Raw genomic sequence first — 57671 nt, forward strand, 5'->3', positions numbered from 1 at the left:
GAGCATCGGCTCGACGCAGATGACGCTGTTAGCCGACGTGTCATCGCACTTCGCAAAAGTAGCGTCGATGGTAGATGGGGGCAGCCCTGTGAGAGTAGGACGTCGCTAGGTATGTAGAAACCACTGAATATTCAGTGGTTTTTTATTGTTAAAACGGTGCCAAAAAGAAGCAGAAATACAAAGAAATCTTAATGAAAAAAGGATTAATAGAATTGACGCTTCAGACTGTAAAAGGAGCGCAAATTGTATATAAGTGAAATTTGATGGTATGATTATAAAAGTTTTATATAAAATGAATACATAGTTTCAACTTATTGACTCGGTAGATAGGAGCATATAGAAATGAATATTTCGATTCGTTGGCTATATCCAAATTTAGTCGTACCAACCTTATATGATATTATAGTTGCGATCATTATCGTTGTGCTAGGATGGTTGCTTCAACATTACATATTAAAATATATAATAAGAAAAATAGCAGGTTTCTTCGAAAAGAAATCTAAACTAATGACAGCAAGAATCATTGAACATTTTAGCCGAGAGATACGCCACGCAATATTTACCGGCATCATTTTCTTTGCAATTTCATACTTGATCGAGGTTTCTTTATTTAAAAATTCATCAATCCTGAACCTTTTTTATTCATTGATGGTTTTCTATTTCATTAAAGGAGTAATCGATGTTCTAAACTATTACGCCAATCACCCTGAAGCGTTTCATTTGGATATTAGTAAATCCACTCGATTAACGCCTTTTACACTGCGGGTTATTAATGCATTACTCGCTATTTTGGCCATTGTATTAATTGCATCATTGTGGCAATTTAATTTGAATGGATTCCTGACGGGCATCGGTCTTACCAGTGTGGCACTTGCATTTGGGATAAGGGATACTTCTTCGCATATTTTTGGGGGACTATCAATGGCCTTTGACAAGCCATTCAAAGTAGGCGATATGGTAGCTACAGAGGATAATAAAATTGAGGGGGTCATCCTGGATATAAACCTTCGTTCCACCCTCATTGCCACATCTGATAAAGGAACTGTTTATGTACCGAATGCTTATTTAATGAACAGACCCATCTATAATTTAACAACCAGGGAGAAGCGCAAAATTCAGTCCTATTACTATCTATCTTCAATGCATACGGAAGAAGAAGTGAGAAGCTTTTGTAATGTAGTAAAAAAACAAATTATACTCCATCCGAATATTTCTAAAAATGAATTGATCCTTGTTTATATTGATGAGTTTCACGCAAATTACTATCGACTGCTTGTCAGCTACTTTATCCCATCAAATGACATACAAGCAAAATATGAAGTACAGCAAGATATATTATTTGTTATTAAACAAGAAATCGATAACGCTTCCCTAACAATAGTGAACCCTGATTTTTTAAAGCCGAACGAAAATGAAAGTACCGCAAATTAGTAAAAAGGAGTAAAAACGATATTGTTTTTACTCCTTTACTTTATGCATTAGTCATCGTAACGATCATCATCGTCATCATACCGATCATCGTCATCGTCGTCGTCATACCGATCATCATCATCATCATCAAAGCGGTCATCATCCAGGTTTTGTTGATTCGTTTTTGCTGTGTTTTGAGTTGCTCCATTTGTATTTATGTCTGTATTTTTTGAGGTACTGGAATTAGAATTTCGTTCATCATCATCGTGGTCATCTTTAGTTTTCTTTAGTAATTTACCTGTCAGGGCGTCGTATTTCAAATCGTACTCCGCATCGGCAGTAACTATTTCCACTTCATACACCTTTCTTGTTCCTTCTATGTCGAAATCGATTTCCGTAATGTCACCTTTAACTTCGGCTAATGCAATTTTTTTGATTTCATTTTTTGTTAAAACTTTGGATGTATCAGCTGAACCGACTAGATTCCCTCCCGAGACGGCGATGATTCCTCCTATTGCCATCACTCCTAATAAAGCGGGTACCAAAATAATTTTCTTCATTTTTTTCTCTCCTTTAACTTATTTGATACCTTTATAATACTGTTGGTAAATTAGGAGAAGGAGAGAGAAAGATTAGAATTTCATTAGAAAGCCATTAATGTCTTCTAATCATCATCGTTTTCCTCATTATTGTCTTCTTCGGAGTCATCACCATCATCGACATCGTCGTCTTGCTCGTAATCAGACACGGACATTACTTTTCCGGAAACAGCGTGTATTTGGAACGTTGCTTCCTCATTTTCTCCGTCTATTTCGACGAGGTAATAGCCCCCGTCATTGGCGCCCTCATAAACTACATATTCGACTGTACCGTTAAGTTGAGATAGAGCGATTTGTTTTGCTTTCTCACTAGAAATAATAGTAGCTGCTTGGGCATTAGGAGCGTTCTGCTGTTTTACATCTTCGGTAAGTATTTCACCAGTAATCGCGTTAACTAGAAGAGTTTTTAAAATCTCTTGCTCTGAAATTTCCACTATATAATGCGGCTCTTCTTCCGCGTCCTGAAGGCTAATGGAGCGAACGGTGCCTATCTGCTGATTACTTAATAATGCACGAATTTCTTCTTTTGTTTTTATGTCAGTCGACACATCAGGCGGGGTCTTGCCGCCATTCTTGCTCAGCTGGAGAATTGTTCCGGTTTCCGAATCGACTTGAAAATCATAATTGAGATTATTTCTAAGTACGTTCATATAGAAAATGCCGTTCTTCTCTTCAATTGATTCGACAGAGCCTCCGTAGAGATTTGAAATTAAGTCAGATGCTTCCTGGGCACTTATCTTTTCAGTTGCAAAGAATCGGTCTGAAATTAGCCAAATAACAAACACAGTAACGGTGATCATCAGCATGACCAAAGAAATCATCCATTTAGAATAGGTTGTCATCTTCCTCCCTCCTTGCCTCCTTCTAAGTTGTATGGTATCAACAATGTAAAGCAAGTCCCAGATCCTAGTTTACTTTGGACATTGATATGGATTTGAAGTTTTTCGGAAAGCTCCCTCGCGATGGCAAGACCTAACCCTGCACCTCCAGTTTTTCTATTACGATCTTGATTCACGCGGTAAAAACGATCAAAAAGATGCGGAATCTGATCTTGCGCAATGCCTTCCCCAAAGTCATGTATAGATACCGTTATGGATTTCTCTTCCTTTGCTGCAGTGATGATAATTTTGTCCTCACTATATTTCCGTGCATTATCTAGTAAAATAAATAAAAGCTGCTTTAGTTTCTGTTCATCTGATTGAATAAACAGAGACGAACCTCCATGTAGTTCCACTGTTCTGTTATAGGCTTGGCGCATTTGGGAGGCCGTGCTTTCCAGAAGAAGGGACAGATCAATTTCCTTTAAAGATAGCGAGGTGTCCTCTTTATTCTTGGCCAACTCCAGCATTTGGATAATTAAATCATTCATCCGGCGCGATTCATTTACAATTGCACCAAGGGCTTCGGTAGCTACCTGTTCATTCGTGAAACCCCTGCGCAATAGTAATTTCGCATAGCTTTCGATAACCGTAAGCGGAGTTTTAAGTTCGTGGGAAGCATTCGATACAAATTGTTCTTGCTTTCGGTAGTTTGTTTCAAGAGCTTCCATCATACCGTTGAAAGTACGCCCTATTTCTGCGAGTTCATCTTTTCCTGTCTCGGCTTTGTCCACTTTTTCATAGTTACCGCTTGATCCGCTTTTTTTCATGGCAAGGGCCAAACGTTCCAGTGGCTTTAAAATAATTCGGCTAAGGGCCATATTCGATAATAGAAGGGGGATAGCTATAATAGTAGTGGCAGCAACAAGTATCAATTTCAATAAATCCGCATTGCTTGCCACTTCATTTAAAGGCTGTATAAGCTGCAGTTTTACTACACTGCCATCCACCCAAATAGCTGGAGTTTCAATCATGATGACAGGAACTCCATCAATTTCGCTTTTGGCATAGGTGTCGTCTTTAGATTGTTGTAAATTGAATTTTTCAAATTCCAATGAGGCGTGAACAGATTGGATTGGTTTACCTTCATCATTCAATACGCGAACTGCGCCATCCGTCGGCATATAAGCCCGTAGTATAATGGATGGATCTGTAGCATCGGTCAATTGGTTAAAAGAAGTTAAAAGTTCCTCGCCGCGCCCTTTTAATTGCTCATATTCCGTATTTATAGCGAGGCGTTCATATAACAGATAGACACCTGTATTCATCAATGCCAATAAAATAAGCATAAGCAAGGTGGTAAAAAGGTGAATTTTCGTCCTAAGTTTCATGAGTGGACTCCTTTAATGCATAACCAACACCACGTACCGTTTTAATAATCGCCGTTGAATTTACTGAGCCGAGCTTTTGCCGAAGATAGCGTATATAAACATCCACTACATTGGTGTCGCCGAAGTAATCAAAGCCCCATACTGCTTCCAGAATTTGTTCTCTTGTTAGTACTTGTTTTGGATGTTTGAGCAAATAAAGAAGCAAATCGTATTCTCTGGGTGTTAAATCTATTGACTCTTCAAAGTAAAGCACCTCACGGGTTTGTTCATGAATTGAAAGCTGGCCGTAACTTAATAGATGGGTGTCGTTGTCAGCGAGCGGAAGTACAGCACTTTGTGATTTAGCAAAGCGAATAAAATTCCGGATACGTGCCAATAGTTCATCAATTTCGAAGGGCTTTGTTACATAATCGTTCGCACCCAGATCCAAACCCTTCACTTTATCTTCCACTTCGCTTTTTGCTGTCAGTAAAATGACGGGAGTGGCTTGTTCTGTAGCACGGATCCTCTTTAAAACGTCCAGGCCATGCATCTCGGGCAGCATTAAATCAAGGAGGATCAAATCAAAGCTTCCTTCCCTATATTTGATCAAGCCACTCGTTCCTGTATAAGCAATATCCACTTGATAGCCCTCAAACTCCAACTCAAGTTGTAAAACGCGGGCAATATTTTCTTCATCTTCAATAATCAAAATATTATATGACATTTCATCACTCACTTTTTATCTTCTTATATAGAATCATACAAAATCTTCATTAGAAAATAATGAGAAAACCCTTCATATCAAAAAAATTAATTCGACAAAATATTTGTATTACAGAATTTAGAATACTAAGATAATGTAAATGCATTTTGAATTGTCCAAGGATTTTTATTCAAATATAATTTTAACGTAAAACTTTGGTAAAATATTAAATACAATGGTCGAAAGGAACTTTATATGGGTAAAAATCAAATATGGTTTGAAGTGGAAGAAAACGAAACAATTGAACAATGCCTGGAACGTATGAAGGAAAAGGGTTACATGGCTATGGGACGTAAAGAAGAGCCAGTTTTTCATGTGGTGAATGGAGAACCAACCTATTTGCGTCAAAAAATACAATTTAAAGGAATATTGATGGAAGAATGAAAAGGTTTCAATCCAAAAACCGAACATTACTGTTTTCTGAAAATTTATCGTTCGCATTTTATCGTTGATTTTCTATTCATGGATTGTTAAAATGGGATTAGGAAATGAATTTTGGAATGCAAAACTGATTTTGGAACTTTTACTATGTTGTATGCTCTTTTGCAATACTTCTTGGTAAGAGGGTACAAAATTGATAAAAATATTATCCCACATATATGCTAGAGGATATGGCTCTAGTGTCTCTACCCGACACCGAAAATGTTGGACTATGCGGGAAAGCAAGCTGTCGACATTTGGAATGTAGGTGAGTACGATGTTCACTTCATGCTCTTTCTATTCCCTGTCCTCAAGTACTCTGCTTTCTTCGCGTAAGAGAGAGTGGATTATTTGAGGGCTTTTTATTATACAAAAACAAATCATAGCTAAAATTTGTATCCATGATGCCGTGCTGACAGATTGGTGTGAAAATCACGCCAGCTCATGATGGGTCTCCGGTGCTAGGAAACCTTGAATCTATGTTCCATGGCAATAAAGTTGAAGTTTTTATGATAGTCAAAGCGTCATCGTTAAAGCGGGGCGAAGATTGAAGGAGAGATTGGTATGAATCCAAAAATCGGTGTCATTATGGGAAGTTCCAGTGACTGGGAAACGATGAAACATGCATGTGATATTCTTGATGAATTACAAGTTCCATATGAAAAGCAAGTTGTTTCTGCACATCGTACACCTGATCTTATGTTTGAGTATGCGGAAAGTGCCCGTTCAAGAGGAATCCAGGTCATTATTGCTGGTGCAGGGGGAGCGGCGCATTTACCGGGAATGGTAGCTGCCAAAACAACACTGCCTATCATTGGGGTACCGGTTCAATCAAAAGCGTTAAATGGATTGGATTCGCTGTTGTCCATCGTGCAAATGCCGGGTGGTGTGCCAGTTGCCACTGTTGCCATCGGGAAGGCTGGAGCTACAAATGCAGGGCTGCTGGCAGCGCAAATATTATCCATTACCGATAATGAACTGGCCGACAAACTGGAAGCACGTCGCCAAACCATAAAGGAGCAAGTGCTGGAAAGCTCAGGTGATTTATCATGACTAAGATGATTTTCCCTGGACAGACGATTGGAATCATCGGCGGTGGCCAATTAGGCCGCATGATGGCCCTTTCAGCAAAAGAAGCGGGTTATAAAATTGCCGTACTTGAGCCGTCGATGGATTCTCCTTGTGGGCAAGTTGCGGATATCCGAATTGTAGCTCCATATGATGATGAAGCTGCATTAGAAGAATTAGCGGACGTAAGTGACGTAATTACTTTTGAATTTGAAAACATAGATTATGAAGGTTTAAAAAGACTAGCAGAAATTGCATATGTTCCACAAGGGGCCGAACTAGTCCGCATCACTCAAAATCGTGTAACGGAAAAGGCTGCCATTGTTGAGGCCGGTTGTCCTGTTGCACCATACATAGTCGCAGATGATTACGATGAATTAGTGAATCAAATCGACAAAATTGGATATCCAAGTATTGTGAAAACTTCAAGTGGTGGCTATGATGGTAAAGGTCAACAACAATTAAATTCCAAAGAGGATTTACCATTGGCTAAAAGTTTGTTTGAACATTCCCAATGTGTAGCCGAAAGGTTTATTCCTTTTGAGAAAGAGATATCCGTCATTGTTCAGAGAAATGGGCAAGGGGAAACTTATTGTCTTCCGGTTGGGGAGAATATCCATGTTCATCACATTTTGCATGAAACGCTTGTGCCTGCGCGTATCTCCGGTGAAACCTATAACAGAGCTGTTGAGGCTGCCAAAAAAATAGCGGATCGCCTGGAGCTTGTCGGAACCTTGGCAGTGGAAATGTTCGTGTTGGGGAATGGCGAAATCATCATTAATGAGCTTGCGCCTAGACCACATAATTCCGGACATTATTCTATCGAGGCTTGTAATGTTTCTCAGTTTGAGCAACATATTCGTGCGGTTTGTGGTTGGCCGCTTCGCGTACCGAAACTGTTGAAACCGTCTATTATGGTGAATATTTTAGGGCAACATGTCATGCCGTTATGCAATTCAATTTCTAAGCATGCTGATTGGTCCATCCATCTTTATGGGAAAACTGAGGCAAAAGTGAATCGTAAAATGGGTCATGTAACAATTTTGACGGATAATATTGACGACACACTTAATGAAATCGAACATTCCGGCATTTGGTCGGAATAAAAGGAGAAGAAAACATGATCGAACGTTATACACGTCCGGAAATGGGCGCAATTTGGACAGAAGAAAACAAATTTAAATCTTGGCTGGAAGTTGAAATTCTAGCTTGTGAAGCATGGGCTGAACTTGGTGAAATTCCAAAAGAAGATGTCGCTTTGCTTCGTCAGAACGCTTCATTTGATATCAATCGCATATATGAAATAGAACAGGAAACTCGTCACGATGTGGTGGCTTTCACTCGAGCTGTATCTGAAACTTGCGGAGAAGAACGCAAATGGGTTCACTACGGTTTAACTTCAACTGATGTGGTAGATACGGCGTTATCTTATTTAATCAAACAAGCGAACGTGATTTTACGTAAAGATATCGTGAACTTTATCGAAATCTTAACTGAAAAAGCAAAAGAATATAAATACACGGTTATGATGGGTCGTACTCATGGTGTACATGCTGAGCCAACTACATTCGGTTTAAAGCTTGCATTATGGCGCGAAGAAATGAAGCGTAACCTTGAGCGTTTTGATACGGCTGCTAATGTGATTGAGACTGGTAAAATGTCAGGAGCAGTGGGAACTTATGCCAACATCGATCCTTTTGTTGAACAGTATGTTTGCGAGAAATTAGGATTGCAAGCCGCACCGATCTCAACACAAACTTTACAACGTGATCGTCATGCACAATACTTCTCAACACTGGCGTTAATCGCAACATCTATCGAGAAATTTGCAACAGAAATACGTGGTCTGCAAAAATCAGAAACGCGAGAAGTTGAAGAAGCGTTTGCTAAAGGCCAAAAAGGATCATCAGCAATGCCTCATAAGCGTAACCCGATCGGTTCTGAAAATATGACAGGTATTGCGCGATTATTGCGCGGCTATATGTTAACAGCTTATGAAAACGTATCGTTATGGCATGAGAGAGATATTTCGCATTCTTCAGCAGAGCGCGTTATTATCCCAGATGCAACAATCGGTCTGAACTACATGTTAAACCGTTTCGGCAATATCGTGAAAAACTTGACTGTGTTCCCGGAAAACATGAAACGTAATATGGATCGCACATTCGGTTTGATTTACTCACAACGTATCCTGCTTGCGTTAATCGAAAAGGGATTGGTGCGTGAGGAAGCTTATGATACGGTTCAACCATTGACGGCAATTGCATGGGATGAACAAAAACAATTCCGGCCATTAGTAGAAGGAAATGAAAAAATTACTTCCCTTTTATCAAAAGAAGAAATTGAAGATTGCTTCGACTATAACTACCACATTAAAAATGTAGATATGATTTTCGAACGTCTTGGACTTAACGACTAGCATTTCGTTGAAGTAACCTCAATGTATAGGCGAAGCCTCCGGCGAACAAATACGTCAAGGCGAATTTGATTAACTTTAACGGGATATAAGTATCAACCTAACAATCATTCATCTCCTACGTCTGTGGGAGATGAATGGAAACTAATTGGAGGCATGCGTCATGAATAAAGGTCAGCTTTTATACGAAGGAAAAGCAAAACGTTTATACCAGACTGAACAAGAAGATATCTTGTTCGTGGAGTATAAAAATAGTGCTACTGCATTTAATGGTGAAAAGAAAGCGGAAATAGACGGAAAAGGTATACTAAACAACCGCATTACGACAGTAATTTTCGAAAAATTGAAAACGCATGGTATTGATTCACACTTTGTGGAACGCATCTCCGATAATGAACAGCTTGTTCGTAAAGTGGAGATTATCCCAATCGAGGTAGTGGTTCGTAATATCGCTGCGGGCAGTCTTGCGAAACGACTTGGGTTTGAAGAAGGGACACCATTAAACCGTACCATTGTAGAGTTCTACTATAAAGATGATGCTTTGGGGGATCCACTTATCAATAACGATCATATCGATATTTTAGGGATTGCCACAAAAGATGAAGTCGAAACTCTTTACGAACTAGGTTTGAAGGTTAATAGTGTTCTACAACCAATTTTTGAAGAAGTCGGCGTTATTTTAGTAGACTTTAAGCTTGAATTCGGCCGTGACAAGGATGGAAATGTACTGCTGGCTGATGAAATCTCCCCGGATACTTGCCGTCTTTGGGATGCAGAAACAAAACAAAAGCTGGATAAAGATGTATTCCGACGCGATTTAGGTAGTTTGACGCAAAGTTATGAAATTGTTCTTAATAGACTTGGAGGAAAATAGAAATGGCTAAAGTTAAAATTTACGTTACATTACGCGAAAGTGTGCTTGATCCACAAGGTTCGGCAGTTCAAGGTTCATTGGTGAAAATGGGCTACAACGAAGTGCAAGATATCCGTATCGGAAAGTATTTGGAAGTAGTTATTGGTGATACAGAGCGCGATCTTGATTCATTAGTAAAAGAAATGTGCGAGAAGCTTCTTGCAAATACAGTGATTGAAGATTACCGCTATGAAGTCGAGGAGGCAAACTAATCATGAAATTCGCAGTACTCGTTTTCCCTGGGTCAAACTGTGACATCGATATGTATCATGCGATTAAAGATGAGCTGGGTGAAGAAGTAGAATACGTATGGCATGACGCAACAGATTTAAGCGAATTTGATGGTGTTTTGATACCTGGTGGTTTCTCTTATGGTGACTATTTGCGTTGTGGTGCAATGGCAAACCAATCCAATGTAATGGCTGAAGTGAAAAAGTTTGCCCAAGCAGGTAAACCGGTGCTTGGTGTATGTAACGGATTCCAAATTTTAACTGAGGCAGGTTTGCTTCCAGGAGCATTGCTCCGAAACAAAAATTTGAAATTCATGTGTCGTACTGTAGGTTTAAAGGTGACAAACAACGATACATTATTCACAAATCAATACGAAGCTGGCGAAGTCATCAATATTCCGATTGCACATGGGGAAGGAAATTACTTCTGTGACGACAAAACGCTGGCGGAGTTGAAAGCAAATAATCAAATCGTCTTTACATATTCAGGTGAAAATCCAAACGGCAGTTTAGAGGATATCGCCGGAATTATAAATGAGCGCGGAAATGTCCTTGGCATGATGCCCCATCCGGAACGTGCGGTGGATGCATTATTGGGGAGCAACGACGGTCTAAAGGTATTTAAATCTATAGTAAAAATGTGGAGGGAATCACATGTCAGCTAGTTTGGAACCAACTAAAGAGCAAATCAAAGAACAAAAGCTATATGCCGGGATGGGTATGTCGGATGAGGAATTTGCGATGGTGGAGAACATCCTGGGACGCCTTCCAAACTGGACTGAAACCGGGTTATTCTCAGTCATGTGGTCTGAACACTGTTCTTATAAAAATTCAAAACCGGTTTTGCGCAAGTTCCCAACTAAAGGACCACAAGTGTTGCAAGGTCCTGGTGAAGGAGCCGGGATTGTCGATATTGGGGATGAACAAGCGGTAGTTTTCAAAATGGAGTCACATAATCATCCTTCAGCCATCGAGCCTTATCAAGGGGCGGCAACTGGTGTCGGTGGGATTATCCGCGACGTTTTCTCAATGGGTGCACGTCCGATTGCGATGCTAAACTCATTACGCTTTGGTGAATTACAATCAAAGCGAGGAAAATATCTATTTGAAGAAGTTGTTGCAGGGATTGCAGGTTACGGGAACTGTATCGGTATTCCGACTGTAGGTGGAGAGATTCAATTCGACCCATGTTATGAAGGGAACCCACTTGTTAATGCAATGTGTGTCGGGTTAATTGACCATAAAGATATTCAGCGAGGTATTGCTGCCGGAGTTGGTAACACAGTGATGTACGTAGGTGCCAAAACTGGTCGTGATGGTATTCATGGTGCCACATTCGCATCGGAAGAACTGTCAGAAGCTTCTGAAGAAAAGCGTCCTGCCGTTCAAGTTGGAGACCCATTCATGGAAAAACTTCTACTTGAAGCTTGTCTGGAAGTTGTCAAATCAGACGCACTTGTAGGGATTCAGGATATGGGTGCAGCGGGTCTTACTTCATCGTCGGCTGAAATGGCTTCCAAAGCCGGTTCTGGTGTGGAAATGAACCTGGATTTGGTACCTCAACGTGAAACGGGCATGACAGCTTATGAAATGATGCTATCAGAATCGCAAGAACGCATGCTTTTAGTTGTAAAAAAAGGCCGTGAAGATGAAATTAAAGCTATTTTCGATAAATATGGCCTGGATGCTGTGGCAATTGGACGAGTTACAGATGATAAGATGCTTCGTCTAGTACATAAAGGAGAAGTGGTTGCAGAGGTTCCTGCTGATGCTCTCGCGGAAGATGCGCCAGTTTACAATAAGCCTTCTAAAGAGCCTGCTTACTTCGCCGAGTTCCAAGCAATCGAGAATAGTGAACCCGAAGTTGCTGACTATAAAGAAACATTATTAAATTTACTACAGGCGCCAACTGTTGCTTCAAAAGAGTGGGTTTATGATCAGTATGATTATCAAGTTCGCACGAATACAATTGTTGCACCAGGTTCGGATGCGGCCGTGTTACGTGTGCGTGGTACGAATAAAGGGCTGGCGATGACAACTGACTGTAATTCTCGTTATATTTTCCTAGACCCTGAAATGGGTGGGAAAATCGCGGTTGCAGAAGCAGCACGCAATATCGTTGCTTCTGGCGGGAGACCACTTGCAATTACAGACTGCCTAAACTTTGGGAATCCAGAGAAACCAGAGATATTCTGGCAAATCGAAAAATCAGCCGATGGTATATCGGCAGCATGTACGGCACTGAATGCCCCGGTTATCGGGGGGAATGTTTCACTCTATAACGAACGTTCCGGTGAAGCAGTGTATCCGACACCGACAATCGGTATGGTCGGTTTAGTGGAAGATTTGGCCCATGTAACAACTCAGCAAGTGAAGGCTGCCGGGGATATAGTATACCTTGTAGGAGAAACAGCTACAGAATTCGGAGGATCAGAACTTCAAAAGCTGATTTTCGGCAAGATTTTCGGTAAAGCGCCTCATATTGATTTAGAGGTGGAAGCAAACCGCCAAGAAGCGATTTTGGCTGCTATTCGTGAAGGTTTATTGCAATCTGCGCATGATGTTTCAGAAGGCGGTGTAGCAGTGGCTTTGGCTGAAAAAACTTTCGGGGCGCAGGACCTGGGTGTTCATGTAACTTTGGAAGGTTCCGCTGTGACTGCTTTATTCAGTGAAACTCAATCCCGTTTCATTGTAACGGTGAAAGAGGAAAAGGCAGCAGCGTTTGAAAGATTAATTCCGGAAGCCAAGAAAATCGGTATCGTAACAGATGATGCGCTAATTTCAATTAACGGTGATACTGGCATTCTTTTAGAAGGAACAGTGGAGGAATTCCGTTCAGCTTGGAAAGGAGCTATCCCATGCTTGGTGAAATCAGAGGCTTAAACGAGGAATGCGGAGTATTCGGCATTTGGGGACATCCTGATGCCGCACAATTAAGTTATTATGGCCTGCATGCCCTTCAACACCGCGGCCAAGAAGGAGCCGGTATCGTCGTGACAGACGGTCAAGCGCTTCGAGCGGTAAAGGGAGAAGGGCTTGTAAATGATGTGTTTAATGAAGAGAACCTCAGCAATGCCAAAGGTTACGGAGCCATTGCCCATGCGAGGTATACGACGGCTGGTGGTGGCGGAATCGAAAATGTGCAGCCACTATTATTCCGATCTTCTACCGGCACATTGGCCATAGCCCATAATGGAAACCTGGTCAATGCAAATCATTTAAAACAACATTTAGAGAAATCGGGCAGCATTTTCCAATCGACATCGGATACTGAAGTTGTAGTTCACTTAATCAAAAAAAGCAAAAAGCCTGGTTTCCGTGCACAAGTAAAAGAATCCCTTTCTTTATTGAAAGGTGCCTTTTCCTTCTTAATTATCACAAAAGAAGGGATGATGGTGGCCCGGGATCGCAACGGATTACGCCCATTATCTTTTGGTAGATTGGGAGATGCCTATGTTGTCGCTTCGGAGACTTGTGCTTTTGATTTAATCGGTGCAGAGTTTGTTCGTGAAGTTGAACCGGGTGAGTTATTGGTAATTACAGATCAAGGTATTGAAGAAGATCGCTTTGTGGAAATGGAAAAACGGGCAATGTGCGCTATGGAGTATGTTTACTTTGCGCGTCCTGACTCCAACATCGACGAGATAAACATCCATGCGGCACGTAAACGTATGGGGAGGCAGTTGGCAAAAGAATGTTTCGGAATCGAAGCCGACGTAGTAACGGGTGTTCCGGATTCCTCGATTTCAGCGGCAATCGGTTTTGCTGAAGAAAGCGGTATTCCTTATGAGCTGGGCTTAATTAAAAATCGCTATACAGGTCGTACGTTCATTCAACCAACACAAGAATTGCGTGAACGTGGAGTGAAAATGAAGCTTTCCCCTGTTGTGCAGGTGGTAAAAGGCAAACGTGTCGTCATGGTGGACGATTCCATTGTACGCGGTACGACTTCACGCAGAATTGTCAACATGTTAAAAGAAGCAGGTGCGACAGAAGTTCATGTCGTCATTTCATCGCCACCGATGAAAAATCCTTGTTTCTATGGGATTGATACATCAACAAGTGAAGAGCTGATTGCATCCAGTAAAAGTGTAGAAGATATCTGTGAAGCGATTGGGGCGGATACGTTAACATTCCTTTCTGCTGATGGTCTAGTGGAGGCGACTGGCCGTGCATTTGACGATGAGACTCGAGGGCTTTGCATGGCTTGTTTCACAGGAGAATATCCAACAGAAATATTCCCGGATACAGTTTTGCCGCACGTGAAGGAACTACAGCATTAAACATTTGTATGTAGATACAATTTACTGAAGTGAACGGATAATGAGGAGGATTCAGAAGTCATGTCAAAAGCATATGAACAAGCGGGCGTTAATATTGAAGCTGGTTACGAGGCAGTAAACCGAATGAAATCCCATGTTGAACGTACAAATCGTCTAGGTGTTATGGGAACGTTTGGCGGCTTCGGAGGCATGTTTGACCTGTCCTCTTTAAACTTGAAAGAACCGGTTCTTATTTCAGGAACGGATGGGGTTGGGACAAAGCTGAAGCTCGCATTTATGGTCGACAAGCATGATACGATCGGCGTTGATTGTGTAGCCATGTGTGTCAATGATATCGTCGCTCAAGGTGCAGAGCCATTGTATTTCTTGGATTATGTGGCGGTAGGAAAGGCCGAACCTGCAAAAATTGAACAAATCGTAAAAGGTGTCGCGGATGGATGCGTACAAGCCGGCAGTGCTTTAATCGGCGGAGAAACAGCTGAAATGCCGGGACTTTACGAAGAAGATGAATATGATTTGGCAGGCTTTGCAGTGGGTGCTTGTGAAAAAGCGGAAGTGGTTACCGGTGAGGAGATTTCGGAGGGTGACGTTCTTATCGGTTTGGCATCAAGCGGTGTTCATTCCAACGGTTATTCTCTAGTTCGTAAAATCGTCTTTGCCGATAACTCTTTCGCTGTTGATGAGGTTGTGAAAGATTATGAAGATCTTGGCCCAATCGGGGAAGCTCTACTGGTCCCGACTAAAATTTACGCGAAAGCTGTACTGGAAATCCTGAAACAAGCAACTGTACATGGCATGGCTCATGTAACTGGTGGTGGTTTCTATGAAAATTTACCACGTATGATGCCCGAAGGATTGGCGACTGAAATCGATTTGGGTTCATGGCCGGTACTGCGAATTTTTGAATTTTTGAAGGACAAAGGCGCTTTAGCTGATAAAGATTTATACAATGTATTTAATATGGGAATTGGATTTGTTCTTTCCGTGCCGGCTTCTGAAGCAGATAAAGTTCTTGCAGTTGCTTTAGAAAACGGGGAAAAAGCATATAAAATTGGCCGAGTCGTTAAAGGGGAAGGTGTCGTATTTAACGGGCAACATGATGGGAGTTTAGGAGAATGACAACCAAAATTGCCGTTTTTGCTTCAGGAAGCGGAAGTAATTTTCAAGCAATCCAGCAAGCAATCGACATTGGAAAACTGGATGCACAAATCGAAATCGTTATAACAGATAAGCCGGACGCAGTTGTTGTAAAACGGGCAAAAAACTTTAACATCCCAGTATTTTCATTTAGTCCCAAGCGATTTGAAACGAAGGGCGCTTACGAGCAGGAGATCATCGAAATTTTAAAAGAGCATCAAGTAGAATGGGTGATTCTTGCTGGATACATGCGTTTAATAGGTCACACACTGCTATCGGCTTTTTCGAATCGAATCGTCAATATTCATCCATCCTTACTGCCTTCGTTTCCAGGTAAGGATGCCATTGGCCAAGCGATGGAGCATGGTGTGAAGGTAACGGGGGTAACGGTCCACCTTGTAGATGAGGGAATGGATACGGGACCGATACTTAGCCAGGCTGCAGTGGAGGTGGTCGAAGGAAATCGCGCCGCAACTGAGGCCCGCATTCATGCGGTTGAACACGAGCTCTATACAAGTACATTGCAAAAGCTGTTTGAAAATGAAAACAAACTTGTCCATTAAAAGATGGACTCTTACATCTTGTTGTTCATTTCGAGGTAAGCATCATTTAAATAATCTATGGTGCCCTCGAAAAACAATACATAAATTTATCTACATAAATTGGAGGTCTTTTTCGTGACGAAACGTGCACTTATCAGTGTTTCTAATAAAGAGGGTATTCTGGAATTTGCAAAAGAATTGGTGGCATTGGATTACGAGATCCTATCAACGGGTGGTACGAAAAAAATGCTGCAAGATAACAATGTTCCGGTAACAGCGGTGGATGAGGTAACAAAGTTCCCGGAGATTCTTGATGGCCGAGTGAAAACATTGAATCCATTCATTCACGGGGGGCTTCTGGGCAAATTCGACGAACCTTCTCACCAAGCGCAAATGAATGAACATGGAATCGAACCGATTGAAATTGTTTGTGTAAATCTGTATCCGTTTGTAGAAACAATTTCAAAACCGGATGTAACATGGGATGATGCTATTGAAAATATCGATATCGGCGGTCCGACAATGTTACGTTCCGCAGCGAAAAACCACCAATATGTAACAGTTATTGTAGATTCAAGTGATTATGCGAAAGTGCTCGCAGAATTGAAGGGCCAGGGGGCAACTACGCTTGAAACACGCAAGCGTTTAGCGGCAAAAGTATTCCGTCACACAGCAGCATACGATTCTTATATCTCGAACTACTTAACAGAAGAAGAGTTCCCTGAGAACCTTACAATGACATATGAGTTAAAACAAACTTTACGTTACGGTGAAAATCCTCATCAAAAAGCCGCGTTCTACCAAAAACGTTTAGCATCGGATTTTTCTTTAGCTTATGCGACTCAGTTACATGGAAAAGAATTATCTTATAATAATATTCAAGACGGGAACGCAGCACTTCAGATTGTTAAGGAATTCGATATTCCCGCCGCAGTTGCGGTTAAGCATATGAACCCTTGTGGAGTTGGTACTGGTGCGAGTATCGAGGAAGCATTCGATAAAGCATATGAAGCAGATCCAACATCAATTTTCGGGGGAATTATAGCATTAAATCGTGAAGTGGATGTAGCTACTGCTGAAAAATTAAGCGGTATTTTCTTAGAAATCATTATTGCCCCATCATTTACAGAAGAAGCCTTGGCAATCTTGACTCAAAAGAAAAATATCCGTTTAATGACCATCAACTGTGCACAACAGAACCAGGATAAATTGAAAGTCGTCTCAGTCGAGGGCGGTTTGTTAGTTCAAGAGGATGATACTTTCGGATTGGCTGAAGCGGACGTGAAAGTGGTAACGGATCGTGAGCCTACCGAGGAAGAATGGGAAGCCTTGAAATTAGGATGGGCAGTAGTAAAACATGTGAAATCCAACGCTATCGTCGTAACCGATGCACAAATGACATTAGGCGTTGGCGCGGGACAAATGAACCGTGTCGGATCTGCAAAAATTGCTCTTGAACAAGCAGGTTCCAAAGCGAAAGGTGCAGCCTTGGCATCGGACGCATTCTTCCCGATGAGCGACACAGTGGAAACAGCCGCAGCAGCAGGCATTACGGCTATCATTCAACCAGGCGGCTCCATTAAAGACCAGGACTCTATCGATAAAGCAAATGAGTATGGGATTGCTATGGTATTTACAGGCGTGCGTCATTTTAAACACTAATTTTGAATACAGTAAGAAGTGGTTCAATAACGCTCGGCAATGAGCCGGGCGTTTTTTTTGAAAGTATAAAGAACGGGTATTAAGCAGGTTGCGTGTAAACTAGCGTAACTCGCAATTAAACGAGCAATTCGTAAGTAAAGAAGTGTAAACCTCGAACAAAGTGGGAAAAGTCGCAAGTAAACAGGTGTAGTTTGCTAGTGAAAAGTGAAATTTGCTCGTGATCTAGTGAAAAGCGATTGAGAGAAGTTCCGCTCCGCTCGTAATCTAGAGAAAAGCGCTCGAGAGAAGTTGCACTCCGCTCGTAATCAAGCGTAAAGCGCTCGAGAAGTAGCGCTTCGCTCGTAATCAAGCGAAAAGCGCTCGAAAGAGGTTCCGCTCCGCTCGTAATCAAGCGTAAAGCGCTCGAAAAGTAGCGCTCCGCTCGTAATCAAGCGAAAAGCGCTCGAAAGAAGTAGCGCTCCGCTCGTAATCAAGAGAAAAGCGCTCGAGAAGTAGCGCTTCGCTCGTAATCAAGCGAAAAGCGCTCGAGAAGTTGCGCCTCGCTCGTAATCAAGTGAAAAGCGCTCGAAAGAGGTTCCACTCCGCTCGTAATCAAGCGAAAAGCGCTCGAAAGAGGTTCCGCTCCGCTCGTAATCAAGAGAAAAACGCTCGAGGAGTTCTACTTCGCTCGTAATCTAGAGAAATTCGCTCGCAAACATATAGGAAGCGCTCTTAACCAAGCGCTCCGCCCGTAAACGCGTTCAACTCGCTCATAACGTGGGGGAAAACGCTCGTGAACACTCACGTTAGCTCGCAACAAACCTTAAAAGTATTCGATACAATAAAAAATATAGGAGGCATTTCACATGAACATTCTAGTTATTGGTAGTGGTGGACGTGAACATGCTATTGCAAAGAAATTTAATGATTCTCCTTCTGTAAGTAGGGTATTTGTCGCACCAGGTAATGATGGGATGAGGCAAGATGCGGAAGTGATTCCTTTGGATGTAATGGATTTTGCAGGATTGGCCCAGTTTGCAAAGGAAAATCAAGTTGATTTAACCTTTGTTGGACCTGAACAACCTCTGGCTGGCGGAATTGTGGACTTTTTCCAAGCAAGGGGGCTGCAAGTTTTTGGACCGACAAAAGCGGCCGCTCAAATAGAAGGCAGTAAATCGTATGCTAAGGAAATGATGAAAAAGTATAATATCCCAACAGCTGCGTATGAGACATTTACCGATGCATCCGCGGCCATTGCGTATATTGAACGACAGGGTGCACCGATTGTAGTGAAGGCGGACGGATTGGCAGCGGGCAAAGGCGTAATTGTGGCCATGACGGAACAAGAGGCAATCGATGCAGTGAATGATATGATTGGCAATCAACGCTTCGGGGAATCTTCTTCCCGTGTGGTAATTGAAGAGTTTTTGGATGGTGAGGAATTTTCCTTTATGTCTTTCGTTCATAAAGGGCAAATCTATCCGATGGTTATTGCACAAGATCATAAACGCGCATTTGATGGCGATAAAGGACCGAATACTGGGGGCATGGGGGCCTATTCTCCGGTACCCCAAATCTCACAGGAGTCTATTTCGAGAGCGTATGCCGAAATCGTTGAACCCACAGTAAAGGCGATGGAAGAAGCAGGCGTTTCATTTACGGGAATCCTTTACGCAGGGCTAATTTTAACTAAGCAGGGGCCTAAAGTGATTGAATTCAATGCACGATTCGGAGATCCCGAAACACAAGTGGTTCTCCCACGAATGGCGTCAGACTTTGGTTTGTTTATGAAAGCGCTGATGGAAGAAAAAGACTTCGATCTGCAATGGTCTGACGAAGCAATGTTAGGTGTTGTCATTGCCGCAGAGGGTTATCCGGGGGATGTGGTTAAAGGAAATCCACTTCCGGATTTAAATTCCTTGACGGAGGAGTATCATGTATATCATGCGGGAACAAAGCTTGTCGGTGAACAATTTGTCGGCAATGGTGGACGTGTGCTTTTAGTCGCTGCGAAGGCCAAAACATTAAAAGAAGCCAAGGAAAAAGTATACACAGGTATTGAACAACAGCAGTGGGACAACTTTTTCTATCGTCAAGATATCGGTTGGAGAACTTTCCAATAATAAAATGGCAAGAGGTATAGCCACCTCTTGCCTAATTTATTTTATCGGGCTTGCAACTCGCTAAACGCAAGCGTTATGCCCGTAATTTTAAAAAAACAGGTCACTTATTTTGTTTGCCTGAATTGGAACCCGCAGCAGTTTTTACGGCTTGTGTCGCGGCATTTTTCAATGAATCGTTTTGTGTTGCGTTCGATACGATTTGCCCTACTTCCGATGCAGCTTTTTCGACACTGCTGGAGCCAGTATGCGATGAATTGTTGTTGGAAGAGCCGGAACCTGAATTGTTTGATGATGTTCCGCCACCCCATTTCTCTGTATAGAAATCGTTATAAGCATTCATAATGCTATCGCCATCTAAATACTCATCAAAAGTAGTTGCCACCGCTTGTTTTACATTGGAATTGATTAAAGCTTTTGTTGGACAATAAAGAAAAATTCCTTCAGCCACTTTCATGGCACCTGCAGCAACGAAAAGAGCACCTAGACCTCGGTTACCTGATTCCTTGGCCAAATGGGCAATACCGCAAGCTGTTAATCCAGTACCAAGAGCTAAACGGACAAAACCACTTTTTTCTGAAATGTTTTCCTCCATGTAAACCACTCCTTTGTAAAGTTAATTTTTGTACCAAATAAATATCTTTTCTTTAAAAAAATGCTGTGATACGATAAAATCACTATATTTTTTCTAAATACTCAATAAATAATTGGACAATTTTTGAGCAAAGTTAGTATGTGCGTATAAAAATCAATTAACCAAAATAAATTTTATAAGTAATAGAAAGGAGTGTTAACTTTGCCAGAAACTACCTGGAAGATTCACGAAATACGAAAGCAAGTTGCTGTGATCGACGGAAAACTAGCACCATCAATGGTTTTAAAAAATGCTCGCTTTCTACATAGTGTGCTTAAAAAATGGCTATTAGGTAATATATGGATATTAGGCGATCGAATAGTCTATGTCGGACAAGAGATGCCGGCCGATCTTTCTTGCACTGATGTCATCGATTTGGAACATAAGGTAGTTGTACCCGGATATATCGAGCCGCATGTACATCCTACTCAATTATATAATCCACATTCATTTGCTGACTTTGCCGCTCAAACGGGAACTACAACTTTCATAGCAGACAACATGACCTTGGCCCTTTCATTGACAAATCAGAAAGCGTTTACATTTATGGATGAACTAAAGAAACTACCCTTTACCTTTTACTGGTGGGCTCGGTTTGATTCACAATCAGAGCTTCAAAATGAGGACGAAATTTTCACCAATAAATCTGTTCTGGAATGGCTAGGCAGGGATGATGTGCTTCTTGGCGGCGAGCTGACAGGATGGCCGCGTTTAATCCATGGAGATGACCTGATGTTGCATTGGATGCAGGCAGCAAAACTGAAAGGGAAAAAGATTGAAGGGCACTTTCCGGGAGCATCGGAAAAAACAATTGCACGAATGAAGCTTTTTGGAGCCGATAGTGATCATGAAGCCATGACGGTAGAAGAGGTGGAAAGAAGAATAATGCATGGTTTGGATGTAACATTGCGGCATTCTTCCATACGACCGGATTTGCCGCAATTATTAAGAGGGATACAGGAGAGGGAATTGGACATTTTTGATCATCTAATGATGACAACTGATGGTTCCACTCCAGCTTTCCATGAAGATGGTGTAATGAATAAATGCATTCGCATAGCTTTGGAAGAGGGAGTTTCCCCAATTCATGCCTACAATATGGCCTCATACAATATTGCTCGATATTATAATAAGGCTCACCTGCATGGTTTAATTGCTACCGGTCGTTTCGCTAACCTAAATATTTTGGAAAATGAGTTTTCCCCTAACCCGGAGGCTGTTTTATCCAAAGGCATCTGGTTAAAGCGTGATTATAAGAAAGTAAATGCACTTCCTGAAATCAATTGGAATCATTTCGACGACTTTACAATTCCCTTCGAATTAAATGATGATGATTTCCAATTTTCGATGCCGATAGGAATTCATCTAATAAATGAAGTCATTACTAAACCTTTTTCTATTAATCTTCAATCTAGTAAAAAAGAATTGCCTCTTGGTGAAGATGAAAGCTATCTAATGTTGATCGATCGCAAAGGGAAATGGCGCGTTAACACGATGCTGAAAGGATTTGATACGCAAATAAAAGGATTTGCTTCCTCTTACTCGAATACTGGAGAAATAATTTTAATAGGAAAAAGCATAGAAGATATGAAGTTAGCATTTAATGAGTTAAAGAGATTAAATGGTGGAATTGTTCTGGCGGAAAACAAAGAAGTAATTGCGACTATCCCTCTTAAAATAAATGGCAAACTGTTCGATGGGAGTATGGAACAATTGATAAAGCATGAAAAACTTCTGACGTCCGCTCTAAAGGAAAGAGGATATCGCCATACAGATGCAATCTATACCTTATTCTTTTTACAATCCACGCATTTACCATATATTCGTATCACGCCACAAGGTATTTATGATGTCATGAAAAAGAAAGTGATGTTGCCTGCTGTGATGCGCTAAAGGAGCGAATTCTATGCGTATAAATGGATTACTTGCAGTAGCGGCCTGTATTTGTCTGCTTGCTGGATGCAGCGGCACAGAGGAAGAGGCGGGGAAGAAGGGAAATACGACCGAGGAAAAGGCAGTGCCGGTTTCTGGGGATATCGGCTTACCATACATTATGCCATTTACAGGTGAGCCTTTAGAAGATGAAGTGACACAGCGTCCAATTTTGGCAACGATCAATAATTATCCGGATGCCCGACCACAATCAGGAATAGCATCTGCCGACGTTATTTATGAAATGTTGGCTGAGGGCGATGTTACAAGATTCTTAGCGTTATTTCATTCTGAAATCCCTGAAACCATCGGACCCATCCGCAGTGCCAGGGATTACTTTATCGAGTTGGCGGCAGGGCTTGACGCTTTCTACATCGCCCACGGCTACAGCCCAGAAGCGCAGCAGCTTTTAGCAAGTGGAATGGTTGATCATGTGAACGGTATGCAGTACGACGGAACTTTATTTAAACGTTCAACGGCACGAGTTGCACCTCATAATTCCTATTTTCTGGGTGAAAATATCGAAACTGCGGCCGCGGAAGTGAGCACTTCACTTCTTTATCAGAAAAAAGTATCGTATACTTTTTATAAAGAAGATGAAAGTGTTAAAATAGGAACTGAGGCTGAATCGGTGGCAGTCACATATAGCCATAATGATTCATTTAATAGCTTGTACACTTATAATACAGATCGGAACATTTATACACGACAATCAGGGGAAATCTTGACAATAGATGAATTGACGAATGAACCACTTGCACTCTCAAATGTCTTATTTTTTGAAATGGGTCACTCGATTATCGATAATGAAGGTCGACGGGAGATTGATTTAACTTCCGGCGGCCCGGCCCTTGTGTTTCAACAGGGGGTAATGCGAGAGGTGCAATGGGAAAATATTGATGGGGTATTGAAAGCGGTAGAAAATGATGGCAGTGAAGTGAAACTGGTTCCCGGAAAAACGTGGGTGCACTTTGTCCCTTCAAAACCAGGAATGACAATATCGGTAAAATATTCGTAGCAAATACGAAAGGATGAATTATACATGCAAATCGAAAAAATTCGTGGGCATCAAACCGACCAATTATTTAAAGCGGTATTAGAACTGAAAGATTTGGAAGAATGCTATAAGTTTTTTGATGACTTATGTACTATAAGCGAAATACAATCATTGGCACAACGTTTTGAAGTTGCCCACTTATTGCGTTTAAAGAAAACATACGAATCAATCAAAAAAGAAACAGGTGCCTCTACTGCCACGATTTCTCGTGTACGACGCTGTTTCGATTATGGCAACGACACATATGATGAAATGTTGGGACGTCTTTATCCAGACGAAAAACCGTTCCAAGCTTCAAAATAATAACAACAAACTAAAAAAGCCTGTTTAGTTAGTCGAAAGAGAAAAGACTTGCTAAACGGCTTTTTATGTTCTCCCAAAAAGAAACTTGCAGCCGGAAAAATACATATAGGAGAATGAAAACTTTTTTGCTTTAGTCCGGTTTACGTTATACTTGTAAACGAATATAGATACTTAAAAATATGGAAAATCAGCGCTGATAGGTGGGGGAAAGTGAATGGATTATAGAGAGTGGCGGCATGTGTTCAAAATCGACCCGGCAAAGGAGATTTCGGAGGAAGCACTGGAAAAAGTGTGTGAATCTGGAACAGATGTCATTTTAGTTGGTGGAACAGATGATGTTACAATAGATAATGTGATAGATATTTTACTTCGTGTGAGACGTTTTTCGGTGCCGGTAGCATTGGAAATCTCAAATGTGGAGGCCATTTTGGCGGGCTTTGATTACTACTTTATCCCAAGTGTTTTAAACAGTCAAAATACAAAATGGGTAAAGGATCTCCATCACGAGGCCATAAAAGAATATGGTGATATTTTAGTGTGGGACGAGCTAGTGGCTGAAGGATACTGTGTATTAAATCCGGATTGTAAGGTGGCACAGGTAACGGATGCGAAAACGGACTTAACAAAAGAAGACGTAATTGCTTATGCCCGCTTGGCTGAAAACTATTTTAAATTGCCGATATTCTACCTTGAATATAGTGGTGCTTATGGCGACAAAGAAATTGTCGCTTCTGTCAAAGAGGTTTTAAGCGATACGCGTCTTTTTTATGGCGGGGGAATTGCAAGCCCCGAACAAGCGGAAGAAATGGCGCGCTTGGCGGATACAGTTGTCGTTGGAAACATCATCTATGATGATTTGAAGCAAGCACTGAAAACAGTAGAGGCTGTAAAAAACTCAAGGATATAATAAAGTTCACAAGTACGGATAAGTTCGTTATAATAATGGAACAAATGTTTGTATAAAGGCGGTGCACTATGGAACAAATAACCAAAAACTTACTCAATGGCATGAATCCACAACAAGCTGAAGCAGTAAAAACAACAGACGGACCACTGCTGATTATGGCGGGGGCCGGATCTGGCAAAACACGTGTTTTAACACATCGTATTGCCTACTTGGTTGTTGAAAAGGAAGTCTATCCTTCTAAAATTCTGGCAATCACATTCACTAATAAAGCGGCACGGGAAATGCGCGAAAGAATCGATAAGCTGCTCGGCAACGGTACAACAGAAAGCATGTGGGTATCCACATTCCACTCAATGTGTGTGCGTATTTTAAGACGCAATGTGGATCGGATCGGCATTTCAAAAAACTTCTCAATTTTGGATTCAAGTGACCAATTAACAGTTGTGAAAAATGTTTTAAAAGAGCTGAACATAGACCCGAAACGCTATGAGCCAAGAGCAGTATTGAATGCAATCAGCTCTGCAAAGAATGAATGTATTACGGCAGATATGTACAAAGCAAACAGCAACCCCAACAATCCATACGAAAAAGTAGTCTCTCAAGTATATGAAGGATATGAAAAAAGACTTCGACGAAATCAATCACTAGATTTTGACGATTTAATCATGACAACGATTACCCTTTTTGAACGGGTACCTGAAGTGTTGGAATTCTATCAAAATAAATTCCAATACATACATGTGGACGAGTATCAAGATACCAATCACTCCCAATATAAGCTCGTTCAATTACTTGCACAAAAATTTAAGAACATCTGTGTAGTAGGGGATTCAGACCAATCGATTTATCGTTGGCGCGGAGCTGATATCGGCAACATCCTTTCATTTGAAAAGGATTACCCGAATGCGAAAGTAATCCTGCTTGAGCAAAATTACCGTTCTACAAAACGAATCCTGCAAGCCGCCAATGACGTAATTGAGCATAATGAAAGCCGATATCCAAAAAAATTGCGAACTGAAAACCTGGATGGTGAAAAGCTCGTTCTTTACAAAGCGTCAAACGAGCAGGATGAAGCACAATTTGTCGTCCAAACGATTCAAAAGTTGATGGAAAAGGAAAATCGCACCCTGGATGATTTTGCCGTTCTTTACCGGACAAATGCCCAGTCTCGGGTCATGGAGGAAGTTCTCGTAAAATCGAATATGACCTACCAAATTGTGGGCGGTACTAAGTTCTATGATCGTAAAGAGATCAAAGATTTATTAGCTTACTTGCGTTTAATTGCGAATAATGATGATGACCTATCTTTGGCAAGGATTATTAATGAACCGAAGCGAAGCATCGGGGCAACTTCATTTGAAAAAATCGCTTCCTATGCAATCGGGCAAGATCGTTCCATTTTTGATGCCATGAAAGAAGTTTTGTTCATGGGGATAACAGGAAGAGCCGCAAGCAGTGTCGAGAAATTCCATCAGCTAATCGAAGACTTCACAAAGATGCAGGAATATTTATCGGTGACTGAGCTTGTGGAGCAAGTCATTGAGAAATCCGGTTATCGAGCGATGCTGGAAAATGAAAAGACGATAGAGGCAGAAAGCCGTTTAGAAAACATAGAGGAATTTTTATCCGTTACGAAGGCTTTTGAAGAGCGAAGCGAAGATAAATCGCTGATCTCCTTTTTAACTGACTTAAGTCTGGTCGCGGACATTGATACATTAGATAAAGAAGATACCTCAAAAGGCAGTATTATTTTAATGACAATGCACTCTGCTAAAGGTTTGGAATTTCCAGTAGTATTCATTATCGGGATGGAGGAAAACATTTTCCCTCATTCACGTTCATTGGATGATGCGGCTGAAATGGAGGAAGAACGTCGCTTGGCATATGTCGGCATAACCCGTGCAGAACAAAGGCTGTATTTAACATGTGCTGCAGCACGGACACTCTTTGGTCGTTCAAGCTACAATATGCCATCCCGATTCCTACAAGAAATTTCGGATGATGTAATCGAGCAAATATCCAAATCAGGAAATCGGTTTGATGGAGATGAGTTGCCTTTTGGAGCAGGTAGAAGCCGAGTTCAAAGCCAAAGAAGACGAACAATAGGCAATGTCCAAACGAAGCCCCAACTAGCAAGCTTGCAATCCACGGGCGGCAATCAGATGGAATGGAAAGCCGGAGATAAAGCACTTCATGGTAAATGGGGCACTGGTACGGTCGTTAGTGTGAAGGGTGAAGGTGATGGCCTTGAATTGGATATTGCCTTCCCGAATGTTGGAATTAAGCGTTTATTGGCAAAATTTGCGCCCATTACAAAAGGATAATATTAATGATAAATGAGCACTTATCTTGAACAGAAGAGTATTTAATGGTGGAGGAATAACATGAACGAAATAGAAAATCGAGTTGCCGAGCTAAATAAACTACTTCATGAGTATGGGCATGCCTACTATGTGCTCGATAAGCCGCTTGTTCCGGATGCTGTCTATGACCAACTTTTAAATGAACTAATCGCGCTTGAAAGGGCGAATCCATCCCTAATTTATCCGGATTCTCCAACTAACCGTGTGGGGGGCGAGCCACTCCAAGGATTTAAAAAAGTTACACACACTTATCCAATGCTGAGTTTATCCAATGCTTTTGGTGAAGATGATTTAAGAGAGTTCGATCGGAAAATTCGCCAAGCAATCGGTGATAACTTTTCATATGTTTGTGAATTGAAAATTGATGGGCTCGCCATCTCACTGCGTTATGAAAATGGTGTATTTGTGCAAGGTGCTACTCGGGGTGATGGGACTGTCGGTGAAGACATAACAGCGAACTTGAGAACAATTCGCGCCATTCCTCTTCGGCTAAAGGAACCTGTAACCATCGAAGTGCGCGGTGAAGCCTACATGCCAAAGAATTCCTTCGAAGCATTAAATAAAGCGCGCGGCGAAAGAGGGGAAGAGCTCTTTGCGAACCCGCGTAACGCAGCAGCAGGATCACTTCGTCAACTCGACCCGAAAATCGCTGCGAGCCGCAATCTTTCTACTTTTATTTACGCTGTGGGCGGGGATGGCGAAGCTTACGGAATCGATTCTCATGCGGAAATGCTTGATTATCTGGAGACGTTAGGGTTCCCATCAAATAAAGAGCGAGAGTTTTGTGAAACAATTGAGGACGTGCTGGCGTTTATAAATAAGTGGACAGAAAATCGTCCAAACCTACCCTATGAAATAGACGGAATTGTGGTAAAGGTAAATCGCTATGCCCATCAGGATGAACTTGGTTTTACCGCGAAAAGTCCACGTTGGGCCATTGCTTTCAAATTTCCGGCTGAAGAAGTTGTAACAACCATCGTAGATATTGATCTGACAGTGGGGCGCACCGGCGTGGTTACCCCAACTGCAATCTTGAAACCGGTGCAAGTGGCAGGAACGACGGTAGGAAGGGCATCTCTTCATAACGAGGATTTAATTCGCCAGAAGGATATCCGAGTTGGTGATACAGTCATTATTCATAAAGCGGGCGATATTATACCCGAAGTTGTAGCGGTGATCCTTGAACAGAGACCTGAAAATTCGGTGCCATTCGAAATGCCTAAAGATTGTATTGCCTGTGGGAGCGAATTGGTCCGCATCGAAGGAGAAGTAGCATTACGCTGTGTCAATCCTAGATGTCCGGCACAGATTTCAGAAGGAATAAAACACTTTGTTTCCCGCAATGCGATGAATATTGATGGTCTTGGAGAAAAAGTAGTAGAACAACTCCTACGGGCGGAATATATCCGTGATGTCGCGGATCTTTATCACCTGGAAAAAGATCAGCTCGTCAGATTGGAGAGAATGGGTGAAAAATCTGCCGCTAATCTTGTCGGAGCCATCGAACGTTCCAAAGAGAACTCAGTAGAACGGCTACTATTCGGCTTAGGAATCCGCCATGTCGGGGAGAAAGCCGCCAAACTATTAGCAGAACAATTTGAATCGATGGATGCGCTGATACTTGCAAAAGAGGAAGATATTAAATCGGTTTTCGAAATTGGCGATAAAATGGCGGATTCTATCGTTACTTTCTTCGCTAATGAGGAAGTGCAGGTATTGATCGATCGACTGAAGGCAGCCGGCGTCAACATGATGTACAAAGGGAAGAAAGTTCAAGTCCAAGTTGGGGAAAGTCCTTTTGCTGGAAAAACGATTGTATTGACAGGTAAATTATCTCAATTGACACGTAATGAAGCAAAAGTGAAAATAGAAGAGCTGGGTGGAACGGTGACAGGTAGTGTCAGTAAGAAAACAGATCTGGTCATTGCAGGTGAAGAAGCCGGTTCCAAGCTAACTAAAGCCACAGAACTAGGTATCGAAGTGTGGGACGAGGACCGCCTAGTACAACAATTACAACAATTACAACAGTAAAGGAGCTTCAAACGATGAACCGATTTCGCTGGATTCCGGCGGTGGTCGTTGTTGCAATGCTAGCAGGTTGTGTGCCTTCATTTAAAGAAGATACAGAAGTGTTAAAAAATACAGATGAAACTGAAAGCGTAGTTGAAACGACAATCATCCCAAGTATGCAATTGAACGATAATTATTATAGAACGCTGGTACCATATAAAGAAAGTGCCAGCCGTGGATTAGTCGTGTCGAATCTATATACAAAATATGACATAAAAGAAGTCGAAGAAGGTTTAATGCGACTCTCGCAAAACGTATATGATACCGAGAATTACTACTTCCAGGAAGGGCAATATTTAGATACTGATACGGTGAGTAATTGGCTTGCAAGAAGCAATCAAAATAAAGATGAACCCGAGGAACTGCGCGGGTTAAATCCTCCTGATGTGGATGCCAATGGGGCACCGTTAAGTCCGGAAGTAAGGGCGAAAGAAGCACCGATATATTTAGCTCATGTAGTTGAACAAAATTACCTAGTAAAGACAGATGATAACAAAGTAAAACTTGGAGGCATCTCTATCGGACTTGCGTTAAACTCCATTTATTACTACCAGAAAGAACAATACGGCGATACATTTGAAGAACCTATTCCGGATGCGGAGATTGAAAAAAAGGGAAAAGAGATTGCGGAAGTGGTGATTTCCCGTCTGCGTCAACGTACAGAACTTCAAGATGTACCGATAGTGATTGGGTTATTTAAACAGGCTCCCAATAACTCCATCGTCCCAGGCGCATATTTTTCATATAGTGTTTCGGAAAAAGGCCAAAATTCTGTAGGGGATTGGCAAGGCATCAATGAGAAGTATGTTACGTTCCCGATGTCCGCTCCCGATGAACTCTATCGGGATATAAATACAAGTTTCCAAAACTTCAAACAGGACGTCGATAAATATTTCTCAAATTATACGAGTGTGATTGGGAAAGGGTTCTATCAAAACAATAGGCTAAGTAAATTATCGATTGAAGTGCCCATCCAATTTTACGGTACGACCGAAATCATTGGGTTTACGCAGTATATATCCGGGGTCATTATGCAACAGTTGCCTCTTGATGTGGACATAGAAGTAAGCATCACTTCCATTAATGGTGCAGAGGCACTGATCATGAAAGAAGCCAATGAAAAAGAACCTTTTGTTCATATTTATGACTACTAAAAAGGTGCAGTCCAAAGGGGCTGCGCTTTTTTCTTGCAGGTTCACATACTCAAGTCAAATCTCGCCTCCAATTTAAACTAAGTTAAGTAATTTCAGATCCACATGTTTGAATTTAGGCAACATAAGGCGATAATAGATTTTGATTCAGTGTATTAAAATGGCAGCAAAATTAAATCATTACCATAAGTTACGAACATTGACAGGAAAGTTCGTGTTTTTATCCAAATTTATGATTTATTTCACTAAAGATGGTACAATTAATGATTATTGCCACGCTTTAGAATTTCGGAGGTGTAAATTAATGGCGAAATTATCAAAAGAAGAAGTAAAACACGTTGCACATTTAGCTCGACTTGCTATTACTGATGAAGAGGCTGAAAAATTTGCAGACCAATTAGGGAAGATTACTGACTTCGCACAAACATTAAATGAGCTGGACACTACAAATGTGGAACCAACATCACACGTCCTGCCAATCGTAAATGTGATGCGTGAAGACGTTGCACAAGAAGGTCTTAACCGTGATGTTATGATGTTAAACGTAAAAGAACAAGTGGGCGGTCAAGTAAAAGTACCACCAATTTTGGAAGACTAAAAAAAAGAGAGCAAAAGGAGGCAGCCTTATGACGGTATTCAAACTTTCATCAAAAGAATTACAAGAAGGCTTACATAATGGCGAATTTAAGATCGCTGATTTAACGAACGAAGCATTTGCTCGTATCGAAAACCTGGATAACGATGTACAAGCTTTCTTGGCTTTAAATAAAGAAAAAGCAACCGAACAAGCCGCACAAATGGATCAAGTACCATTTGAAGAACGTGGACCACTATTCGGTTTGCCTATCGGTGTGAAAGACAACATCGTAACAGAGGGGCTAGAAACAACATGTGCATCAAAAATATTGGAAGGTTTCATCCCAATTTATGATGCAACAGTGGTGAAAAAACTGCGTGAAGCGGGCATGGTCACAGTCGGGAAGCTAAATATGGATGAATTCGCAATGGGTTCTTCAAATGAAAACTCCGCTTATAAAACAACAAAAAACCCATGGAACCTAAACGCTGTACCAGGGGGATCTTCAGGTGCATCAGCGGCATCGGTTGCAGCTGGTGAAGTACCATTCTCTCTAGGGTCAGATACGGGTGGTTCAATCCGTCAACCAGCGTCTTATTGTGGAGTTGTAGGAATGAAACCTACATATGGCCGTGTGTCACGTTTCGGTTTGGTGGCATTTGCTTCATCACTAGACCAAATCGGGCCAATCACAAGAAATGTATACGATAATGCACTACTTTTAGAAGCGATTGCAGGTGTTGACCCGAACGATTCAACTTCAGCAGACGTTCCGGTTCCAAACTATGTAGCTAAGTTAGATGGCGACATCAAAGGCCTACGAATTGCAGTTCCAAAGGAATACCTAGGAGAAGGTGTGAAGGAAGAAGTAAAAAATTCGGTATTACAGGCTCTTGAAGTACTAAAAGGACTGGGAGCTACAGTTGATGAAGTTTCACTTCCTCACTCTAAGTACGCTTTAGCAGCATATTATATCTTGTCATCTTCAGAGGCTTCTTCCAACCTTTCACGTTTCGACGGTATCCGTTATGGCTTCCGTGCAGAAGGCGTAAAAAACTTGATGGAACTATACAAAGAAACACGCGCACAAGGCTTTGGCGACGAAGTAAAACGCCGTATCATGCTGGGCACTTACTCTTTAAGTGCCGGAACTTACGATGCTTACTATAAAAAGGCGCAACAAGCGCGTACTTTAATTAAACAAGACTACGATAAAGTATTTGAAAACTATGACGTAATTATAGGGCCGACTGCACCTACAGCTGCATTTGAGATTGGTGCCAATATTGATGACCCAATGACGATGTACGCTAATGACATCTTAACGATTCCGATAAATCTTGCGGGTGTTCCTGCTATTTCAATTCCATGTGGTTTTGATAACGGGCTTCCTTTAGGCTTGCAAATTATCGGGAAACATTTCGATGAGGAAACTATCTATCGCACGGCTCACGCTTATGAGCAAGCAACTGAATTCCATAAACAAACTCCTCAACTTTGGGAGGGTAAATAATTATGAACTTTGAAACAGTTATCGGATTAGAAGTACACGTTGAGTTAAAAACAAATTCGAAAATTTTCTCTCCAGCACCAAATCATTTTGGGGCGGAGCCGAACACAAATACAACAGTAATCGACCTTGGTTATCCAGGAGTATTGCCGGTATTGAATAAAAATGTTGTCGATTATGCAATGAAAGCAGCATTGGCGCTTAACATGGATATCAACCAACAAACAAAATTCGACCGTAAAAACTATTTCTACCCAGACAATCCAAAAGCATATCAAATCTCTCAATTTGATAAGCCAATCGGTGAAAACGGCTGGATAGAGATTGAAATTGAAGGTACGGATGGTCAGCCGGGCTATACGAAGAGAATCGGGATTACACGCCTTCATATGGAAGAAGATGCTGGAAAATTAACACATGGAGACGGTTATTCTTTAGTTGACTTTAACCGTCAAGGAACACCACTTGTGGAAATCGTATCTGAACCAGATATCCGCACACCTGCGGAAGCTTATGCGTATCTTGAAAAATTAAAAGCGATTATTCAATATACGGGTGTTTCCGATGTGCGTATGGAAGAAGGCTCACTTCGCTGTGACGCCAATATCTCCATCCGCCCTTATGGCCAGGAAGAATTCGGTACAAAAGCAGAGCTTAAAAACTTAAACTCATTCAACTTTGTGCGAAAAGGTCTTGAATATGAGGAAGTTCGCCAAGCGGAAGTGTTAATGTCCGGTGGAGAAATTAAACAAGAGACTCGCCGTTTTGACGAAAAAACGGGCAAAACGATCTTGATGCGTGTTAAAGAGGGAACAGACGATTACCGTTACTTCCCGGAACCGGACTTAGTGGATCTCCATATTGATGATGAATGGTTGGAACGCGTAAGAGCTTCAATTCCTGAGCTTCCAGATGCTCGTAAAAAACGCTACGTTGAAGAACTTGGCTTAAATAATTACGATGCAAGTGTGCTAGTTGTCAACAAAGTAATTTCTGATTTCTTTGATGAAATGGTCGCACAAGGAGCAGACGCAAAACTTTCTGCCAACTGGTTAATGGGCGATGTTTCAGCCTACTTGAATGCAGAACAAAAAGAGCTTGCCGATACTCCATTAACACCTGAAAACTTAGCTGGAATGATTAAACTTATTGCAGATGGCACTATTTCGTCAAAAATTGCGAAAAAAGTATTCACGGAGCTTGTGAAAAACGGGGGAGACGCAAACGAAATCGTTAAAGCAAAAGGTTTGGTTCAAATCTCGGATCCATCTGTCCTTCTTGGCTTAGTAACAGAAGTATTGGATGCAAACCCACAATCGATTGAAGACTTTAAAAACGGGAAAGACCGTGCAATTGGCTTCTTGGTAGGCCAAATTATGAAAGCTTCAAAGGGACAAGCAAACCCACCAATGGTAAACAAAATCTTGCTTGAAGAAATTAATAAAAGATAAGTCCAAAACCGGATTTTGAAATCACGTAATGGTTCCATAATAGCCCCCCGTAAGTTAAATGTTCAATTTGGCTTTGGGGGCTATTTTTAGTAGAAACAGAAAAATTGTATTTCGTTTGAATCCCGGGCAAAATGGGATTATTAAGAGTGGAGGTTTTATAATGAAAACTGAACAGCAATATTTTGAAGAATCAATGACAATGGCCGAATACATGGATCAAATGAAGACGAGTCTAAAAGAGCCAAGCTTCCTAGTATATGAAAACTTTGAAGTGAACCCGGAAGATGAGGTATTCGAATTATTGAAAGCAAGAAAACCTCATATTTTGGCGATAACAGAAGACTGGTGCGGGGATGCTATGTTAAATAACCCGGTAATCCGGAAAATTGCCGAAGAAGCCCGTTTAGAGATTCGCTGTGCATTCCGTGATGCGGATACCGATTTAATTGATCGCTATTTAACAAATGGCGGACGCGGCATACCTATCTACCTGATCTTGAGTGAACAAGGCGAGGTTATTGGAAAATGGGGTCCGCGTGCCAAGGTGCTGCAACAGTTGGTAATGGATATGCGAGCGCAACTTCCGGATAAAGATGACCCTTTATTTGAAGAAAAACAAAAAGAGATGTATACTAACTTGCAGGAGAAATATGTAAAAGACCCACAATGTTCTAAATGGGTATACGAAGATATGAAGACTGTCATCTCGGAAGCGTTATCATAATATAGATTTAGGTGGAAGTTCTCTTCAATTTCAAAAAATTTGTCATTGAAGGGAACCTCTTTGCGCCAAAATATGTTCTTACATAATAAAAGGTATAGGATGGAAAAAATATGAAAAGAGCAAGAATCATTTATAATCCAACATCGGGTAGAGAGCTTTTTCGGAGACATTTGCCTGAAGTACTAGAGAAATTAGAAACTGCAGGCTATGAAACATCTTGTCATGCAACAACTTGTGAAGGAGATGCCAAGAAAGCTGCTGCCCATGCTGTTGAACGTGGTTTCGATATTATTATTGCTGCAGGCGGTGATGGGACTTTAAATGAAGTAGTAGCTGGGATGAGCCCTTATGAAAAACGGCCAAAGCTAGGAGTCGTGCCAATGGGGACAACCAATGATTTTGCCCGGGCAATCCGAGTTCCAAGAAAAATCGACGAAGCAATCGATATTATTGTAAAAGGCGATACAATTCCGGTGGATGTTGGATTAATAGATGATGACCGCTACTTCATCAATATCGCAGCGGGTGGCCGGATTACCGAATTGACTTATGAAGTCCCGAGCAAGATGAAAACACTGCTTGGGCAACTTGCATATTACTTAAAAGGAATTGAAATGATTCCTTCAATTAAAGCCACGACTATGCGGATTGAGTATGATGATGAGGTATTCGAAGGGGAAGCCATGATGTTCCTATGTGGCTTAACCAATTCGGTAGGGGGATTCGAAAAAATTGCCCCCGACGCAAGCATTAACGATGGCCTCTTCACCATGATGATTCTAAAAAAATGCACTATCGCGGATTTTGTTAGAATCGCTTCATTGGCTTTACGTGGGGAACATTTAAACGACCCGAACGTAATCTACCAAAAAGCAAGTGTGGTCAAAGTCACTTCAACCATCGATGAAGAAAACATCCACATCAACCTAGATGGAGAATACGGTGGCGATGCACCAGTAACCTTCACCAACTTAAAAAGACATATTGAAGTATTCGTCCCAATCGACGATATACGAGATTTGGATCGGGTCGAATAACTACTACCCCGTACGATGGTTAGTTTAGCAACTGCACTAACCGCTGTATGGGGTTTTTGTGTGCACTTTATAAGGATGATTCTGCTGTTTAGATGTATCGCTCTTTGAATGGTTTCGTGAGGCTGTTTGAACCGCGAGTGATATGAAGCCCTATAGGATAGTTCTTTACAATTAAGAAGCGCTTCATGAATGAGACGAAGCTTTCTATGCATTAGAAAAGTGCACCATGTATTCCCGCATGACGCAGGCTTTCGGAACAGAAAATAAAGACGACTCAATTTTCTTTTGAGTCGTCTTTATTTATGCTACTATAAAAGCACTGAAATGGAGGACGGAAGATGGTAGCACCAGTTAAGAAAAATGATCGCAAAACAGTTTATATAGAAGATTTAACCCATGATGGCAATGGCGTAGCCAAAATTGATGGGTATCCTTTGTTTATCCAGGGAGCCTTGCCTGAAGAAACCGTGGAAGTTCATGTTTTAAAAACATTAAAAAATTACGGATTTGCGAAGATCGTGGACATTGTAATAGAATCGCCGGATCGAGTGAAGGCGCCTTGTATTTATTTTGGGAAATGCGGGGGATGCCAGCTTCAACATTTATCCTATGAAGGACAGCTGAAATGGAAGGAAAGCATGGTTCGAAATGTAATGAAGCGAATTGGGAAAATTGATGCCCCTGTCCTGCCCGTAAAAGGGATGCAGGATCCATGGAATTACCGAAACAAGTCCCAGATTCCTTTTTCCATGACGGAAACAGGACCCATTGCGGGCTTTTATAAATCAAAATCGCACGAAATTGTGGATATGGAACGCTGTTTAATCCAGGTTAGCGAAGCGGATGCGATGATGGCCAACCTGAAAAAAGAACTTATGGATATTGGCTTGCAACCATATAACGAAGCTTCGCAACAGGGAATGTTGCGCCATGTCGTTGTTCGCAAAGGGAGAGCAACTGGGGAAGTCATGGTTGTGCTTGTTACAAATAAACATAAATTCCCACAAAAAGATGCGGCAATCTCTTTAATTCAAAAGCTTGTTCCGAATGTGACATCGATCGTTCAGAATGTAAATATTGAAAAAACAAATGTGATTCTTGGAAATGAAACGGTCACACTGTGGGGGAAAGATTTCATCGAGGATACAATTGGCGGCGTACGATTTGAGATATCGGCCCGGTCGTTCTATCAAGTGAACCCAATTCAAACGGAAGTTCTGTACAAACAAGCTCTCGATTATGCACAGCTGACTGGCAACGAGCGAGTGATTGACGCTTACTGTGGTATCGGAACGATTTCATTATTCTTGGCACAAAAGGCAAAATCCGTCATGGGTGTGGAAATCGTGGAGCAAGCGATAGAAGACGCGAAACGCAATTCAGATTTAAATGGCTTCACTAACACTTACTTTGAAGCAGGTCCAGCAGAAGAGGTCATCCCGCGCTGGTACGCCGATGGGAAAGAAGCGGACGTATTAGTTGTCGACCCTCCACGCAAGGGATGCGACGAAGCGTTATTAACCACAATCATCGAACAAAAACCAAAACGTGTTGTATACGTGTCATGCAACCCTGGCACACTCGCCCGTGATCTTCGCGTCCTGGAAGATGGCGGCTACAAAACAGTGGAAATCCAGCCAGTGGACATGTTCCCGCAGACGACACATTGCGAAGCGGTCGCTTGGTTGGAACTAGCTTGATATAGCAAAAGGGCCTAGAGAAAATTTCTCTAGGCCTTTTTTTATTGAAACATCAGCAAACTTAGCAAGACCGCTGATCCTCCAAAATTACGTACGGAATATGCACATTTTACTCCAATCGAAATACAGCAAGATTTGGAAAGTCTTCATCATCTTTTGATGTTATTTTTAAATTATAAATAATGAAGAAAGCAGACTGGAGGCGGAAACAAACTAACATTCTGAATCAATAGGGTGTTTTTTAATGGGTACGTAAAGATGATAGGATGAATCAAGCTTATGAACGCTTTCAAAAGCTTGAATCAGTTCAATGTTGGACTCCTCCGCTTGTTGTTTGGAGATTTTTAAAAACCTAGCAAAGTCAGTACTAAGTACATCCCCTATGTCGAGAATGTCACCGAAATATTTGAACTTAGCACAAAATATTAGAGGTACATCGATGGTAAAGTAATATGGTTTATGGATCTGGATATCGTAAGGGATACCGAATAGAACTTTAAAACGAGTTGAATCCGGCTGGCAATTTGAATAGATGACATAGCAGGGGCTATTAAGGGAATGATCAATGTTATCCATAAGCATCCTCGAATGTGATCGGATTTTTTCCTTATAGTTTTCAGTTGCTAGGTCAACTTCAAATGCAATCCCACAAATTCTTGAGGCATTGAAGTCTTGAAGGGTAAAATCGGTGACTATATCACCATTGATGTTTTTGATCGGTTTTTTTACAACGCTCGGGATGGGCGATTGAGAAATAGCTTCAATATTTTCTTTCAGTTTGCTTGGAGCCAAACCATATTGTCGTTTGAAGGCACGCGTGAAGGATGATGGTGTTCCAAAGTTAAGGCGATATGAAATATCCGTTAAGGATAACTTTTCGTCTTGAATCAAATTGATGGACTTATTTAATCTTCTGGAAAGTAAGTAGTTGTTAAATGAGCACCCCATCATTGCGGAAAAAAGTCTATGGAAATAGTACTTGGAGATGCAGAAGTGATTTGAAACTGATTCCAATGATAAGGATTCTTCCACATTATCCTCAATGTAGTTTAATGCCTTTTCAACTAACTCATAATGTTCCATTATATCACCCTTCCTGTTTTTTACAATTTTTAAATAGTTTAACATACAAAATTAAAAAAATAATAATTGGTTTTCAAGGAGGTAAACGATGAACAAAGCGCATGAAATAAAGGAATATAAGATAAAGATAACAGGAGCGGACCTTAAAAGGTTTACAGGTTTTTTTGCAATATTGGCGGGAATTTTATACATCGCCATTCAATTTATCCATCCATCTGAAAATATAGCTTCTGTTGCCGCAAGTTCATGGGTCGTAGTTTCATGCTTGAGCATTGCTATGTCCCTATTCTTTTTGGTAGGAACTTTAGGGATCTATACGGTACAAGTTGAACAGGCGGGTTGGATTGGTCTGATTGGATACTTGTCCTTTAGTTTGTTTTGGTTGATTTCAATGATTTTCAGTTTCGTGGAAGCATTTGTTTTACCGCTGCTCATAAACGATGCCCCCAAATTTGTGGTAGGTATATTGGGACTTTTTGGTGAGAATAAGAGTGAGGTTAACCTTGGCATTTTCACGCAATTGGCGCCAATAGCTGGGGTACTTTATATGCTTGGGGGCCTATTATTAGGAATCGCAATTTTTCGAGCTAAAGTCTTTCCACGCTTTGCGGGCTTATTACTTTCGTTTGCTGCAGTAGTGACTTTGGCAACTGCAATCATTCCCCACCCGTTTGATCGGCTATTAGCCTTACCAATGGGAGTAGCTTTAATTTGGCTAGGCTGCATTTGTTGGTTAGATACAAAAGACACATCAAAACAATAGATATAAAAGAGCGAAGCTACTTGAAATAACTTCACCTGCACCTTGCGTAGCCGTAAACACCCCGCACAATGGGCGGTGGTTGGAGTAGTAATGAAAAAGGGCGAAATCCGATGGGGGATCGTTCTTTTTTTATAATGTCAAAACAAGGATAGCATTAGCTTCATGTACTGATCCATCTTATAATAACGGGTTTATGGCTATTACACTGCAAATGGCTGTAACTCGTTATTTTTTATCTTGCAAAAATGTAACTTTAATTAAACCTAAACCAATATGTGGTCATCGGTCCCACTGGTAAGATAATAACAAATAATAAGTTTGGGAGGAATCAGAATTGAAAAATTTCGATTTGAAAAAGCCATTAATAACAATACTAGTGATCATTCTTTTGTCAGTGGGAACTTTCTTTGGATATGAATACGTTACTGAACCAAAAATTGTGGATGGTGTTATGTCAAAAAATATTGATGAAAAGGGGGAACCGATCGACGTAACGACTACGTTTGCTCCAGGGGATACGATTTATTTTAGTGCAAAGCAGAACCGGTTCTGGACTGATAAAGCGCAGGTCGTATGGTATAAAGGTGAAATTGCAACAGAGAACCGTTTTTTAGTTGAGGAAGAAGTCATCGTGAACAAAGCGAATTATTTCACGGCCAACCTATCAGTTCCAGAGGGGCTTGAAGAAGGTCATTACGGTGTTACTATTTATGTAAAAGGTTCAGAGATTATGGAAACAAATGCTGAATTTGATGTGAAAAAATAGAGAAGTAATCCATTAAACGGATGATTGTGGAGGAAAATGATGCAAAATATATTAAGTGTGGAAAAAATTGAAAAGTATTATGGCAACAAAGGCAATATTACGAAAGCAATCGACAATATAAGCTTCAAGGTAGATGAGGGCGAATTTTTAGGGATAATGGGCCCTTCAGGCAGCGGCAAGACGACTCTCTTGAATTGTATTTCAACGATTGATAATGTCACAACGGGGAAAATTATTATAAATAACAAAGATATTACGGTCCTTAAGGCAAAAGGTTTAGAAGAATTTAGACGTGATGAACTAGGTTTTATTTTCCAAGACTTCAACCTTCTTGACACACTGACTGCTTATGAAAATATAGCGCTAGCCTTAACGATACAAAATAGAGGAATAAAAGAGATAAGTAACCTGATTAAAAATGTTGCGAAAAAACTTGAAATTACTGAAATACTTAATAAATATCCTTTTCAAATGTCAGGGGGACAAAAGCAAAGGGTAGCTAGTGCAAGGGCAATCGTTACTGAACCCTCTCTTATTTTGGCGGATGAGCCTACTGGCGCTTTGGATTCAAAGTCCTCTAGATTACTTTTGGATTCATTTGAAAAGCTTAATAAGGCATACCATTCGACGATACTGATGGTTACCCATGATTCCTTTACCGCAAGTTATGCGAATAGAATCTTGTTTATTAAAGATGGCAAGATTTTTAATGAACTTATACGTGGAAATGATACGAGAAAGGAATTCTTCAATAAAATAATTGAAGTGGTTACTTTACTTGGAGGCGATATCGGCAATGTTCTCTAAAATCGCAATCAACAATGTAAAAAGAAGCTTTAGGGACTATTCAATATACTTTTTGACATTGACCCTGGCAGTATGTATATTTTACAGCTTCAATTCGATTGAATCCCAGGATGCCATAAAGGAATGGATGAAAAAGGATGCTGATCTGCTATTAACGCTAAATAAACTTATGGCTGGAACATCTGTATTTGTATCTTTCGTTCTTGGTGGGCTAATTATATATGCAAATAAAATCTTAATTAAAAAGCGAAAAAAAGAGTTAGGGATTTACATGACATTAGGAATGTCAAAAGGTAAAATATCAAAAATTTTAATCTTTGAGACTCTTTTAATAGGTATGTTGTCCCTAATCGCCGGTATTATACTTGGCATTATCTTATCGCAAGGTCTGTCCATACTTGTTGCTAATATCATGTTGATTAACGTGGACGAATATCAGTTTGTTATTTCACTTAGCGCAATCGTTAAATCGATTGTCTACTTTGGAATAATTTATCTTCTCGTCATGATGTTCAACCAGTTTACTATTTCAAAATATAAACTGATTGATATGCTGAATGCGTCAAAGAAAAATGAAGAAGTGAAATTGAAAAATAGATTTGTATCGCTGATAATATTTATTGTGGCTGTGGGATTGTTAGGAACAGCTTACGCTAGAATATTGGAAACCGGCTTAGATGCAGAAGATTCCGATTTGCTTATTATGGTCCTGATGGGTGTGATTGGAACACTGTTATTCTTTTTCAGTCTTTCAAGCTTCTTTATCCAAGTTGTGCAAAGCTACAAAAAAATATATCTTAAAGATATAAATATATTTATAGTAAGACAGATCAACAATAAGATTAATACTAACTTTCTATCCATGACGTTAATTTGCCTAATGCTCTTTTTAACAATTACACTTTTGTTTGCTGCATTTGATTTAAAAGGAACGATGGATAGACAATCAGCAGGAAACAAAGCTTTTGATGCTTCAGCCTTTCTCATAGTGGATGAGGAAAACAAAGAACCAAAGGTGAATGATGTTGAAGAATACTTAAAAGACATAAATTTTAAATTCGAATCTTATGAAAAACATTCCTTTTATAGTGAATACAAACTTAATCTTACTATAGAAGATTTGTTATCAAAGTATTTAAGCAGGCAGGAGAAAATTGATCTTCAGGAAGGATACTTAGATGGCCCTATATCGGCGATGAAAATATCAGATTATAATTCAATCATCCAGCTTAAAGGGGAAAAAGCTATTGACCTAAAGGAGAATGAAATCTTAGTTGTATCTAACTACGATCAGGTGAATAATGCGCTACCGGAGTATATTGAAAACGAGGATATCATCCATATTGAGGACAATGCTTATACCATCAAAAATAAAACTCCTATAAAGGAAAATATAAAGACCAAAGGCAGCGGCGAGTTCTTTATCCTCATCATTCCTGATAACTTTAACGGCGACCTTCAATTAGAGTTCACAAGTTTTAATGTAGTTTATGACAAGAAGTATTATGAAGAGTCAGAAGAGAAGTTTTCTAAGCTATTCAATGAACTCTTGGAGGACAAATATCGAGACATCAATCCATCATTAGTAATTGGAAAAACAAAGGAACAAGTATTAGCTAGAGAAAATGGTACAGCAGCATTGATTGTATTCCTTGGTCTATTTTTGGGCCTCATATTCATTATAACTAGTGCAGCGGTGATGGCATTGCAGCAATTATCTGATGCCAGTGACAGCGTGGAACGGTACAATTCCCTAAAGAAAATTGGTGTTACTGAAAAATTAATAAACAATGCAATATTGAAACAAAGTTTGATCTATTTCATGGTACCATTAAGCCTGGCAGTCGTCCATTCAATAGTTGGAATAACAGCTGTTAGTAAATATTTCACATTTCATTACCAAGGCATTGTTATAAGTTCTTTACTGCTTGCCATTATATATGGTGCATACTTTTATGCAACATACGTTGGTGTTAAAAATATCGTGAAAAATAGTAATTAGTAGAGTTGCTATTTAACATATGATTATGGGTGCTGATTTGTATTTAGAGTGGCCAAACATTTACAAAAGCTAAACGGCAATAATAGGTGCCACTAAGCTCAGCATATTGTGAAATGATTGTTTTCAAGGACGTATTCCTCATATTGGGATGCGTTCTTTTCGTGTGTATGCAAGTAATCGGGGAAAACTTGTTTAGCAATTATATCAACCCAGCTATTCATAATAACCTTCCAGTAGGAAATACTGTATAAACAAATTGATGATGGAGGACAAAAGTATGCCGGAATTGCCGGAGATGGAAACATATAGAACATTATTGGAATCATTGATAGGTGGGCAAAAGATTTCGGACGTTGAGATTGGGCGGGAAAAATCGATTAATGAACCGGTCGAACAGTTTGTTGCGCAAGTTTCAAATCAAACTATCAAATCAATTGCTAGAAGAGCAAAGTATTTAATTTTCCACCTGCAGGATGATTCGTATTTACTGTTACATTTGATGCTTGGAGGATGGATGTTTTATGGCAAAGAAGAAGATAAACCAAACAGGACAATTCAAGTAAAGCTTTCCTTTGGGGAGCAGCATCTATATTTCATTGGACTGCGATTAGGCTATCTGCATCTATTAACACCAGAAGAGGTTGAGAAAGAGTTGGGGAAACTGGGTCCGGAAGTGCTTGATCCCGATTTTACGTTGGATGCCTTTCAACAAATAATGCAAAAAAGAAAAGGAACGATTAAAACAACATTGATCAATCAAGAAGTATTGGCTGGAATAGGCAATGGGTATTCTGATGAAATTCTTTGGCATGCCGAAATCCGTCCTGATAAAAAAATCAATGAACTGGATATCCAACAATTAACGCGGGCTTATTACTCGATTCAATTTATTCTTGAAAAAGGAATCAAACAAGGTGGATATATGGAAAATCCACTATATAAAGGCGATGGAAAAACAGGAGGCTATCAATTTTATGTTTACGATAGAGAAGGCCAAGAATGTTCTCGTTGCAATACGATTATTATAGAAAAAGAAATCTCTTCACGCAAAACCTTCCTTTGCCCCAATTGCCAGCAATAAGTAAATTGAAAAAGTACACAAATATATAAAGTTTCATTCATACGCGCTTTCCAGAGCCAGAGCTTTTGAACTTTTTGAAGACCATTATTTAATCTAATCTATAGGTAATTTGAAGAATAAAATTACATTTTACCTTGTGATAAAATATATTGTCAATAATAATTTGTTATTTTTTCAGAAAAATGTTATAATAATTACTTACAAATGTATTTCAACCGTATCCTTAATTCCGCTGTATTTATGTAGATCGAATTAAGGATACGGTTTTTTATATCCTTTTTTAACCATGGAAAAAGTCAAACGGTTGTGAACCTTTAAGGTGTTAGTTGAATAAATCTATTAATTTTCTAGAAAATTATAACCGAGTTTTTATTCTTAAGGAGGACTAAGATAATGAACTTAATTAATAAGAAAGTTACACACGAGCTTTTTGGCATTGGTAGCATAGTCAAGCATAATCATTCTAGTATTGAAATAAAATTCGCATCGGAGAATAAAATGTTTGTTTTCCCGGATGTATTTGTAAAGCACTTAAGAATTCATGATAAAAGTGATGGTATATCACTCGAAAAAATTATACAAAAAAAAGAAATTGAACGAAAGGAAGCAGAATGGAATAAGGAAGAGGATAGAAAACTTCAACGGAAAAACCAGGAACTTCGCTTAAAACACGAAAAACTGATGAAAAATCATAAACTTCATTCCGAATCACAAATGGTTTTTTGGTGTGACACAGAAGAACATATAAAAACTTTTTCAGAGTGGAGGGTATTTTCAGGAGAAATTAAAAGTGGCAATAATAAGGGGAAACCAAACAAAGCTATCCGATTACATCAAAATAGCGCCGTCCTACTAACTTCAATAGATTCACGCATGAGGGAAAAAGACAGACGTATACTAGGTGTCTATATGGTGAATGAAGATTTTATTGGTAAACTTTGTGAAGATGGATATGTTCCTGCTCATACAAAATACAAACTCCAACTTACAGAACAGGAATCGGATCAGCTTCTTTTCTGGGAGTATTATGCAAATGAGAAGTCCCCCGACAAAATGACATGGAATACAGGTAAATACCGTTATTTTAGTAATATATGGATGGCTCAAATTTTGCTTGATATAATTGCGTTGAAAAGTGATCCAAAGGAGCGAGAGATGGCGCAACAATTTTTTAAATATTTTTGTAAAATGAATCAGATAACAGCTAATGAGCTAACAAAGCCTAATGGCACATTGATGCGTATTTAGTTTTTAACCGGAAAATCAGTTTATAAGTTTATTTCTTCAATTCACAACAACTGTGTAAATGTTCAGATCAACTAAGATTGTCGCTATTTCACTTCAGATGAGAATAAATAGAATCATTTATCAATATAAGCTTCTTCATTAAAGAAAAAATGTCAAAGAACGAAATTCCTGTGGGAAAGTTCGTTCTTTTTTCTATTGCACCAATAAAAGGAAAAAATATTTGTGTTGGAATAATTTAACGAACGCTGATAGTGTTGCTTGTGATGTTAGCCAACTACATAAAACTAATATACCCGTGTTTTTATACCTTTTTTAGGGTGGGTCTATGGAATGGCTAACTTAGTACCCGTTGAAACATATATAGCAGAACAGCTCGAAGTAGGATAATGCACGCAGAAACAATCTGCTTTTACTGCAAAACTTCCACATTGCCCCTATAGCTTCTTCCCAAGTAAAAATTCTAGTTGAAGAGGAAACTGTGTGAAGGTAAACTTAATAATCTAGGTTATACTATAATAATGACCGATTTACTTAAACCGGATATCTCCAAATGACTATATTGATTCTTCACACTATTTGAGGCATGCTTGGTTGGGTATTTATTATAAACTAATAATAATAGAATAGACGCGGCATCTATGCTTTAGCTTGGGATGAGAGTTTGACAGTGTATCCAGGATGCGCAATGAAAGGATTTGAATTTGAAAATGAATGATAATTTCTGGCGTGATTTGCCACGTCCATTTTTTGTACTGGCACCGATGGAAGATGTGACGGATACGGTTTTCCGTCATGTAGTAAGTAAAGCCGGTCGGCCGGATGTATTTTTTACAGAGTTTACAAACTCGGATAGCTATTGTCACCCGGAGGGCATGAAGAGCGTGCGTGGCCGGTTGCTATTTACTGAAGATGAGCAACCTATGGTGGCGCATATTTGGGGGGATAATCCGGATTATTTCCGTCAAATGAGTATCGGCATGGCGGAACTGGGATTTAAAGGCCTCGATATTAACATGGGCTGCCCCGTACCGAATGTGGCATCGAGGGGGAAAGGCAGTGGCCTTATTCTACGTCCGGACGTTGCCGCTGAACTTATTCAAGCTGCGAAAGTGGGCGGATTGCCTGTAAGTGTGAAAACGAGACTTGGCTTTGAGGATATAAATGAGTGGGAAGAATGGCTGACGCATATTTTGAAACAGGATATTGCGAACCTTTCCATTCATTTACGTACAAGAAAAGAAATGAGTGCTGTAGATGCCCATTGGGAGCTCATACCGGAAATCAAGAAATTGCGCGACCGGATTGCACCGGATACTTTAATAACTATCAACGGAGATATTCCCGACCGCCAAGTAGGGCTACAGCTTGCAGAAAAGTATGGGATAGATGGCGTGATGATCGGGCGTGGTATCTTTAAAAATCCTTTTGCTTTTGAAAAAGAGCCAAAAGAGCATAGCAGCAAGGAATATTTGGATCTTCTTAGATATCAGTTGGATCTTCATGATCAATATATAGAAGAATTGCCACGTGCTGTTACGGGACTTCATCGTTTCTTCAAAATATATGTCAAAGGTTTCCGCGGTGCAGGCGAGTTAAGAAATCAATTGATGAACACAAAATCAACAGATGAAGTACGTGCATTGCTTGATGCTTTTGAAGCGAACAATGTTGATGCTGAATAGTCTAATCCAGATTACAAACTTTGCAATTTATTTAGTTAGAGATTTGTATGCTTGGAGCAGCCAATCAGAAATAGTCAATTTAATAAATAAAGAAAAAAGAACGTATTTCTTCAGTAGAGAGATACGTTCTTTCTTATAGGAAATACTAGCAGGTGTCAACAACGAAAGCTAGATAAACCCTTTATTCCACTGTAACACCAAGCTTATCAAGAATGAAGGCATAGCATTCAGCAGCTTCTTTTAAGTGATTGAAACGGCCAGATGCTCCGAAATGTCCTGCGCCCATATTGGTTTTAAGCACAAGCGTATTGCTGTCTGTTTTCATTGAACGTAAACGGGCAACCCATTTTGCTGGCTCCCAATAACCTACACGCGGGTCGTTTATGCCTGTGGTGATATAGAAGTGAGGATAGTCTTTTGCTTCCACATTATCATAAGGGCTATACGACTTCATATAAAAATAGTCTTTTTGATTACGAGGATTACCCCATTCATCCCACTCTAATGTAGTAAGAGGAATCGTTTCATCAAGCATTGTTGTCAAGACATCAACGAACGGCACTTCAGGTACTATCACCTGAAATAGCTCTGGGGCCATATTGGCAACTGCACCTACAAGCAATCCACCAGCACTACCACCACGTGCAGCCATTTTACTAGGCGTTGTGTATGCTTGTTGAATTAAATGGTTCGCGGCAGCAATGAAGTCCGTAAATGAGTTTCGTTTATGCTGCATTTTACCGTTTTCATACCAATTACGGCCCATTTCAGAGCCACCGCGTACTTGCACAGTGACCATGACAACACCTTTATCGAGTATAGGTAATCGATACGAGCTGAAATAAGGATCGCTACTATAACCATAAGAACCATATCCCGAAAGAATTAATGGTGCTGGTCCAGATTGAAGTGCATCTTCACGATATAAAACCGTCATAGGAATTTTTACGCCATCTTCAGCTATTGCCCACAATTGCTCTTGACGATAGTTGGGTGGATAATAGTCCCCACTTACTGGAGCCACTTGTAAGCTTTGTTTCTCTCCAGTTTGCAAATTTAACCCGTAAGTTGTTTTTGGTGTAATTAATGACTCGAATTGGATTAATACTTCTTTAGCATCATAGCTTTGTTGATCTAAAATGCCGACTGTATAGATGGGTTCGTTCCATTCTAACTGAACAACCTCACCATCTCGAAGCACCCAAATTTGTGTTAAACCATTTTCTCGCCCTAAAAGAAGTAAGGTATTTTGGAACGGATACACCCCTTGAAGGAAGCGTTTTTCATCGTATGGCAATACATTTTCGCGTGCATGGAAATCGGATATAGGACAACGAAGAAGCTGGAAATTTAACGCTTCTTCATTTGTTAGAATGAGCAGGTCATTTTCCCAATGTTCGACATCATATTCTATTCCTATGCGTCGTTCATCTACCAACCTTAAGGGTGATAAAGGAAGTTCTGCATTTAGTAAGCGGATTTCAGTTGTTGTGCTCGATTTTGAATAAACAATAATGAAACTTTCGCTTTGTGTTTTAGCTATGAATAATGTAAACGTTACGTCTTTTTCTTCGTAAAGTAACTCGTCATCCCCAATTTCACTACCTACACGGTGACGCCATAATTGGAATGGACGTTGAAACTCATCCACTGTGATGTAAAAAATATACCCGCCACAGCTGCTCCATTCTATACTGCTGTACAGATAGACATTTGGAATCCTATCATTTAGAAGTTCACCCGTTTCCAAGTTTTTTATGTAGGCGGTATAGCGGTCTGAGCCATCACGGTTTTCTAAATATACTAGTAGATTATGATTAGATGAGATTCGCTGCTCGGTCACACTTAAATAGCCTCCTTCGACGGCCAGCTGATTTAAGTCGAGTATTACTTCTTCCTCTACAGTTGATAAAAGATCCCGACTAACTGCTTTTTTGCGGGCATAAATAGGGTATTGATTGTCTTTATCTAAGCGAGAATAGTAGAAAAATGGCCCATGTTGGACCGGAACCTTTATTTCTGAATCGGGAACACGGTCTACCATACTTTGGTAAATTTGTTCAGTCTGTTTCTTTAAAGACTCCATAATTTCAGCATAGTACCGGTTTTCTTCTTCTAAATAGTGAATCACTTCTTGATTAGTACGTTCCTTAAGCCAATAAAAGTCATCTTCTCGTCGGTCGCCATGTAATTCATGAGAATAAGGAATGCGTTTTGCTACAGGTAGATTCATGAAATTCTCCTCTCTATATACAGATATAAATAATTTCGAGATAGTTTCCTTGAAACCCTTTTTACTCTTTTGTATGATGCTAATTTATTGGTCCTATACCTCAGCATATTAATTTTTGAAACCCCAAATACCCATAAATTTACACTTACCCATCCCATTTATTGTATACTGTAAATATCCTGATAAACTAGTAGGAAAGTCTTTCTCTAGGAGATTTACGATGAAAATAGATTGTTTAATTGTAGACGACGAAATTGTTTTAGCAGAAACAACTTGCGAGTATTTTAATATGTTTGAGGTCAAAACGGCATTTGTTACGAGTGTGCAAGAGTGCGAGCGTTTTTTGGAGAAACATGAGCCATCATTGCTTCTTCTAGACATCAATCTGGGGAATGAATCCGGGTTTGACTTATGTAAAAAGTTGCGTAAAACCACGCAAATTCCGATCCTCTTTATAAGTGCACGTTCGAGTGATGACGACGTTCTCATTGCGCTAAACATAGGTGGGGATGACTACATACAAAAGCCATATACGCTAAGCATTTTATTGGCAAAAGTGAAAGCGGTGCTCAAAAGGTACGGCGGAAGTTCCAATCTACCGCAAGAAGCAATAGAATTTGGACATATCCAAATTGATGCAAAGCTCCATCGTGTACGTGTAGATGGTGTATCTATTCAGCTGAAAACGATGGAATATAAACTTCTTTATTATTTGGCTAAAAATAAAAATCGTATCCTTACAAAAGAAGAATTGTTTCAAAACGTATGGGAAGATTCTTTTGTAGGGGATGGGACCCTCAATGTACATATCCGGCATTTGCGCGAGAAGATTGAACGAAACCCAAAGGATCCCCAATTTATAAAAACAGTATGGGGAGTGGGATATGTGTTAGAGGATAACAATCTATGAGGATCAAACTGCTATTTCTCATGGTTTTGGTTGTTTTTGCTCTGGGAATTGTCTCCTCAATCATCATCATTAACAATAAGGCTATATCAGAAGTGGATCTTGTCGCCGTGAATGACGTGGTGAAAACCGCCGAAAAAAATTGGGGTAAAATAAGTGAAGATACCTTTCGCAATAGTGAACTAAAACTACCCTTTTCGATTATAGATGTTACGGGGAATGTGATTTACCAAACAATGGGCAATCAGTTCAACAATATAGACGATGCCATAAAAAATAGAGATCAATTAATAGATTTGAAACTAAATAACGATATTGTAGGGAAAATAATTATCCGAAATGATGAAGAAGAAATGATGGCACAAATGAAACGTGAATTAATCGTTTCCATTACTTCAATCTTTGCTTTTTTAATGATAATTTGTACTGTGATGATGGGGTATATAGACAGAAATTTGTTGAAGCCTTTTAAGCAACTTCAAAACTTTGCGGTAAATGTGGCAAGAGGCAATTTGGCGATACCTTTAAATATGGACAGGAATAATTATTTTGGAGCGTTTACGGAAAGTTTTGATTTATTGCGGGAAGAACTAGGGTGTGCCCGTCAGAGAGAGTATGAATCGAACCGTAGCAAGAAGGAGCTTGTTGCCACATTGAGTCATGATATCAAGACGCCCGTTGCTTCAATCAAAGCAGTAAGTGAGTTAATGCTTATGCAAGCTAAGGACGATAAGGTGATAAAGCACGTGAATATTATAAATTCGAAAGCAGAGCAGATCAATCTACTAGTGACAGATATGTTTCACGCCACGTTGGAAGAACTGCAACAATTAAAGCTAACCATAACAGAGGAATCGAGCAAAGTGCTTGAAAATATGATTGAAAGTGTCAATTATGATAACGAAATCGACTATGAACCAATCCCGGAATGTATTATATTAATGGATCCTGTTCGGTTGCAGCAAGTAATCGACAACATCATCAGTAATTCCTACAAATATGCAGGAACAAAAGTGAGAATTGCGGCTTCAATCAATGACGGGTATCTCGAGCTCCACTTTATAGATTATGGGCCGGGTGTCAGCGAAGGGGAGCTGCCGCTATTATTCAATAAATATTATCGCGGAAAGAATGTTGAAGGCAGTAATGGGTCAGGCCTTGGCCTTTTTATTTCGAAATACTTCATGGAAAATATGGAAGGCGAAATTGGTTGTTTTAACTGGAAATGCGGTTTTACAGTTGTCTTGAAAGTCAAGCTTGCCTTTTGACTCCGTTAGGAATGAGTGTTTCGCTGGCTGGCATTAAGCCGAAGCGAAAAGATTTAAGAATCAGTTAAGAATTGCACAAAGATTTAATAAGAATTCATTTTGTATGATAAGACTGTAATCTACATTACGGTCTTTTTTCTTTGAGTGGAAGATAAGGGGAGTGCTCTAAAACATGTCGAAGACAATTATTAAAACGGAAAAGCTATGTAAAACCTTTTCGAGCGGTGGGATTCAGCAACATGTATTGAAAAATTTGGATATCGAATTATTGGAGGGTGATTTTACAATCATAATGGGCAGTTCGGGTTCGGGAAAATCCACGCTTCTTTATGCTTTGAGTGGGATGGATAAAGCAACATTGGGCGAGATCGAATTTGAAGGAAAAAGCCTGGCCAAATTAAATAACGATCAACTGGCGATATTCAGAAGAAACCATTGCGGTTTTGTCTTTCAACAAATTTATTTGCTAGACAACATGAGTGTACTAGATAATGTACTGGCAAGCGGACTGTTAGTAAATAAAAATCGGCGTGAAACCGTAAAAAAAGCGAAAGAATTGTTGGTGAAAGTAGGAATTGATGAAAAGTCCTGGTCCAAATTTCCGAGCCAACTTTCCGGCGGCGAAGCTCAACGGGTTGGCATTGTACGCGCATTAATAAATAATCCGAGAATTTTATTTGCAGATGAACCAACAGGAGCATTAAACTCTGCATCCAGTGATAGTGTTTTGGATGTTTTAACAAAAGTAAATCGCGATGGGCAAAGTATTGTCATGGTCACGCATGATATAAAAACTGCATTACGAGGGAACCGTATTTTATATTTGCGGGACGGTGTCATTTATGGTGATTTGCCGTTGGGCGGTTACGATGAACAAAAGAATCCCGAACGGCATGAAGAACTCAAGGTTTTTCTAGCCGAGATGGGGTGGTAGGATGAAAATTATGAACTTGGCCATGGCCAATATAAAAAAAAGCAAATCTGCTACCATTTCATTATTTATATTCATTTTGGTTGCGGCATTGCTCCTGAATATTGGCCTAATGGTGATTACGCAACTAAATACATTTTTTGATCAAAAAGCGGAACAATTAAAAGATGGCCATGTAATGGTCGTGATGGATCAAGCGAGTTATCAGCCTTCACTTGAAGATTTTTTGGCGAACTATTCCGGGATAAAAGAGACCGAGACGGAAGAGATAATCCATATGAACCTTGCCAATTATAAATTTGGTAACGGTGAACTGACGAACAGTGCGATAATTTTTAATGCGGATGCTGATCGGACAATCGGACCATTCAAATTAATAGAGAAATTCAATACATGGAATCCCAATGATATTTATGTTCCTTATAGCTTCAAAACAGATGGGGGTTATACATTGGGGGACGACTTCACCATTTTTTATCAAGGACAGGACTATAAATATCGCATTGCAGGATTCTTCGAAACAACGATGATGGGTACAAATAATAACGGCGTGATGAAATTTATGTTGCCAAAGACCTCCTACCAATCACTAATGACCAAAATTGACAATCACTCAAAAGCGGTGATTGTCTCCGCTGTGATGGAAGATAGAGCAGATGCCCCGGTATTGGAAAATGACTTCATCCATTACATTAAGGAATCCCTTGGGGAGGAAACGGCATCAAACAGTATTTTTGGGTTGAATATAGAAGTGGTTAAAAGTGTAAATACATTGACGATTAATATCATTGCAACCATACTATTGGCGTTTGCAGCAATTATCGTAATTGTTTGCTTAATTGTGATTAAGTACCGTGTGTCCAATAATATAGAAGATGGAATGGCGAATATAGGAGTGCTGAAAGCGATTGGCTATACAAGTGGACAAATTTTTGGATCAATCATTCTGCAGTATATCTTGATTGCCCTTTTTGCTAGTATGCTTGGAATAGCGCTGTCATATGCTCTTATGCCATTGATCGGAAGTATAATTTCAACTATTTCTGGATTAATATGGATCCAGCGTTTTGATATGGTCGTTAATTTGGCTTGCATATTAGTTATAACGATTTGTATTTTTTTCGTAACATTGGCATCGGCATTTCGTGTTCGGAAAATCCTGCCTGTAGCCGCACTTCGCGGGGGGATTCAAACACATAGCTTCAGAAAAAATCACATCCCTTTGGAAAGCGCTAAAGGCGACGTTCATTTCCTGCTTGCTGTTAAGTCATTATTGGGGAATTCAAAACAGAATATAATGATTAGTTTGATTGTAATGGCGTTAACTTTCGCCACAATCTTTTCAGTTGTGCTATATTATAACATTGCTTCGGATAAAACCGCATTTGTGGGCTTATTCGGCTCGGAACCGGCGAATGTATATATCGCTATGAAGCCAGATATAAATACAAAAGATCTGATGGCTGGCATTGAACAAATGGAGCAAGTCCGCAAAGTGAATATATTGGATACAATTGAGACAAAAATTGATGGTCAAACGGTTTATACAAATGTAACAACCGACTATAGCCAGTTAGAGAACAATGTTGTTTATGAAGGGCGTCAGCCGAAGCATGAAAATGAAATCTCCATCTCCTGGATTATTTCAGGGCTAATCAATAAAGGAATCGGTGATACGGTCGAAGTGGAATATGGAAGTGAGACAGAGAGCTTTCTAGTAACGGGCCTTAGTCAATCGATTGGTAATTTGGGACAGATTGGTTCATTAACAATGGATGGTATCCAACAATTACAACCAGATTATAAAGGCAAGGTACTTTATGTATATTTGGATGGAATATCGAACGGAGATTTTATTAAAAATGTACAAGAACAGTACAGCGAAGATATTATTGAAACTTTGGATATCGATAAAAATATAGAAAGCCAAACAAGTATGTATACAGCGGCAGTATTTGCAATCATGCTGTTGGTGCTGGCAATAAATGTGCTCGTTGTTGTCATGATTCTATATTTAGTCATTAAAACGATGATTACAAAGCGAAAGAAAGAGTTTGGTGTAATGAAGGCATTGGGGTATTCAACCTTTCAGTTGATGACCCAAATATCCATCAGTTTTCTGCCCGTGGTCATTACAGGTGTTTTGATTGGTGGTGTGTTGGGTCTATTTTTCACTAATCCGATGCTATCCATACTGCTTTCAAGTGCGGGTGTTAAACGTCTGGATTTTATTATCCACCTACCGATTATTTTAATGTTTTGTCTGGGAATCATAGTTATTGCGTATATTGTCTCAATGTTGGTATCTCTGAAAATTAGGAAAATATCCGCCTACAGTTTAATGACAGAATAGTTTTTCAAATTGCATTATAAGAACGCAATCCTATTGAGGGAAGGCGTTCTTTTTTTAACTCCTACAACTTCAACAAAAAAGGCAAGCATAAAAAAACAATGAAAAGCCATTATAACCTGTAAGTCAGAAAACAGTTTATAAGGAGAGAAACAATGAGGAATTTAGTACGAATGGCAATTGTAGGCATGTTAGTCTTTGGCATTTGTATAAGTGGAGCAATAAGTACCAATGCCCAAGTCCAACCTGTACCTAATGCGGGGGTTTTCATCAATGGAAAAGTTGTCAGCGGAATCAACCCGATTATAGAAAATGGCTCGTACTACTTGCCATTTATAGAACTTGCCAAAATCTTAAATTACAATAGCATCAAATTTGAGGAAAATACAAAGACCTATGAGATCACGGATGGCTCAACTATTATCCGGATAACGATGGGTGGGACAAAGGCCAGAAAAGGTAATGAATATATAAATATTGAGCCCCCTAGATGGATTAATGAAACAGCATATGTTTCACTTCATGCCGGTGGAGCTATATTCAATTCCTACATTACCTTTAAAAAGGAAAATGGCTCGATTCAAATCCAAAACCCTGCCCAAAAATATGTAGTGCATAAAGGGGATACACTCTATAATATTGCCCGCATCCACCATATCACTGTCGAGGAATTGAAAAAGGCAAACAATCTTGCAACGAACGTAATCCATGATGGACAAGTATTAACCATCCCAAATCCTGATGGATCCAAAGGCGAAATGGAGCCTGCAAAAGAGCATGAGCCGGTCAAGAACAATAGCAGTGACTCCATAGCGCAGCAAGTGAAGAAAATTCTTGAAGATTCCAAGAACTACATCGGGGCGAAATATAAATATGGAGCTACATTGGCGGAAGCACCAAAATTATTTGACTGTTCGTCCTATACGCAATTTGTATTTGGAAATGCCGGTATCCAGCTGCCGAGGGTATCCAGGGATCAGGCGAGCAAAGGTATAGCGGTTTCAGCTTCAAACCTGCAAGCGGGAGATTTAATGTTTTTCACAATGAATGACACGTATACAGATGGAAGAGTCGCACACGTTGGGATTTATATGGGTGATGGAAATATGATTCATGCTTCAACATCAAAAGGTGTGATGATTACAACCAATGTTCTGAAAAATCCGTATTGGTCGAAGAATTATCTATTTTCAAAGCGAGTGATCCAATAAATTTGGACAGAGAATCATGTAATTAATAAAGAAGGCACATCGGAGCAATTCGAATGTTGCCTTCTTTTTGTCTTGTTCAAATCCGTTATTGACAAAGCAATCTTCCAGCAATAAAATAAATCGTACAAGATGTATCGTGTACGATTTATTTTGGGAGGGATTAAAAATTGAATAGGGCTAAGTTTATTGGTGAATCCATTGATTTTATCCATCGCTATACGATGAAAAGTTTGCAGAAAACAGCCGAAGAGCATGGAGTCACTATTCCGCAAATAAGGGTGATTGCTGATGTATATGCCCATAAAACGGTCAGCATTAAGCAACTTTCTCAAAATTTGAAAATGACCCAAAGTACAGTATCAGATATTGTTGAAAGACTGATTGTAAAGGAGTTGCTGGAGAAAAGGCCAAACCAAAAGGATAAACGCCTCGTAGACATCTCGCTAAATCCCAAATTGGTTGAAAAGATTGATGAAAGCATTTCGGAAATGGCCAATCAGGCATTGGTCGGGGCAATCGATCTTCTAACTCCCGACGAACAGGATATTGTGGAGAAGGGTATGAAATTACTAGTTTCGGCGGTAAGAGAAAAAATGATTACCGAAGGAATGGACAACTATGATTTCATCGATATTTTGTACTTCTCCGAAAAAGACAAACAAGGAAAATAACAAGCAACTATTGGAGGATGAAAAGTGAAAAGTATCATTAAAGGGCGCTGGGCCATTTTTGCAATTTGGCTTGTTGCTACAATCGTTCTGACAGTTATTCAGCCCGATATTAACGCAATACTGCGGCAACAGGGCCAAGAAGGCACAAATAGTGACAGTCCTTCTGTTATCGCAGGGGATATTTTGGGAAAAATGAATACGACTGAAGGAACGGATAATCTAATCGTCTTTTATAATGAAAATAAATTATCCGATGAGGAAATGCTGCAAATAGGGGATGCGGTTGAATCAATCCGTGATAGCAGCTCAGAGCTTGGCGTTACGGAGATGATCGATCCATTCGGTATGCCGGATGCAAAAAGCTCTTTAATCTCCGAAGATGGCACAACCTTGATGGTGAGCTACAAGCTTGATAAACAAGGACGGGAAATTGACGATATCAAGGAACTTTTTGAAAAGAAATTGGAACCTGTTCCCGTAGAGCACTACCTTAGCGGGGAAGACTTTATTAATAACGACTATCTAAAAGCATCTCAAGCGGGTGTTGAGAAAAGTGCTGCATTGACAGTGATTTTTATACTAATAGTGCTGGTCATCGCCTTTAGATCGATTGTTACACCTTTTATTTCACTGGTGCTGGTTGCATTTTCTTATCTTGTATCGATGGGAATCGCGGCACAATTAATTGACAAAGCGGGCTTCCCGATAACGAGTCTTACACAAATGCTGTTAGTGTTGATTCTCTTCGGGATTGGTACAGATTACAACATCCTATTATTTAATCGATTTAAGGAAGAATTGGCGCATGGGCACTCAGTAGATGACTCGATCATTAATACGTACAAGACAGCCGGAAAAACAATTGCCTATAGTATTCTCACTGTATTCATCGCCTTTCTGGCACTGGTTTTCTCGGAATCGCCAATCTATAAATCCGGTGTGGTGGTTGTCATCGGAGTAACCATATTATTGATAGAAATCTTGACCTTGACACCTTTTATGATGAAAGTGTTAGGGAAGAAGATATTCTGGCCATCCAAAAATGTTGAAGGCCATAAAGAAAATAAATTCTGGGAAAAGACCTCTTCATTTGGTACGAAGCACCCGATTCTTATTACGATCGTCATTCTGGTCATCATTTTACCGATGATCATACTTCATGAAGAGAAGCTTAATTTCGATACAGTTGGTGAGCTTGGTGATGCATATCCTTCATCAAAAGCTATCAATCTAGTAGCAGATCACTTTGGTAAAGGCCAAGCGATGCCTGCCACTGTCGTCATTGAGAGCAATGAAGCGCTCGACAATAATGATTCTCTAGCGGTTATTGATAATATTACAGAGCGATTGAATGATCTAGAAGGAGTTAAGATGGTTTCTTCAGTCACTCAGCCGCAAGGTAAGCAAATCGCGGATTTTTATGTGGACAGCCAAATGGGGACTGTTACAGAAGGGATTTCACAGACGCAAGATGGGGTTGACCAAATCTATAATGGTTTGACTGAAGCTCAAGAAGGTC

48 protein-coding genes and 1 riboswitch (1 of these 49 running past the window's edge) are annotated in these 57671 nt (G+C 40.1%); of the genes, 41 read left to right on the forward strand and 7 right to left on the reverse strand.

From position 1 onward, the window contains the following. Positions 1–342 precede the first annotated feature (342 nt). Positions 343–1431 carry a mechanosensitive ion channel family protein gene (locus CD33_RS05115; protein WP_036198777.1) on the forward strand — a complete coding sequence of 363 codons (1089 nt, stop codon included), beginning with the start codon at positions 343–345 and terminating at the stop codon, positions 1429–1431. 47 nt (positions 1432–1478) lie between these two features. On the opposite strand, the gene CD33_RS05120 is transcribed toward CD33_RS05115, so the two are convergent. From CD33_RS05120 to CD33_RS05135, 4 genes are all read right to left on the reverse strand, one after another. After that, positions 1479–1970, reverse strand: coding sequence for a PepSY domain-containing protein (locus tag CD33_RS05120; protein ID WP_052130013.1), 492 nt, complete (start codon positions 1968–1970; stop codon positions 1479–1481). A gap of 104 nt (positions 1971–2074) precedes the next feature. Next, positions 2075–2851, reverse strand: coding sequence for a PepSY domain-containing protein (locus CD33_RS19380; protein ID WP_052130015.1), 777 nt, complete (start codon positions 2849–2851; stop codon positions 2075–2077). Continuing rightward, positions 2848–4218, reverse strand: coding sequence for a sensor histidine kinase (locus CD33_RS05130; protein WP_036198779.1), 1371 nt, complete (start codon positions 4216–4218; stop codon positions 2848–2850). The genes CD33_RS19380 and CD33_RS05130 overlap by 4 nt, the downstream gene beginning before the upstream one ends. After that, complete coding sequence (locus CD33_RS05135) at positions 4208–4924, reverse strand: response regulator transcription factor (RefSeq protein ID WP_036198780.1); 717 nt, start codon at positions 4922–4924, stop codon at positions 4208–4210. The genes CD33_RS05130 and CD33_RS05135 overlap by 11 nt, the downstream gene beginning before the upstream one ends. Before the next feature lie 234 nt (positions 4925–5158). Here CD33_RS05135 and CD33_RS05140 point away from each other — a divergent pair, with 234 nt between their 5' ends. The 13 genes from CD33_RS05140 (at position 5159) to purD (ending at position 19736) form a co-directional block, all read left to right on the forward strand. Next, positions 5159–5347: an NETI motif-containing protein gene (locus CD33_RS05140; protein WP_036198781.1), complete on the forward strand. Its 189-nt coding sequence runs from the start codon at positions 5159–5161 to the stop codon at positions 5345–5347. A gap of 189 nt (positions 5348–5536) precedes the next feature. Then, positions 5537–5636: riboswitch (purine riboswitch) on the forward strand. Between the two features lie 311 nt (positions 5637–5947). Further along, positions 5948–6436 carry a 5-(carboxyamino)imidazole ribonucleotide mutase gene (gene purE, locus CD33_RS05145; protein ID WP_036198782.1) on the forward strand — a complete coding sequence of 163 codons (489 nt, stop codon included), beginning with the start codon at positions 5948–5950 and terminating at the stop codon, positions 6434–6436. Beyond that, positions 6433–7557, forward strand: a complete 1125-nt coding sequence (gene purK / locus CD33_RS05150; protein ID WP_036198783.1) for a 5-(carboxyamino)imidazole ribonucleotide synthase — start codon at positions 6433–6435, stop codon at positions 7555–7557. The genes purE and purK overlap by 4 nt, the downstream gene beginning before the upstream one ends. 14 nt (positions 7558–7571) lie before the next feature. Continuing rightward, positions 7572–8870 (forward strand): adenylosuccinate lyase, encoded by a 1299-nt coding sequence (gene purB / locus CD33_RS05155; protein WP_036198784.1) that lies wholly within the window; start codon positions 7572–7574, stop codon positions 8868–8870. Positions 8871–9030: 160 nt separating this feature from the next. Next, positions 9031–9741: a phosphoribosylaminoimidazolesuccinocarboxamide synthase gene (gene purC, locus CD33_RS05160; protein ID WP_036198785.1), complete on the forward strand. Its 711-nt coding sequence runs from the start codon at positions 9031–9033 to the stop codon at positions 9739–9741. A gap of 2 nt (positions 9742–9743) precedes the next feature. Further along, positions 9744–9992 (forward strand): phosphoribosylformylglycinamidine synthase subunit PurS, encoded by a 249-nt coding sequence (gene purS / locus CD33_RS05165; protein WP_036198786.1) that lies wholly within the window; start codon positions 9744–9746, stop codon positions 9990–9992. A gap of 2 nt (positions 9993–9994) precedes the next feature. Further along, a complete protein-coding gene (purQ, locus tag CD33_RS05170; protein ID WP_036198787.1) occupies positions 9995–10675 on the forward strand; it encodes a phosphoribosylformylglycinamidine synthase subunit PurQ in 681 nt (226 codons plus the stop codon). Then, entirely contained in the window at positions 10665–12893 is a 2229-nt protein-coding gene (purL, locus tag CD33_RS05175; RefSeq protein WP_036198788.1) for a phosphoribosylformylglycinamidine synthase subunit PurL, read from the forward strand. The genes purQ and purL overlap by 11 nt, the downstream gene beginning before the upstream one ends. Continuing rightward, the gene (gene purF / locus CD33_RS05180; protein WP_036198789.1) at positions 12869–14293 is read left to right on the forward strand and encodes an amidophosphoribosyltransferase; all 1425 of its coding nucleotides are present in this window, start codon (positions 12869–12871) and stop codon (positions 14291–14293) included. Before purL ends, purF begins: the two co-directional genes overlap by 25 nt. 60 nt (positions 14294–14353) lie before the next feature. Then, positions 14354–15412 carry a phosphoribosylformylglycinamidine cyclo-ligase gene (purM, locus tag CD33_RS05185; RefSeq protein ID WP_036198790.1) on the forward strand — a complete coding sequence of 353 codons (1059 nt, stop codon included), beginning with the start codon at positions 14354–14356 and terminating at the stop codon, positions 15410–15412. Continuing rightward, on the forward strand, positions 15409–15993 hold the full coding sequence (purN, locus tag CD33_RS05190; RefSeq protein WP_036198791.1) for a phosphoribosylglycinamide formyltransferase: 585 nt from the start codon (positions 15409–15411) through the stop codon (positions 15991–15993). Before purM ends, purN begins: the two co-directional genes overlap by 4 nt. A gap of 114 nt (positions 15994–16107) precedes the next feature. Then, positions 16108–17634, forward strand: coding sequence for a bifunctional phosphoribosylaminoimidazolecarboxamide formyltransferase/IMP cyclohydrolase (gene purH / locus CD33_RS05195; RefSeq protein WP_036198792.1), 1527 nt, complete (start codon positions 16108–16110; stop codon positions 17632–17634). An 845-nt stretch (positions 17635–18479) separates the two neighbouring features. Next, positions 18480–19736 carry a phosphoribosylamine--glycine ligase gene (purD, locus tag CD33_RS05200; protein ID WP_036198793.1) on the forward strand — a complete coding sequence of 419 codons (1257 nt, stop codon included), beginning with the start codon at positions 18480–18482 and terminating at the stop codon, positions 19734–19736. A gap of 100 nt (positions 19737–19836) precedes the next feature. On the opposite strand, the gene CD33_RS19385 is transcribed toward purD, so the two are convergent. After that, positions 19837–20328 carry a YgaP-like transmembrane domain gene (locus tag CD33_RS19385; protein WP_052130017.1) on the reverse strand — a complete coding sequence of 164 codons (492 nt, stop codon included), beginning with the start codon at positions 20326–20328 and terminating at the stop codon, positions 19837–19839. A gap of 201 nt (positions 20329–20529) precedes the next feature. Between CD33_RS19385 and CD33_RS05210 the strand changes: the two genes are divergently transcribed. The 13 genes from CD33_RS05210 to rlmD all read left to right on the forward strand — a co-directional run bounded on the left by CD33_RS05210 (position 20530) and on the right by rlmD (position 37149). Continuing rightward, positions 20530–22260, forward strand: coding sequence for an adenine deaminase C-terminal domain-containing protein (locus tag CD33_RS05210; protein ID WP_036198794.1), 1731 nt, complete (start codon positions 20530–20532; stop codon positions 22258–22260). 13 nt (positions 22261–22273) lie between these two features. Further along, on the forward strand, positions 22274–23317 hold the full coding sequence (locus tag CD33_RS05215; protein ID WP_036198795.1) for a DUF3048 domain-containing protein: 1044 nt from the start codon (positions 22274–22276) through the stop codon (positions 23315–23317). Positions 23318–23341: 24 nt separating this feature from the next. Then, complete coding sequence (locus CD33_RS05220) at positions 23342–23659, forward strand: YerC/YecD family TrpR-related protein (RefSeq protein WP_036198797.1); 318 nt, start codon at positions 23342–23344, stop codon at positions 23657–23659. 214 nt (positions 23660–23873) lie between these two features. Then, on the forward strand, positions 23874–24566 hold the full coding sequence (pcrB, locus tag CD33_RS05225) for a heptaprenylglyceryl phosphate synthase (RefSeq protein WP_036198800.1): 693 nt from the start codon (positions 23874–23876) through the stop codon (positions 24564–24566). 68 nt (positions 24567–24634) lie between these two features. Continuing rightward, positions 24635–26890, forward strand: coding sequence for a DNA helicase PcrA (pcrA, locus tag CD33_RS05230; RefSeq protein WP_036198801.1), 2256 nt, complete (start codon positions 24635–24637; stop codon positions 26888–26890). Positions 26891–26950: 60 nt separating this feature from the next. Beyond that, positions 26951–28960, forward strand: coding sequence for an NAD-dependent DNA ligase LigA (ligA, locus tag CD33_RS05235; protein ID WP_036198802.1), 2010 nt, complete (start codon positions 26951–26953; stop codon positions 28958–28960). Between the two features lie 14 nt (positions 28961–28974). Continuing rightward, complete coding sequence (locus CD33_RS05240; protein WP_036198803.1) at positions 28975–30153, forward strand: CamS family sex pheromone protein; 1179 nt, start codon at positions 28975–28977, stop codon at positions 30151–30153. A 301-nt stretch (positions 30154–30454) separates the two neighbouring features. Then, positions 30455–30748 carry an Asp-tRNA(Asn)/Glu-tRNA(Gln) amidotransferase subunit GatC gene (gene gatC / locus CD33_RS05245; RefSeq protein ID WP_036198804.1) on the forward strand — a complete coding sequence of 98 codons (294 nt, stop codon included), beginning with the start codon at positions 30455–30457 and terminating at the stop codon, positions 30746–30748. Between the two features lie 28 nt (positions 30749–30776). Continuing rightward, positions 30777–32240, forward strand: a complete 1464-nt coding sequence (gene gatA, locus CD33_RS05250; RefSeq protein WP_036198805.1) for an Asp-tRNA(Asn)/Glu-tRNA(Gln) amidotransferase subunit GatA — start codon at positions 30777–30779, stop codon at positions 32238–32240. 2 nt (positions 32241–32242) lie between these two features. After that, positions 32243–33688 carry an Asp-tRNA(Asn)/Glu-tRNA(Gln) amidotransferase subunit GatB gene (gene gatB, locus CD33_RS05255; protein ID WP_036198806.1) on the forward strand — a complete coding sequence of 482 codons (1446 nt, stop codon included), beginning with the start codon at positions 32243–32245 and terminating at the stop codon, positions 33686–33688. Between the two features lie 160 nt (positions 33689–33848). Then, positions 33849–34412, forward strand: coding sequence for a thioredoxin family protein (locus CD33_RS05260; protein WP_036198807.1), 564 nt, complete (start codon positions 33849–33851; stop codon positions 34410–34412). A gap of 110 nt (positions 34413–34522) precedes the next feature. Next, positions 34523–35449 (forward strand): diacylglycerol kinase, encoded by a 927-nt coding sequence (locus CD33_RS05265; protein WP_036198808.1) that lies wholly within the window; start codon positions 34523–34525, stop codon positions 35447–35449. Positions 35450–35787: 338 nt separating this feature from the next. Next, the gene (gene rlmD, locus CD33_RS05270) at positions 35788–37149 is read left to right on the forward strand and encodes a 23S rRNA (uracil(1939)-C(5))-methyltransferase RlmD (RefSeq protein ID WP_036198809.1); all 1362 of its coding nucleotides are present in this window, start codon (positions 35788–35790) and stop codon (positions 37147–37149) included. A 213-nt stretch (positions 37150–37362) separates the two neighbouring features. Here the strand turns inward: rlmD and CD33_RS05275 are convergent, their stop codons facing one another. Next, positions 37363–38232 carry a helix-turn-helix transcriptional regulator gene (locus tag CD33_RS05275; RefSeq protein ID WP_036198810.1) on the reverse strand — a complete coding sequence of 290 codons (870 nt, stop codon included), beginning with the start codon at positions 38230–38232 and terminating at the stop codon, positions 37363–37365. Positions 38233–38320: 88 nt separating this feature from the next. Here CD33_RS05275 and CD33_RS05280 point away from each other — a divergent pair, with 88 nt between their 5' ends. The 7 genes from CD33_RS05280 to CD33_RS05310 all read left to right on the forward strand — a co-directional run bounded on the left by CD33_RS05280 (position 38321) and on the right by CD33_RS05310 (position 46581). Beyond that, a complete protein-coding gene (locus CD33_RS05280; protein WP_052130019.1) occupies positions 38321–38995 on the forward strand; it encodes a hypothetical protein in 675 nt (224 codons plus the stop codon). A 334-nt stretch (positions 38996–39329) separates the two neighbouring features. Further along, positions 39330–39761: a hypothetical protein gene (locus tag CD33_RS05285; protein WP_235863372.1), complete on the forward strand. Its 432-nt coding sequence runs from the start codon at positions 39330–39332 to the stop codon at positions 39759–39761. A 39-nt stretch (positions 39762–39800) separates the two neighbouring features. Further along, positions 39801–40568, forward strand: coding sequence for an ABC transporter ATP-binding protein (locus CD33_RS05290; RefSeq protein ID WP_036198812.1), 768 nt, complete (start codon positions 39801–39803; stop codon positions 40566–40568). After that, positions 40558–42570, forward strand: coding sequence for an ABC transporter permease (locus CD33_RS05295; protein WP_036198813.1), 2013 nt, complete (start codon positions 40558–40560; stop codon positions 42568–42570). The genes CD33_RS05290 and CD33_RS05295 overlap by 11 nt, the downstream gene beginning before the upstream one ends. Positions 42571–42847: 277 nt before the next feature. Then, positions 42848–43651 (forward strand): bifunctional DNA-formamidopyrimidine glycosylase/DNA-(apurinic or apyrimidinic site) lyase, encoded by an 804-nt coding sequence (gene mutM / locus CD33_RS05300; protein ID WP_036198815.1) that lies wholly within the window; start codon positions 42848–42850, stop codon positions 43649–43651. Between the two features lie 393 nt (positions 43652–44044). Then, positions 44045–44899 (forward strand): hypothetical protein, encoded by an 855-nt coding sequence (locus tag CD33_RS05305; protein ID WP_036198816.1) that lies wholly within the window; start codon positions 44045–44047, stop codon positions 44897–44899. A gap of 707 nt (positions 44900–45606) precedes the next feature. Next, positions 45607–46581 carry a tRNA dihydrouridine synthase gene (locus CD33_RS05310; protein ID WP_036198817.1) on the forward strand — a complete coding sequence of 325 codons (975 nt, stop codon included), beginning with the start codon at positions 45607–45609 and terminating at the stop codon, positions 46579–46581. Between the two features lie 181 nt (positions 46582–46762). Here CD33_RS05310 and CD33_RS05315 read toward each other — a convergent pair whose 3' ends face one another. After that, positions 46763–48814 carry a S9 family peptidase gene (locus tag CD33_RS05315; RefSeq protein ID WP_036198818.1) on the reverse strand — a complete coding sequence of 684 codons (2052 nt, stop codon included), beginning with the start codon at positions 48812–48814 and terminating at the stop codon, positions 46763–46765. Positions 48815–49034: 220 nt separating this feature from the next. On the opposite strand from CD33_RS05315, the gene CD33_RS05320 reads away from it, so the two are divergent. The 7 genes from CD33_RS05320 to CD33_RS05350 all read left to right on the forward strand — a co-directional run. After that, positions 49035–49724: a response regulator transcription factor gene (locus tag CD33_RS05320; RefSeq protein ID WP_036198819.1), complete on the forward strand. Its 690-nt coding sequence runs from the start codon at positions 49035–49037 to the stop codon at positions 49722–49724. Next, complete coding sequence (locus CD33_RS05325) at positions 49721–50989, forward strand: HAMP domain-containing sensor histidine kinase (RefSeq protein ID WP_036198820.1); 1269 nt, start codon at positions 49721–49723, stop codon at positions 50987–50989. The genes CD33_RS05320 and CD33_RS05325 overlap by 4 nt, the downstream gene beginning before the upstream one ends. A gap of 172 nt (positions 50990–51161) precedes the next feature. Then, on the forward strand, positions 51162–51923 hold the full coding sequence (locus tag CD33_RS05330; protein WP_036198821.1) for an ABC transporter ATP-binding protein: 762 nt from the start codon (positions 51162–51164) through the stop codon (positions 51921–51923). A gap of 1 nt (position 51924) precedes the next feature. Continuing rightward, complete coding sequence (locus tag CD33_RS05335) at positions 51925–54273, forward strand: ABC transporter permease (protein ID WP_235863375.1); 2349 nt, start codon at positions 51925–51927, stop codon at positions 54271–54273. Between the two features lie 152 nt (positions 54274–54425). Next, positions 54426–55481 carry a C40 family peptidase gene (locus CD33_RS05340; protein WP_036198823.1) on the forward strand — a complete coding sequence of 352 codons (1056 nt, stop codon included), beginning with the start codon at positions 54426–54428 and terminating at the stop codon, positions 55479–55481. Positions 55482–55648: 167 nt separating this feature from the next. Further along, the gene (locus CD33_RS05345; RefSeq protein WP_036198824.1) at positions 55649–56152 is read left to right on the forward strand and encodes a MarR family winged helix-turn-helix transcriptional regulator; all 504 of its coding nucleotides are present in this window, start codon (positions 55649–55651) and stop codon (positions 56150–56152) included. 24 nt (positions 56153–56176) lie between these two features. After that, positions 56177–57671 carry the 5' end (the start) of an MMPL family transporter gene (locus tag CD33_RS05350; protein ID WP_036198825.1) on the forward strand. 1565 nt of this gene lie beyond the right edge of the window, so 1495 of the gene's 3060 nt are visible here — the first part of the coding sequence; it begins with the start codon at positions 56177–56179; its stop codon lies off the right edge, out of view.

Source organism: Ureibacillus sinduriensis BLB-1 = JCM 15800 (assembly GCF_000772955.1).
GTDB lineage: Bacteria > Bacillota > Bacilli > Bacillales_A > Planococcaceae > Ureibacillus > Ureibacillus sinduriensis.

What these genes read in the sequence shown, in the direction of transcription:
- CD33_RS05115 (WP_036198777.1), top strand. Translation starts at nt 343, where the DNA reads ATGAATATTTCGATTCGTTGGCTATATCCAAATTTAGTCGTACCAACC.
- CD33_RS05120 (WP_052130013.1), bottom strand. Translation starts at nt 1,970, where the DNA reads ATGAAGAAAATTATTTTGGTACCCGCTTTATTAGGAGTGATGGCAATA.
- CD33_RS19380 (WP_052130015.1), bottom strand. Translation starts at nt 2,851, where the DNA reads ATGACAACCTATTCTAAATGGATGATTTCTTTGGTCATGCTGATGATC.
- CD33_RS05130 (WP_036198779.1), bottom strand. Translation starts at nt 4,218, where the DNA reads ATGAAACTTAGGACGAAAATTCACCTTTTTACCACCTTGCTTATGCTT.
- CD33_RS05135 (WP_036198780.1), bottom strand. Translation starts at nt 4,924, where the DNA reads ATGTCATATAATATTTTGATTATTGAAGATGAAGAAAATATTGCCCGC.
- CD33_RS05140 (WP_036198781.1), top strand. Translation starts at nt 5,159, where the DNA reads ATGGGTAAAAATCAAATATGGTTTGAAGTGGAAGAAAACGAAACAATT.
- purE (WP_036198782.1), top strand. Translation starts at nt 5,948, where the DNA reads ATGAATCCAAAAATCGGTGTCATTATGGGAAGTTCCAGTGACTGGGAA.
- purK (WP_036198783.1), top strand. Translation starts at nt 6,433, where the DNA reads ATGACTAAGATGATTTTCCCTGGACAGACGATTGGAATCATCGGCGGT.
- purB (WP_036198784.1), top strand. Translation starts at nt 7,572, where the DNA reads ATGATCGAACGTTATACACGTCCGGAAATGGGCGCAATTTGGACAGAA.
- purC (WP_036198785.1), top strand. Translation starts at nt 9,031, where the DNA reads ATGAATAAAGGTCAGCTTTTATACGAAGGAAAAGCAAAACGTTTATAC.
- purS (WP_036198786.1), top strand. Translation starts at nt 9,744, where the DNA reads ATGGCTAAAGTTAAAATTTACGTTACATTACGCGAAAGTGTGCTTGAT.
- purQ (WP_036198787.1), top strand. Translation starts at nt 9,995, where the DNA reads ATGAAATTCGCAGTACTCGTTTTCCCTGGGTCAAACTGTGACATCGAT.
- purL (WP_036198788.1), top strand. Translation starts at nt 10,665, where the DNA reads ATGTCAGCTAGTTTGGAACCAACTAAAGAGCAAATCAAAGAACAAAAG.
- purF (WP_036198789.1), top strand. Translation starts at nt 12,869, where the DNA reads ATGCTTGGTGAAATCAGAGGCTTAAACGAGGAATGCGGAGTATTCGGC.
- purM (WP_036198790.1), top strand. Translation starts at nt 14,354, where the DNA reads ATGTCAAAAGCATATGAACAAGCGGGCGTTAATATTGAAGCTGGTTAC.
- purN (WP_036198791.1), top strand. Translation starts at nt 15,409, where the DNA reads ATGACAACCAAAATTGCCGTTTTTGCTTCAGGAAGCGGAAGTAATTTT.
- purD (WP_036198793.1), top strand. Translation starts at nt 18,480, where the DNA reads ATGAACATTCTAGTTATTGGTAGTGGTGGACGTGAACATGCTATTGCA.
- CD33_RS19385 (WP_052130017.1), bottom strand. Translation starts at nt 20,328, where the DNA reads ATGGAGGAAAACATTTCAGAAAAAAGTGGTTTTGTCCGTTTAGCTCTT.
- CD33_RS05215 (WP_036198795.1), top strand. Translation starts at nt 22,274, where the DNA reads ATGCGTATAAATGGATTACTTGCAGTAGCGGCCTGTATTTGTCTGCTT.
- CD33_RS05220 (WP_036198797.1), top strand. Translation starts at nt 23,342, where the DNA reads ATGCAAATCGAAAAAATTCGTGGGCATCAAACCGACCAATTATTTAAA.
- pcrB (WP_036198800.1), top strand. Translation starts at nt 23,874, where the DNA reads ATGGATTATAGAGAGTGGCGGCATGTGTTCAAAATCGACCCGGCAAAG.
- pcrA (WP_036198801.1), top strand. Translation starts at nt 24,635, where the DNA reads ATGGAACAAATAACCAAAAACTTACTCAATGGCATGAATCCACAACAA.
- ligA (WP_036198802.1), top strand. Translation starts at nt 26,951, where the DNA reads ATGAACGAAATAGAAAATCGAGTTGCCGAGCTAAATAAACTACTTCAT.
- CD33_RS05240 (WP_036198803.1), top strand. Translation starts at nt 28,975, where the DNA reads ATGAACCGATTTCGCTGGATTCCGGCGGTGGTCGTTGTTGCAATGCTA.
- gatC (WP_036198804.1), top strand. Translation starts at nt 30,455, where the DNA reads ATGGCGAAATTATCAAAAGAAGAAGTAAAACACGTTGCACATTTAGCT.
- gatA (WP_036198805.1), top strand. Translation starts at nt 30,777, where the DNA reads ATGACGGTATTCAAACTTTCATCAAAAGAATTACAAGAAGGCTTACAT.
- gatB (WP_036198806.1), top strand. Translation starts at nt 32,243, where the DNA reads ATGAACTTTGAAACAGTTATCGGATTAGAAGTACACGTTGAGTTAAAA.
- CD33_RS05260 (WP_036198807.1), top strand. Translation starts at nt 33,849, where the DNA reads ATGAAAACTGAACAGCAATATTTTGAAGAATCAATGACAATGGCCGAA.
- CD33_RS05265 (WP_036198808.1), top strand. Translation starts at nt 34,523, where the DNA reads ATGAAAAGAGCAAGAATCATTTATAATCCAACATCGGGTAGAGAGCTT.
- rlmD (WP_036198809.1), top strand. Translation starts at nt 35,788, where the DNA reads ATGGTAGCACCAGTTAAGAAAAATGATCGCAAAACAGTTTATATAGAA.
- CD33_RS05275 (WP_036198810.1), bottom strand. Translation starts at nt 38,232, where the DNA reads ATGGAACATTATGAGTTAGTTGAAAAGGCATTAAACTACATTGAGGAT.
- CD33_RS05280 (WP_052130019.1), top strand. Translation starts at nt 38,321, where the DNA reads ATGAACAAAGCGCATGAAATAAAGGAATATAAGATAAAGATAACAGGA.
- CD33_RS05290 (WP_036198812.1), top strand. Translation starts at nt 39,801, where the DNA reads ATGCAAAATATATTAAGTGTGGAAAAAATTGAAAAGTATTATGGCAAC.
- CD33_RS05295 (WP_036198813.1), top strand. Translation starts at nt 40,558, where the DNA reads ATGTTCTCTAAAATCGCAATCAACAATGTAAAAAGAAGCTTTAGGGAC.
- mutM (WP_036198815.1), top strand. Translation starts at nt 42,848, where the DNA reads ATGCCGGAATTGCCGGAGATGGAAACATATAGAACATTATTGGAATCA.
- CD33_RS05305 (WP_036198816.1), top strand. Translation starts at nt 44,045, where the DNA reads ATGAACTTAATTAATAAGAAAGTTACACACGAGCTTTTTGGCATTGGT.
- CD33_RS05310 (WP_036198817.1), top strand. Translation starts at nt 45,607, where the DNA reads ATGAATGATAATTTCTGGCGTGATTTGCCACGTCCATTTTTTGTACTG.
- CD33_RS05315 (WP_036198818.1), bottom strand. Translation starts at nt 48,814, where the DNA reads ATGAATCTACCTGTAGCAAAACGCATTCCTTATTCTCATGAATTACAT.
- CD33_RS05320 (WP_036198819.1), top strand. Translation starts at nt 49,035, where the DNA reads ATGAAAATAGATTGTTTAATTGTAGACGACGAAATTGTTTTAGCAGAA.
- CD33_RS05325 (WP_036198820.1), top strand. Translation starts at nt 49,721, where the DNA reads ATGAGGATCAAACTGCTATTTCTCATGGTTTTGGTTGTTTTTGCTCTG.
- CD33_RS05330 (WP_036198821.1), top strand. Translation starts at nt 51,162, where the DNA reads ATGTCGAAGACAATTATTAAAACGGAAAAGCTATGTAAAACCTTTTCG.
- CD33_RS05335 (WP_235863375.1), top strand. Translation starts at nt 51,925, where the DNA reads ATGAAAATTATGAACTTGGCCATGGCCAATATAAAAAAAAGCAAATCT.
- CD33_RS05340 (WP_036198823.1), top strand. Translation starts at nt 54,426, where the DNA reads ATGAGGAATTTAGTACGAATGGCAATTGTAGGCATGTTAGTCTTTGGC.